Origin of the sequence: Pantanalinema sp. (assembly GCA_036704125.1) — a bacterium.
Lineage (GTDB): Bacteria > Cyanobacteriota > Sericytochromatia > S15B-MN24 > UBA4093 > JAGIBK01.
In genome coordinates this window covers 1-57671 of the sequence record DATNQI010000008.1, presented here as the reverse complement: position 1 = coordinate 57671, position 57671 = coordinate 1, and the positions used below count along the sequence as shown (strand labels likewise).

46 protein-coding genes (1 of these 46 running past the window's edge) are annotated in these 57671 nt (G+C 68.2%); 30 read left to right on the top strand and 16 right to left on the bottom strand.

The window, feature by feature from the left end; genetic code table 11:
• The 4 genes in view from V6D00_01165 to V6D00_01150 are tightly spaced (at most 16 nt apart) and all read left to right on the top strand, a layout consistent with a single transcriptional unit that may run on beyond the window.
• Nucleotides 1-1117 carry the 3' portion of an IPT/TIG domain-containing protein gene (locus V6D00_01165; protein HEY9897765.1) on the top strand. Its footprint begins 737 nt before the window's first position, so only the last 1117 of its 1854 coding nucleotides appear in the window; its start codon lies off the left edge, out of view; its stop codon occupies nt 1115-1117.
• Between the two features lie 16 nt (nt 1118-1133).
• Nucleotides 1134-3071, top strand: coding sequence for a hypothetical protein (locus tag V6D00_01160; GenBank protein HEY9897764.1), 1938 nt, complete (start codon nt 1134-1136; stop codon nt 3069-3071).
• Entirely contained in the window at nt 3068-4978 is a 1911-nt protein-coding gene (locus V6D00_01155) for an IPT/TIG domain-containing protein (protein HEY9897763.1), read from the top strand. Before V6D00_01160 ends, V6D00_01155 begins: the two co-directional genes overlap by 4 nt.
• Nucleotides 4979-4988: 10 nt before the next feature.
• Nucleotides 4989-6929: a hypothetical protein gene (locus V6D00_01150; GenBank protein HEY9897762.1), complete on the top strand. Its 1941-nt coding sequence runs from the start codon at nt 4989-4991 to the stop codon at nt 6927-6929.
• Nucleotides 6930-6945: 16 nt separating this feature from the next.
• Here the strand turns inward: V6D00_01150 and V6D00_01145 are convergent, their stop codons facing one another.
• The gene (locus V6D00_01145) at nt 6946-7533 is read right to left on the bottom strand and encodes a hypothetical protein (GenBank protein ID HEY9897761.1); all 588 of its coding nucleotides are present in this window, start codon (nt 7531-7533) and stop codon (nt 6946-6948) included.
• A 323-nt stretch (nt 7534-7856) separates the two neighbouring features.
• Between V6D00_01145 and rpsO the strand changes: the two genes are divergently transcribed.
• The 11 genes from rpsO to V6D00_01090 all read left to right on the top strand — a co-directional run bounded on the left by rpsO (nt 7857) and on the right by V6D00_01090 (nt 19927).
• Nucleotides 7857-8126, top strand: a complete 270-nt coding sequence (gene rpsO, locus V6D00_01140) for a 30S ribosomal protein S15 (protein ID HEY9897760.1) — start codon at nt 7857-7859, stop codon at nt 8124-8126.
• 125 nt (nt 8127-8251) lie between these two features.
• Entirely contained in the window at nt 8252-10396 is a 2145-nt protein-coding gene (locus V6D00_01135) for a polyribonucleotide nucleotidyltransferase (GenBank protein ID HEY9897759.1), read from the top strand.
• Between the two features lie 110 nt (nt 10397-10506).
• Entirely contained in the window at nt 10507-11757 is a 1251-nt protein-coding gene (locus V6D00_01130; protein ID HEY9897758.1) for a pitrilysin family protein, read from the top strand.
• Nucleotides 11754-12188 (top strand): dUTP diphosphatase, encoded by a 435-nt coding sequence (gene dut, locus V6D00_01125; protein ID HEY9897757.1) that lies wholly within the window; start codon nt 11754-11756, stop codon nt 12186-12188. Before V6D00_01130 ends, dut begins: the two co-directional genes overlap by 4 nt.
• 13 nt (nt 12189-12201) lie before the next feature.
• A complete protein-coding gene (gene dapB, locus V6D00_01120) occupies nt 12202-12999 on the top strand; it encodes a 4-hydroxy-tetrahydrodipicolinate reductase (GenBank protein ID HEY9897756.1) in 798 nt (265 codons plus the stop codon).
• A gap of 9 nt (nt 13000-13008) precedes the next feature.
• A complete protein-coding gene (locus V6D00_01115; GenBank protein HEY9897755.1) occupies nt 13009-14040 on the top strand; it encodes an aspartate-semialdehyde dehydrogenase in 1032 nt (343 codons plus the stop codon).
• A gap of 33 nt (nt 14041-14073) precedes the next feature.
• Nucleotides 14074-14499 carry a PAS domain S-box protein gene (locus V6D00_01110; protein HEY9897754.1) on the top strand — a complete coding sequence of 142 codons (426 nt, stop codon included), beginning with the start codon at nt 14074-14076 and terminating at the stop codon, nt 14497-14499.
• A gap of 100 nt (nt 14500-14599) precedes the next feature.
• A complete protein-coding gene (dapA, locus tag V6D00_01105) occupies nt 14600-15499 on the top strand; it encodes a 4-hydroxy-tetrahydrodipicolinate synthase (GenBank protein HEY9897753.1) in 900 nt (299 codons plus the stop codon).
• A 1-nt stretch (nt 15500) separates the two neighbouring features.
• Nucleotides 15501-17198 carry a ribonuclease J gene (locus V6D00_01100; protein ID HEY9897752.1) on the top strand — a complete coding sequence of 566 codons (1698 nt, stop codon included), beginning with the start codon at nt 15501-15503 and terminating at the stop codon, nt 17196-17198.
• Nucleotides 17199-17263: 65 nt separating this feature from the next.
• Complete coding sequence (locus V6D00_01095; protein HEY9897751.1) at nt 17264-19153, top strand: DUF5939 domain-containing protein; 1890 nt, start codon at nt 17264-17266, stop codon at nt 19151-19153.
• 102 nt (nt 19154-19255) lie between these two features.
• Nucleotides 19256-19927: a CAP domain-containing protein gene (locus V6D00_01090; GenBank protein HEY9897750.1), complete on the top strand. Its 672-nt coding sequence runs from the start codon at nt 19256-19258 to the stop codon at nt 19925-19927.
• Nucleotides 19928-19987: 60 nt separating this feature from the next.
• Here the strand turns inward: V6D00_01090 and V6D00_01085 are convergent, their stop codons facing one another.
• The 8 genes from V6D00_01085 to V6D00_01050 all read right to left on the bottom strand — a co-directional run bounded on the left by V6D00_01085 (nt 19988) and on the right by V6D00_01050 (nt 27544).
• Nucleotides 19988-20359, bottom strand: coding sequence for a response regulator (locus tag V6D00_01085; GenBank protein HEY9897749.1), 372 nt, complete (start codon nt 20357-20359; stop codon nt 19988-19990).
• 50 nt (nt 20360-20409) lie between these two features.
• Nucleotides 20410-21531: a hypothetical protein gene (locus V6D00_01080; GenBank protein HEY9897748.1), complete on the bottom strand. Its 1122-nt coding sequence runs from the start codon at nt 21529-21531 to the stop codon at nt 20410-20412.
• Between the two features lie 60 nt (nt 21532-21591).
• Entirely contained in the window at nt 21592-21876 is a 285-nt protein-coding gene (locus V6D00_01075; protein ID HEY9897747.1) for a FeoC-like transcriptional regulator, read from the bottom strand.
• Nucleotide 21877: 1 nt separating this feature from the next.
• On the bottom strand, nt 21878-23902 hold the full coding sequence (feoB, locus tag V6D00_01070; GenBank protein ID HEY9897746.1) for a ferrous iron transport protein B: 2025 nt from the start codon (nt 23900-23902) through the stop codon (nt 21878-21880).
• A gap of 9 nt (nt 23903-23911) precedes the next feature.
• Nucleotides 23912-24142, bottom strand: a complete 231-nt coding sequence (locus V6D00_01065) for a FeoA family protein (GenBank protein HEY9897745.1) — start codon at nt 24140-24142, stop codon at nt 23912-23914.
• 134 nt (nt 24143-24276) lie between these two features.
• Entirely contained in the window at nt 24277-25191 is a 915-nt protein-coding gene (gene corA, locus V6D00_01060) for a magnesium/cobalt transporter CorA (GenBank protein HEY9897744.1), read from the bottom strand.
• A gap of 5 nt (nt 25192-25196) precedes the next feature.
• Nucleotides 25197-26786, bottom strand: coding sequence for an MFS transporter (locus V6D00_01055; GenBank protein HEY9897743.1), 1590 nt, complete (start codon nt 26784-26786; stop codon nt 25197-25199).
• Nucleotides 26787-26857: 71 nt separating this feature from the next.
• Entirely contained in the window at nt 26858-27544 is a 687-nt protein-coding gene (locus tag V6D00_01050) for a hypothetical protein (protein HEY9897742.1), read from the bottom strand.
• Nucleotides 27545-27719: 175 nt separating this feature from the next.
• Here V6D00_01050 and V6D00_01045 point away from each other — a divergent pair, with 175 nt between their 5' ends.
• From V6D00_01045 to V6D00_01005, 9 genes are read left to right on the top strand one after another with little or no spacing between them, the layout of a single operon-like run.
• Nucleotides 27720-28979, top strand: a complete 1260-nt coding sequence (locus V6D00_01045; GenBank protein HEY9897741.1) for a TCR/Tet family MFS transporter — start codon at nt 27720-27722, stop codon at nt 28977-28979.
• 1 nt (nt 28980) lies between these two features.
• The gene (locus V6D00_01040; GenBank protein HEY9897740.1) at nt 28981-29889 is read left to right on the top strand and encodes a GNAT family N-acetyltransferase; all 909 of its coding nucleotides are present in this window, start codon (nt 28981-28983) and stop codon (nt 29887-29889) included.
• 43 nt (nt 29890-29932) lie between these two features.
• On the top strand, nt 29933-30475 hold the full coding sequence (locus V6D00_01035; protein ID HEY9897739.1) for a cyclic nucleotide-binding domain-containing protein: 543 nt from the start codon (nt 29933-29935) through the stop codon (nt 30473-30475).
• On the top strand, nt 30475-31743 hold the full coding sequence (locus V6D00_01030) for an NHLP bacteriocin system secretion protein (GenBank protein ID HEY9897738.1): 1269 nt from the start codon (nt 30475-30477) through the stop codon (nt 31741-31743). Before V6D00_01035 ends, V6D00_01030 begins: the two co-directional genes overlap by 1 nt.
• Complete coding sequence (locus tag V6D00_01025) at nt 31730-33937, top strand: NHLP family bacteriocin export ABC transporter peptidase/permease/ATPase subunit (GenBank protein HEY9897737.1); 2208 nt, start codon at nt 31730-31732, stop codon at nt 33935-33937. Before V6D00_01030 ends, V6D00_01025 begins: the two co-directional genes overlap by 14 nt.
• Nucleotides 33934-36204, top strand: a complete 2271-nt coding sequence (locus V6D00_01020) for an NHLP bacteriocin export ABC transporter permease/ATPase subunit (GenBank protein HEY9897736.1) — start codon at nt 33934-33936, stop codon at nt 36202-36204. The genes V6D00_01025 and V6D00_01020 overlap by 4 nt, the downstream gene beginning before the upstream one ends.
• Nucleotides 36205-36221: 17 nt before the next feature.
• On the top strand, nt 36222-36617 hold the full coding sequence (locus V6D00_01015) for a hypothetical protein (protein HEY9897735.1): 396 nt from the start codon (nt 36222-36224) through the stop codon (nt 36615-36617).
• Between the two features lie 21 nt (nt 36618-36638).
• The gene (locus tag V6D00_01010) at nt 36639-37640 is read left to right on the top strand and encodes a carboxypeptidase regulatory-like domain-containing protein (protein ID HEY9897734.1); all 1002 of its coding nucleotides are present in this window, start codon (nt 36639-36641) and stop codon (nt 37638-37640) included.
• Between the two features lie 50 nt (nt 37641-37690).
• Entirely contained in the window at nt 37691-38914 is a 1224-nt protein-coding gene (locus tag V6D00_01005) for a TolC family protein (protein ID HEY9897733.1), read from the top strand.
• Nucleotides 38915-38973: 59 nt separating this feature from the next.
• Here the strand turns inward: V6D00_01005 and V6D00_01000 are convergent, their stop codons facing one another.
• Nucleotides 38974-39378 carry a hypothetical protein gene (locus tag V6D00_01000; protein HEY9897732.1) on the bottom strand — a complete coding sequence of 135 codons (405 nt, stop codon included), beginning with the start codon at nt 39376-39378 and terminating at the stop codon, nt 38974-38976.
• A 198-nt stretch (nt 39379-39576) separates the two neighbouring features.
• Between V6D00_01000 and V6D00_00995 the strand changes: the two genes are divergently transcribed.
• The 6 genes from V6D00_00995 (at nt 39577) to V6D00_00970 (ending at nt 52627) form a co-directional block, all read left to right on the top strand.
• Entirely contained in the window at nt 39577-41487 is a 1911-nt protein-coding gene (locus tag V6D00_00995) for an NHL repeat-containing protein (protein HEY9897731.1), read from the top strand.
• The gene (locus tag V6D00_00990; GenBank protein ID HEY9897730.1) at nt 41487-43730 is read left to right on the top strand and encodes a LamG-like jellyroll fold domain-containing protein; all 2244 of its coding nucleotides are present in this window, start codon (nt 41487-41489) and stop codon (nt 43728-43730) included. The genes V6D00_00995 and V6D00_00990 overlap by 1 nt, the downstream gene beginning before the upstream one ends.
• A 5-nt stretch (nt 43731-43735) precedes the next feature.
• Nucleotides 43736-46051, top strand: coding sequence for a carbohydrate binding domain-containing protein (locus tag V6D00_00985; protein ID HEY9897729.1), 2316 nt, complete (start codon nt 43736-43738; stop codon nt 46049-46051).
• Nucleotides 46052-46255: 204 nt separating this feature from the next.
• Nucleotides 46256-48388, top strand: coding sequence for a LamG-like jellyroll fold domain-containing protein (locus V6D00_00980; GenBank protein HEY9897728.1), 2133 nt, complete (start codon nt 46256-46258; stop codon nt 48386-48388).
• 4 nt (nt 48389-48392) lie between these two features.
• Nucleotides 48393-50714 carry a LamG-like jellyroll fold domain-containing protein gene (locus V6D00_00975; GenBank protein ID HEY9897727.1) on the top strand — a complete coding sequence of 774 codons (2322 nt, stop codon included), beginning with the start codon at nt 48393-48395 and terminating at the stop codon, nt 50712-50714.
• Complete coding sequence (locus V6D00_00970) at nt 50711-52627, top strand: hypothetical protein (protein ID HEY9897726.1); 1917 nt, start codon at nt 50711-50713, stop codon at nt 52625-52627. The genes V6D00_00975 and V6D00_00970 overlap by 4 nt, the downstream gene beginning before the upstream one ends.
• Before the next feature lie 37 nt (nt 52628-52664).
• On the opposite strand, the gene V6D00_00965 is transcribed toward V6D00_00970, so the two are convergent.
• From V6D00_00965 to V6D00_00940, 6 genes are all read right to left on the bottom strand, one after another.
• Nucleotides 52665-53216, bottom strand: coding sequence for a NifU family protein (locus V6D00_00965; GenBank protein ID HEY9897725.1), 552 nt, complete (start codon nt 53214-53216; stop codon nt 52665-52667).
• Nucleotides 53217-53227: 11 nt separating this feature from the next.
• Complete coding sequence (locus tag V6D00_00960) at nt 53228-53701, bottom strand: SUF system NifU family Fe-S cluster assembly protein (protein HEY9897724.1); 474 nt, start codon at nt 53699-53701, stop codon at nt 53228-53230.
• On the bottom strand, nt 53701-54954 hold the full coding sequence (locus tag V6D00_00955) for a cysteine desulfurase (GenBank protein HEY9897723.1): 1254 nt from the start codon (nt 54952-54954) through the stop codon (nt 53701-53703). Before V6D00_00955 ends, V6D00_00960 begins: the two co-directional genes overlap by 1 nt.
• Nucleotides 54955-54958: 4 nt before the next feature.
• On the bottom strand, nt 54959-56221 hold the full coding sequence (sufD, locus tag V6D00_00950; GenBank protein HEY9897722.1) for a Fe-S cluster assembly protein SufD: 1263 nt from the start codon (nt 56219-56221) through the stop codon (nt 54959-54961).
• 4 nt (nt 56222-56225) lie between these two features.
• A complete protein-coding gene (gene sufC / locus V6D00_00945; GenBank protein HEY9897721.1) occupies nt 56226-57008 on the bottom strand; it encodes a Fe-S cluster assembly ATPase SufC in 783 nt (260 codons plus the stop codon).
• The coding region (locus V6D00_00940; protein ID HEY9897720.1) for a SufD family Fe-S cluster assembly protein at nt 57005-57671 on the bottom strand (667 nt) is incomplete at its 5' end. The genes V6D00_00940 and sufC, both read right to left, overlap by 4 nt.

Here is a 57671-nt window from a genome sequence, read left to right as displayed (position 1 = left end):
GTCGGCGGCCACCGGCAGCACGGTGGTGGTGACCGGCCAGAACCTGCCGGTTCCCCGCTCGGACACGCTCGTCTACCTGGGCGAGAGCCCCGTGCCCTGGACCCTCAACGCGTCGCGCACCCAGCTGACCGTCACCGTTCCTGCGAGCGGCGCGAGCGGCTGGATCCGCATCGCCCAGGGGACTGCCCGCTGGACGGGCCCCTTCGTGAGGGTCCCCGGGACCGTCGGCACCTACTCGGGCGATCCGCTCGATCCGTGGGCCATGGCCGAGGTGCATACCCTCGGCGCGACGGGAGACCTTTACTACATCTCGGCCCAGGGGCTCACGCGCCTGAGCCCGAGCGGCGCGAGCACCCTGCTTGTGCCGCACGGCGTCTTCATCGGGGTCAGTGGCCTCGCGGTCGATGCTGCGGGCGACGTGTACGTGTGCGAGCGCGCGGCGCACCGCATCTCGAAGGTCGCCTCGAACGGGGCGGTGAGCGTGCTGGCCGGGGCCGGGAGCACCGGCGCTCAGGATGGCCCGGGTGCGAGCGCCACCTTCAACCAGCCGAGCGACCTGGCGCTGGACGGGGCCGGCAACCTCTACGTGGCCGATCTGGCCAACAACAAGATCCGTCGCATCACCCCGCAGGGAGTGGTCTCCACCTTCGCGGGAACCGGGGCGCCCGGGGCCGGCGACGCGGCCACCTCGAGCGCGACCTTCAACGAGCCCTACGGCATCACGGTGGACGCGGCGGGCGCCAATGTGTACGTGGGCGAGTGGAGCAACGGCCGCGTGCGCAAGATCTCGGGCGGAGTGGTCAGCACCCTGGCCGGAGGAACATACGGCTACCTGGACGGGACGGGGGCGGGCGCCAGGTTCGGCGCGCTCAAGGGGGTCAGCGTCGATGGCTCGGGGAACGTCTACGTCGCCGATCTCCAGAACCACTGCATCCGCAAGGTGACGTCCGGCGGCGTGGTCACCACCGTGGCGGGCAAGGCGACTGTCGCCGGCTTCGCGGAGGGGCCGCCCCTGCAGGCCCTCCTGAATTATGCGCATCACCTCAAGGTGGCCTCCGATGGCCTGGTCTACATCGGCGACAGCAAGAACCGAAGGATCCGGGTCTATGTGCCGTAGCGACGGGAGGGGCGTGATGGTTCGGGCTGCAAGGATGGGCGTTTGCGCGCTTGCGATCGCCCTGGCGATCGGGGCGAGCGGCTGCCTGGCGCCCGTGGGCTCGCGCGCCGGGCAAACCGTCTCGACCGAGGTGCCGGCGATTCGCGGCCGGACAAGCTTCGTCGCACCCGTTCGGGCGCTTCAGTCCAGCCTCGCCGAGGCCACGGGCGGGGCCGCCGTCTCGCTGATCGACGCCGCCACGGGCCTCACCGTCGCCAGCGCTCTGACCGATGCCTCGGGCGCCTTCACCCTGGACTTCAAGGGCATCGCCCCGGTCAACGGCAGCCGCTATCTCCTGGAGGCGGTGAAGGGTCTGTCGGTGGGTGGGTTGCCCGATCGACCCGGAGCTGCCGCGGTGCGCATCCGGACCCTGCTGTTCTGGAACGACGGCTGGCAGAGCCTGACCAACGCGACCCCCAACAGCGGGATCTCGATCGGCGCTGCGACGACCGCCTTGAGCGTGGTGGTGGGTCTGAAGCAGCAAGCGGGCATTGGCCTGGACCCGAGCCTGCTGGTCAACAAGGTGAGCGGGAGCACCTTCAACCCATCCGGGACGGGGCTCAGCGATGCGGCCGACTTCCAGCCGGTCCTCCAGCTGGTGAGCAACGCCCTCGAGCTGGACCAGGACCCTCTCTCGGCCATCGCCTTCGACGGTGCCACCGGCACCTATCGCCTCGCCGTCGGCACCCCCTGGATTTCGAGCCTCTCGCCCGAAAGCCCCGCTCCCGGGCAGGTCCTCACCCTGCGGGGCAGCAACCTGGACAGGCTGAACGGGCGCAGCACCTTCTGGTTCGGCAACTACGCCGCCGCCACCTGGAGCGTGAGTCCCGATCGCGCGACGGCGACCATGAGCGTGCCCGCGCAAGCCTACTGCGGCCCCTTCTCGCTTCAGCAGCCCAGTGGCGTGGCGCAGGTGATCCGGCCCATGCTGCTCATCAAGGGAACGGTCGGGACTTTTGCCGGCATGCCCACGCAGAAGGGCTTCGCCGACGGGCCCGGGCGCGTCGCCCTGTTCGACGGGGTCAACGACCTGGTGTTCGACAACGCGGGCAACCTGTACGCGAGCGAGCTCTACAACCGGCGGATTCGCCGGATCACCCCCTCGGGGGAGGTCTCGACCCTGGCGGGCGATGGAACCCAGGCGTGCGTCGACGGGGTGGGGACCAGCGCGAGGCTCTCGGGTGCGAGTGCCATGGCCTTCGACGGCGTCAACTCCCTGTACTTCACCGAGTACGTGGACGGGGCCCGGGTCCGCCGGCTGACGCTGGGCGGCACGCTCACCACGGTCGCGGGCACCGCGACGCCAGGATACCTGGACGGCCCAGCGTTGAGCGCCCAGTTCAACCAGTCCTTCGGGCTCTGCATCCTCGGCAACGGGGACCTGCTGATCGGCGATCAATCGAACAACCGAATCCGGCGCCTCAGCGGCGGGGTGGTCAGCACCTTCGCCGGTGGCGCCGCCGGCTCCACCGACGGCGCCACCGGCAGCGCGCTCTTCAAGGGGCCCTGCAGTGTGCAGCCCGGTGTCGATGGCGCCGTGTACGTGGTGGATTACATGAACCACGCCATCCGCCGCATCTCGGCATCGGGAACGGTGACCACCTTCGCGGGCCTCGCCGCGTCGCCGGGCTTTGTGGACGGCCTGGGGAGCGCGGCGCGCTTCAGCGACCCTGTCGGCATGAAGATCGATTCGGCCGGGAACCTCTACCTCGCCGATTCGGGGAACCACGCCATCCGAAAGATCTCGCCGAGCGGGGCGGTCACCACCATCGCGGGCACCGGGGTTTCGGGCTCCCGTGACGGCGCGGTCGGGATCGCCCAGTTCTACCGGCCCTACGGGGTCGCCGTGGATTCCAGGGGGAACGTGTACGTGGCGGACAACCTCAACCACACGATCCGGGTGATCTGCCCATGAAGATACGAAGCAAGACCCTGCTCCCTGTCCTGATTCTCGCGCTCGCGGGCTGCCCCCTCTCGGGACCGGCGCCAACTTCGCCGGACGGCGCCGCCGTGGCGAGCGCGATCGTCCCGGTCGAGGGACGGATCACGACTGCGGGGCGCGTTGCCCAGGCCACGTTCGCCGACGTGGCCAGCGGGGCCACCCTCTCCTTGATCGACTCGCTCACGGGGCTGAGCGTCGCCACCGCCCTGAGCGCCGCCGACGGCCGGTTCTATCTCGCCCCGAGCGCTTCGAGTCTCGTCGCGGCGCGCGCCTACTACCTGGAAGCCTCGAAGGGCCTCGCCGTGGGCGACCAGGCCAACCGCGCGGGGAGCGCCGTCGCGCGCCTGCGCTCGGTGCTCCTTTACCAGGGCGGCGACTGGCTCAGCCTGACCAACGCGGGGGTCGACGGCCCCATCGCCCTGAGCGGCGGCACCACGGCCGTGAGCCTCGTCGCCGCCTTGCGGGGCCTGCCGTTGAGCGCCCTTGCCGGCTGCCTCGGAGCGGATGGGCTTGCCTTCACCCCCGGGGCCACGGGGATCTCGGGCCCGGAGTACGAGAAGGTGCTCGCCCTGGTGGAGGAGGCGATCGCGAGCGATCGCGACCCGATCGAGAGCGTCGCCTATGACGCGACGGGCGCGACCTACGGCCTCAAGCCCGGCGAGCTGCTGATCTACGACGCCTACTCTCCGAGTCCCGCCTCCACGGGCAGCACCGTCACCTTCTCGGGCCAGAACTTCCCCGCTCCACGCGCCGACACGCGCTTGACGATCGGCGAGGCTCCGGTCGCCTGGTCGGTCAGCCCCGATCGCCGCCGCCTCGCGGTCACGATACCGGCCGATGGCCACAGCGGCTGGCTGCGGCTGACGCAGGGGGCGAGCACCTGGACGGGCCCCTTCGTGGAGGTCAGGGGGACCACGGGCATCTGGGTCGGTCGCGGCGACGCTTCGAGGCTCGACGGCGTGGGAACCCAGGCCGGCTTCAACCTCCCATGCAGCCCCGGCCTGGACGCGGACGGCAACGTCTACCTGGCGGACGCCTGGAACGCCGTCATCCGCAAGATCACCCCGGCCGGGGTGGTGACGACGGTCGCGGGGAGCGGGGTCAAGGGCTTCGCGGACGGGCCTGCGGCCAGCGCCATGTTCGACAATCCGATCTCGGTGGCAGTGGCGCGGGACGGCAGCCTCTACGTCGGGGAGGAATTCAACAATCGCATCCGGAAGATCACCCCGGACGGCATGGTCAGCACCTTCGCGGGAGGGACCCAGGGCAACCTCGATGGGGTGGGGACCGCCGCCCAGTTCTACCGGCCCGACCAGCTGGTGTTGGATGCCGCGGGAAACCTCTTCGTGAGCGACTACGGCAACCACAACATCCGCAAGATCACCCCTGACGGCACCGTGACCACCCTCGCCGGGAGCGTGCCTGCGGCCGCCGGCACCACGGACGGCACCGGGACGGCCGCAAGGTTCAATCAACCGTTCGACATCGCGCTCGATCCTCAGGGCAACCTCTTCGTGGCGGATTATGGCAACCACCGGATCCGCAAGGTCACCCCGGCCGGGGTGGTGACGACCGTCGCCGGGAGCACCTCGGGCTTCGTCGACGGCGCCACCTCCAGCGCCAAGTTCAACCAGCCCGCGGGGCTCACCTTCGACCGCGCCGGCAACCTGCTGGTCGCCGAGCGCGCCGGGAATGTGGTGCGCCGCGTGACCCCGGACGGGGTGGTGACCACCCTCGTCGGCACGGGGGCGGCCGGGACGCGCGATGGAGCGGCCCTCAGCGCGACCCTTCACGGCCCCTTCGACCTGTGGGTGGACCAGGCGGGGCGGGTGTTCATCATCGAGGAGTGGGGGCAGCGGATCCGGATGTACGTGCCGTAGGAGTTCGAGGATGAAGCCTTCCGTCTTGCGCGCCGCGCTCATGGCCCTTTCGCTGGCACTCATCGGCTGCCAGGTTTCCATGCCAAGCGGCGCGCGTCCGCCGGTCTCCTCGGCCGCAGCTCACTTGGTCGGTCGCGCGGAGTTCCCCGCGGCCGATCGGCAGGCGCAGTCGGAGCTGAGCGAGGTGGTGAGCGGTGCGACGGTGTCGTTGATCGACGCTCGGAGCGGGAACTCCGTCTCGACCTCGCTGACGGACGCCGGCGGGGGCTTCGTGCTGAACTTCGCGGGGCTCGCCCCTCGCGCGGGAGACGCGTTTGTCCTGGAGGCCCAGAAGGGGCTCTCGGTCGGCGGGGCTTCAAACCGCCCGGGTACCAAGGCGGCCCGCATTCGGACGCTGCTCGTCTGGAACGAGGGCTGGCAGAGCTTCACCAACGCCACCCCCAACGTCGGCATCGTGGTGAGCGCGGCGACCACGGCGCTGGCGACGCTGACGAGCCTCAAGCAGCAAGCGGGGCAATCGGTGCCGCTCGAAAAGCTGGTCAACTCCATCAGCGGCAGCACCTTCAACGACGTCGGGACGGGGCTTGCCGCGAGCGATTTCTCGAAGGTCCTGGGCCTGGTGGGGAGCGCGATCGCCCTGGACCAGGACCCCCTCGCCTCGATCGGCTACGATTCGGCCGCCGACACCTATCGCCTGGCCACCGGGGTCCCCTGGATCGCGGGCTACAGCCCGGCCATCCCCTCGACCGGCTCGATCGTGACCATCCGGGGCACCAACCTTGACCGCCTGGACGGGCGCAACGTCTTCTGGTTCGGGACCGTGCCGGCCGCCACCTGGAGCGTGAGCGCCGATCGAAGCACCGCGACCATGAGCGTGCCCGCCGGCGCCTTCTGCGCCCCGTTCACCGTGCAGCAGCCCAACGGGGCGACGCAGACCATCAGCCCCTTCCTGCTCATCAAGGGCACGGTCGGGACGCTCGCGGGGGGCGGCAGGGCAGACCAGTCGACCCGAACGAACCCGACAGGAGATGGCCAGGGCGCATCGGCGGCCTTCAGGCCGGTCGGTCTCTCCGCGTTGCGGGACGGTGCCTTCATCATGACCGGGGACTTCTCGCGCGTCCGGCGCCTGACCCTCGAGGGGGCGGTATCGACCCTGGCGGGTGGCGACGTGACCGGCTTCGCCGACGCTCAGGGGCCGAGCGCACGCTTCAACGGCGGTTGCCGGGCGGTGCTCGATCCCCAGGGCAACATCTACGTCAGCGAGTGGTTCAACAACGCCATCCGCAAGATCACGCCCGGCGGCACCGTCACGACCCTGGCGGGGGCAGGCCCCGAGGGGTATTACGACGGGCCGGCCCACATGGCGCAGTTCAAGAACCCCTACGGGATGTGCGTCCTGCCGAGCGGAGATCTGCTCGTCGCCGACCGCGGGAACCACCGGATCCGCCGGGTCGGTCCGACCGGGGTGGTCACCACCTTCGCAGGAACGGGGACGGCGGGGGATGCGGACGGTTCGTTACTCACGGCCCAGTTCAGAGACCCGGTCGACATGCTCCTGGATCCGTCGGGCGATCTCTACGTGACGGAGTACGGCGGGAACCGCATCCGAAAGATCTCGCCGGCGGGGGTCGTTTCGACCTACGTGGGATCGCCGACCGCCGTTCCCGGCGCCGGGGACGGAACGGGAACGGGGGCTTCGTTTTACCAGCCCACCGGTCTGTGTCGCGACGGGAGCGGCGAGCTCTACGTGGCGGATTCCCGCAACTACGCCATCCGGCGCATCGCGCCGGGGGGCGTGGTCACGACCCTCACGGGTGGGGTTCAGAGCTTCGCAGACGGAAGCCTCGCCGCGGCGAGATTCGGGTACGTCTATGACGTCAAGCTGGGCCCCTCCGGTGAGCTCTACGTGACGGACCTCGGCAATTACCGCATCCGGGTGGTCTGCCCCTGAGCCTCCCTTCTGCTGATCACACCGCTGCTTTCTTGTCCGGCAGGGCGATCAGATGGTCGATCATCAGGCTGATCTCGGAGGTCGTCAGCTCGCTGCGGCTGAGCTTGTTGAAGCGCTGGATCAGGTAGTCGCGGCCGTCCTGGTCGCTCCACCCCGCCCGGGCCATCTCGGCGGCGACCTTGTTGATCTGCTTGGGGGTTGCAAGTCGGCCCGGAGCCGCCGCCAGCACGTGGGCCTCGGGGGTGGAAGCCGGCCGAGTCGGCGCCTGCTCGAGTTCGCCCAGCTCCTCGAGGGCCGTCATGCCGATGTTGACCGCGTCGCGCAGGGCACGAGCCTTGGCTCTGGTCTCCGCCATTCGCACCAGGTGCCTGGCGATGGCGGGGCCGACATTTGAGGTGCTCGCGTCCCCGATCCCGGTGAACACCTTGCCGCCCTCCAGCTCGACCTCGGCGGTGACCACGGCCAGATGGCCGTTGTCGGCGGCGGGCAACTGCACCAGGTGAGTGCGGATGGCCTGGAGGCCGAGCTGGTGGGCCTCGTTGAGCAAGCCCTCGTAGGTGACGAACTCCTGCCCTTGCAGGTTGATGACGTGCCGCCGCTCCATGATGAACCTCCTTTGAGCGTCTCGAGAAAGGGTCATGGGGCGGCGTGGCGGGCTGCAAGTCGGTGACCACGACTTTTCTACCCGGAACTCGAACATTTATTCGATTCTTCCCGGTGAAAGGGGGAGCAGCCAAGCCATTCTTAGCGAGCAGATTGGATATCCTTAATCTTTTTGCTATAATCAGGGGCGTCAGTCATAGGGATTGCACTGAGAGCCGGTCGAATCGACGGCTCGACTCACGGGACGGTGGCCTACCACCCCCCTCGGGTCCGACGAACGCCGCACGGCGACCCTATTCGCCGCGCATGTAGGAGGAAAAACCTTTGCCGCTTCTCAAGGAAACCAAGACCCAGATCATCGCCGAGCACAAGCGCAACGACGCTGACAACGGCTCGCCCGAGGTCCAGATCGCGCTGCTGACCGCCAAGATCGAGCAGCTCAGCGAGCACCTGACCCGCAACAAGAAGGACTTCGCGTCGCGTCGCGGCCTTCTCAAGATGGTCGGTCAGCGCCGTCGCCTTCTGGCCTACCTCATGAAGAACGACCTGGCCCGCTACCGCTCCATCATCGGCAAGCTCGGCCTTCGTAAGTAAACGAGCGACGCCAAAGCCGGTCCCCCTCTCGGGTGGCCGGCTTCGCATCTTAAAGAACGGCCCGACCCATCGCCTCGCGGACGGAAGGGCTCCCATCGGAAAGTGAAGAGAAGAGAGTAAGAACCATGAGCAACGAAGTGAAGACCTATCGCTACCAGCTCGGCGACCACGACATCTCGATGACCTTCGGCAAGTACGCCAAGCAGGCGAGCGGTGCCGTGCTCGTCCAGTCGGGCGGCACCTCCGTGCTGGTCTCGGCCACCATGTCGAAGTCCCCCCGCGAGGGCATCGACTTCTTCCCCCTGCTGGTCGACTACGAAGAGAAGATGTACGCGGTCGGCCGCGTCCCCGGCAGCTTCATGCGCCGCGAGGGCCGCGCCTCCGAGAACGCCATCCTGGCTGGGCGTCTGATCGACCGCTCGATCCGCCCCCTGTTCCCGAACGGCTTCCGCAACGACGTTCAGGTCGTCTCCTACGTGCTCTCGAGCGACCAGAACATCCAGCCCGACGTGCTCGCGATGCTTGGCGCCTCGGCCGCTCTGATGGTCTCCGAAATCCCCTTCGCCGGCCCCATCGGTGGCGTCCGCGTCGGCCGCATCAACGATGAGTGGGTGATCAACCCCACCTTCACCGAGACCGACGAGAGCGACATGGACCTGGTGGTCGCGGGTACCGCGGACGCCGTCATGATGGTCGAGGCCGGCATCAAGCTCGTGCCCGAGGCCGAAGTGCTCGAGGCCATCGAGGTGGGCTGGGACGCCGTGCGCGAGCTCTGCGCCTGGCAGGAAGAGATCGTCAAGGAAATCGGCAAGCAGAAGCTCGACGTGAAGCCGGCCGAGCTCGACAGCCGCCTGGTGGCCTTCGCCAACGACTACATGGCCCGCATGACCGAGGCCCTGCAGAACGCCGACAAGGAAGCCCGCCAGAAGAACGTCGACGCGCTCTCGACCGAGATCCGCGAGGCCCTCGCCGGCCAGAGCGAGGACAGCGAGCTGGGCCAGCTGATCGCTGCCAAGCCCAAGCTCGTCGGCGACGTGCTCTACTACCTCGAGAAGAAGATCCTCCGCAAGCTCGTCACCGAGCAGGGCCTGCGCATCGATGGCCGCAAGCTCGACGAGATCCGCCCCATCACCTGCGAAGTGGGCGTCCTGCCCCGCACGCACGGCTCGGGCCTCTTCGTCCGCGGTCAAACCCAGGTCCTCAACGTTTGCACGCTGGGCTCCTCGGGTGACGCCCAGAAGATCGACGGGCTCGACCCCATCACCAGCAAGCGCTACATGCACCACTACAACTTCCCCGGCTTCTCGACCGGTGAGGTCCGTCCCAGCCGCGGCCCCGGCCGCCGCGAGATCGGCCACGGCGCTCTGGCCGAGCGCGCCCTCCTGCCGGTCCTGCCGGACCCCAAGGAGTTCCCCTACGCGCTTCGCCTGGTCTCCGAGGCCCTCGAGTCCAACGGCTCGACCTCGATGGCCTCGACCTGCGGCTCGACCCTGTCCCTGATGGACGCGGGCGTGCCCATCAAGGCTCCGGTCGCCGGCGTGGCCATGGGCCTCATCAAGGAAGGCGATCGCTTCGCCGTCCTCACCGACATCCAGGGCATCGAGGATCACCTCGGCGACATGGACTTCAAGGTGACGGGCACCCGTGACGGCATCACCGCCCTGCAGATGGACATCAAGATCCACGGCATCTCGCTGGAGGTCATGGAAATGGCCATGGAGCAGGCGCGCAAGGGCCGCCTCTTCATCCTCGACAAGATGCTGGCGGCGATCCCCCGTCCGCGCACCGAGCTCAGCGAGTTCGCCCCGCGCATCATCACCCTCAAGATCAACCCGGAGAAGATCGGCACCCTGATCGGCCCCGGCGGCAAGATGATCAAGCGCATCGTCGAGGAGACGGGCGTCAAGATCGACATCGAGGACGACGGCTCGGTCTTCATCACGACCTCCGACGCCGACTCGGCCAACGCCGCGGTCGCGTGGGTCAACCGCCTCTGCAAGGACGTCGAGGTCGGCACGGTCTACAAGGGCAAGGTCACCCGCATCCTCAACTTCGGCGCCTTCGTCGAGATCCTTCCCGGCAAGGAAGGCCTGATCCACATCTCGCAGCTCGCCCCCGAGCGCGTCGCGAAGGTGGAAGACGTGGTCAACCTCGGTGACATCGTCGTGGTCAAGGTCGTCGAGGTCGACAGCCAGGGTCGCATCAACCTGACCAAGAAGGGCGTCGCGCCCGAAGAGGTCGAGAAGATGATGGCCGGCGCCGCCAAGTAAGGCGCTACTTCGAACGAGGCAGGAGGGCGATGCGCCCTCCTGCTTCTTTTTTTGCGATTTGCGCTAAGATGGGTGGGAATAACCACGCCGCGCGACCTTGAGGAACGGGAATGGAACAGAAGCACGTGTTGCCCAACGGGGTGAGGGTCTTGCTCGAGGAAATCCCCCACGTGCGCTCGGCCTCGGTCGGGTTCTGGATGGACACGGGCTCCAAGAACGAGACGGCCGAGAACAACGGCATCTCCCACTTCATCGAGCACATGCTCTTCAAGGGCACCCGCACGCGCTCGCCCCTCGACATCGCCCAGTCCCTCGAGGACAAGGGCGGGAGCCTCAACGCCTTCACCGACAAGGAGAACACCTGCTTCTACGCGCGGGTGCTCGACGACCAGGTGCCGCTCGCGATCGATGTCCTGTCGGACATGCTGCTCGACTCGGTGTTCGACCCCAGCGAGCTCAAGCGCGAGCGCCGGGTGGTCCTCGAAGAGATCAAGATGTACGAGGACACCCCCGACGAGCTGGTCCAGGACATGTTCAGCCTGGCGTTCTGGGGCGATCACCCCCTCGCGCGCCCCATCGCGGGCACCCGCGGCTCCATGCGCGGGGCGGACCGCGACCAGGTCCTCACCTACATGGATCGCTTCTACACCCCCGATCGCCTCGTGGTCTCGGTCGCGGGCAACATCCACCCCGAGGCCGTTCTGGATCAGCTCGCAAGCACCGTGGGCAGGCTCGAGCGCCCGCCCACCCGCCTCGACGTGGCCCCGCCCATCGCCAACTCCGCGGTCAAGGTCAAGTACAAGGACATCGAGCAGGTCCACGTCTGCCTCGGCACCGAGGGGGTCTCGATCGCGAACCCCGATCGCTACGCCGTGACCCTGCTCGACGCCATCCTGGGAGGGGGCATGAGCTCGCGCCTCTTCCAGGAGATCCGCGAGAAGCGCGGGATGGCCTACTCCATCTCCAGCTACGAGGTCATGTACGAGGATGCCGGGGTGTTCGGGATCTACGCCGGCTGCTCGCCCAAGCAGCTTGACGAGGTCCTGCGCCTCTCCCTGGCCGAGCTCGACAAGGCCAAGGGCGGGGACATCGCCGAGTCCGAGCTGATGCGCGCCAAGGAGCAGCTCAAGGGCGGCATGCTGCTCAGCATGGAGTCCCCGCGCAACCGAATGAGCCGCATGGCCCGCAATGAGCTGTGCTTCGGGCGGCTGGTGCCTCCCGAGGAGGTCCTCGCCGAGATCGAAAAGGTCACCCTCAAGGACCTGGAGCGGGTCGCGCGCCAGCTCTTCGACCCCCGGACCCTGACGGCGACGGTCGTGGGGCCCGTGCGTAGGATCAAGCTGCCGGAGTTCGCCGCATGACCCCTGATGGCGTGAGCGTTCGCTTCCAGCGCCTCTCCGAGGCCGCGATCGCCCCTCGGGTGAGCCAGGCGGGGGATGTGGCCGCGGACCTCTTCGCTGCGGCCTCGGTGCGGGTGCCGGCCCGCGGGCGGGCCATGGTGCCGACCGACATCGCCCTGGAGCTGCCGCCGGGCTTTCGGGCGCGCGTCCACTCGCGCTCGGGCCTCTCGCTCAAGCACGGCATCGAGGCCGGGGCGGGCCTCATCGACAACTCTTACCGCCACGCGGTGGGGGTGCTGCTCTACAACTTCTCGGACGACGACTACCACGTGACCCCGGGCGATCGCATCGCCCAGCTGTGCGTCGAGCGCTACACCGAGCCTCGCTTCGAGGAGGTGGAGTCGGTCGCGGCGACGCGGCGGACGACGGGCTGGGGATCCTCGGGCATCTAGGAGCTTTTCACACATGCAGCAGCGAATCAGGGTGGCGATCGCGGGCGCCGCTGGCAAGATGGGCCTGGAGACGGTGCGCACCGTCGCCCTCCAGGACGACATGGAGCTGGTCGGGGCGGTGGACCCCAACCGCGAGGGTGAGGACATCGGGACGATCGCGGCGGGAACGCCCATGCACGTCGCCTGCGTGGCCTCGATCGAGGACCTGTCCGAGGCCCGGCCCGACGTGCTGGTGGACTTCACCACCCCCTCGGTGGTCAAGGCCAACGCCATGCGGGCCCTCTCGATGGGCATGCGCCCGGTCGTCGGTACCACCGGCATGAGCACCAGCGATCTGCAGGACCTGGACGACGCGGCCCAGGCCCGCGGCCTGGGCCTCCTGGTCGCGCCCAACTTCGCCATCGGGGCCATCCTCCTGATGAAGTTCGCCCAGCAGGCCGCGCGCTACTTCGGCAACGCCGAGATCATCGAGCTGCACCACAACCGCAAGGCCGACGCCCCCTCGGGCACGGCCATCAAGACGGCCCAGATGATGCGCGACGAGCGCGACGCCTTCGGCCTGGACGACGCGCCCGAGACCGAGAAGCTCGTGGGCGCGCGCGGCGCGGATTTCGGGGGCATCCACATCCACAGCGTGCGCCTGCCGGGCCTGGTGGCGCATCAGGAAGTCATCTTCGGCGGGGTGGGTCAGACCCTGACCATCCGGCACGACTCGCTGACGCGCGAGAGCTTCATGCCGGGGGTGATGCTCGCGATCCGCAAGGCGCCGGAGCTCAAGGGACTGGTCTACGGCCTCGAGAACCTGCTTTAGGGGGAAGACATGAACGGATATTCGGTGGCGATTCTTGGCGCCACGGGCATGGTCGGCCAGGAGATGCTCAGGACCCTTCTCGAGCGCGACTTCCCGGCCGCCTCGATCAAGCTGCTGGCTTCGAGCCGCACCGCGGGATCCACCGTGAGCTGCCTGGGCCGGGAGTTCCCGGTCGAGCTCGCGACCCCCGAGGCCTTCGAGGGCGTCGACCTGGTCCTGGCCTCGGCGGGAGGCTCGGTCAGCCGAACGCTCGCCCCCGAAGCGGTCAAGCGAGGCGCGGTGGTGGTCGACAACACCTCCGAGTTCCGGCTGCACGACGACGTGCCCCTGGTCATCCCCGAGATCAACGCCCACGCCCTGTGGCGTCACAGCGGCATCATCGCCAACCCCAACTGCTCGACGGCCATCCTCCTGATGGCGCTCGCGCCGCTGCGTTCGGTGGCCAGGATCGAGCGGGTGGTCGTCACCACCTTCCAGTCCGTCTCGGGCGCCGGCAAGGAGGCCGTGGACGAGCTGTACTCCCAGACCGGGGCCCGCCTCGAAGGCGACACCCTAGCGCCCAAGGCCCTCAACAAGCCCATCGCCTTCAACCTCATCCCGCACATCGACGTCTTCCAGGACAACGGCTACACCAAGGAAGAGATGAAGTTCACCCACGAGACCCGCAAGATCTTCGAGGCCCCGGACTTCCGCATCTCGGGGACCTGCGTCCGGGTGCCGGTCGCGGTGGGCCACAGCGAGTCGGTGAACGTGGAGTTCGACCGGGCGGTCTCGCCCGAGGAGGTGCGCGCGGCGATCGCGTTGGCTCCAGGCGTGCGGATCTCGGATGACCCTTCGACCAGCACCTACCCGCAGCCCACGGACGCGGCGGGGGTCGACGACGTGCTGGTGGGGCGGATCCGCGCCGACGTCTCGCACCCCAACGCCGTCAACCTGTGGGTGGTCGGAGACAATCTTCGCCGGGGGGCCGCCCTGAACGCCGTCCTCATCGCCGAGAGCCTGCACGCTCAGAACCTGCTTGGAAAAAAGGTCTCCAGCTAATACCCAGCCAGTGAACCGAAGGAAGGACATGCCATGGAAGTGACCGAGACCTGCACGCCCTCCGCCCATGCCGACCTGGACTACGCCCAGGCCGAGATCCGTCGCCTGAACGACCTGATCATCGCCATCCTGAAGGCCCACGACGACCTGGGCTACGGGGTGGTCATCACCGACGGCTCGCAGATCCGCTACGTCAACGAGGCCTTCGCCAAGCTGAGCGGCTACTCCTTCGAGGAGCTGCTCGCGCTGCCCTCTTTCTTCGGGATGGTCCCCGAGGTCGAGCGCACCAAGCTCATGCAGCGCATGCAGGAGCGCCTGCGCGGCGAGACGGTCCAGGACCACTACAGCACCTTGCTCACCCACAAGAGCGGGGTCTGGGTGGACCTGGAGGTGGTGGTCAAGGTCGCCCACCTGGACGGCATTCCCCACGTGATCGCCATCGTCAAGGAAATCGTCTGAAGCCCGACGCGCGGGGCGCTTGGCCAATAGACGCTTGGCCCGAAACGTGAGAAAATGGCGCCAGGCCCACGATACGGCTGCACAGAAGGAGTCCTCCACGATGAAACAGCTCGGCCGCGTCCTCACCGCGATGGTCACCCCCTTCGACGACGAGGGCAAGGTCGACATGCCGATGGCCAAGCGCCTGGCGCGCCACCTGGTCGAGAACGGATCGGACGGCCTGGTCGTCGTCGGCACCACCGGCGAGTCGCCCACCCTCACCCACGACGAGAAGCTCGAGATGTACCGGTGTGCCGTCGAGGCGGTCGGCAGCTCGGGCAGCGTGGTGGCGGGCACCGGCTCCAACGACACGGCTTCGACCATCGCCCTGACCCGCGAGGCCGAGGCGATCGGGGTGGACGGCATCCTGCTCATCGCGCCCTACTACAACAAGCCCAACCAGGAGGGCCTCTACCGTCACTTCAAGGCGGTCGCCGAGAGCACCTGCCTGCCCATCATCCTCTACAACCATCCGCCGCGCACCGGCGTCTCCATCGCCCCCGAGACCCTGGCGCGTCTCTGCCAGATCCCCAACATCGTGGGGCTCAAGGATTCGTCGGCGTCGCTGGACGTTGCGAGCGACTTCCGCAAGGTCACCCCCGAGAGCTTCCTGCTCTACTCGGGCAACGACAGCCTCACCCTGCCCTACATGAGCATCGGCGGCTACGGCGTGATCTCGGTGGCGACCCACGTCGCAGGCAGCGAGGTCCACGCGCTGGTGGACGCCTGCGTCGAGGGCCGGTGGCAGGCGGCGCGGGACCTGCACTTCAAACTCTGGGAACTGTTCAACGGATTGTTCATCGCCCCCTCGCCGGCGCCGGTCAAGGACGCCCTCAAGATGGTCGGCCTCGAGACGGGCGGCGTTCGCTTGCCCTTGGTCGAGGTCACCGATGCCGAGCATGCGCGGGTCGAGGCGATCCTCAAGGAGCTCCGACTGATCAAGGAGCCCGTGGAGGCTTAAATTGACTCACCCTAACGTCCGCGTTCTGCCGCTCGGCGGGCTTGGCGAGATCGGCAAGAACATGTGGGCCGTCGAGACCGACGACGACCTCATCGTCTTGGACTGCGGTTTCGCCTTCCCCAGCGAGGAGATGTACGGCATCGACTACGTCCTGCCCGACTACTCCTACGTGGTCAAGCACCAGGACAAGCTGCGCGGGATCTACATCTCCCACGGCCACGAGGACCACATCGGCGGCCTGCCCTATCTGCTGAAGCTGCTCGATCCGATGCCCACGGTCTACGCCACGCCCTTGACCTCGAGCATCATCGAGGCCAAGCTCAAGGAGCACCCCACCCTGCGCGGCAAGGTCCCCATGCAGGTGGTCCACCCGCGCGATCGCCTCGCGGCCGGCGGCTGCACCGTCGAGTTCGTGCGGGTCACCCACTCCATCCCCGACGCCTGCGCGATCGCCGTCCACACGGCGGCCGGCACCCTCATCTACACCGGCGACTTCAAGATGGACCAGACGCCCGTCGACGGGCAGTTCTTCGACTTCCACCGCTTCGCCCAGATGGGCGAGGAGGGGGTCCTGGTCCTCATGTCGGACTCGACCAACGCCACCCGCGAGGGCTTCACCCCCAGCGAGCGCCTGGTCGAGCTGGGCCTCGACGCCTCCTTCGCCACCGCCAAGAACCGGGTGATCGTGGCGACCTTCGCCTCGAGCGTCCACCGGGTGCAGTCCATCTGCTCGCTGGCCATGAAGTACAACCGCAAGGTCGCGCTCATCGGCCGCTCGCTCCAGAAGATGGCCGAGCACGCCAAGAAGCACGGCTTCCTCAACGTGCCCGACGACCTGATCCTGCCCATCGACAAGATCAACGCCCTGCCTCACGAGGAGGTCTGCCTCATCAGCACGGGCTCGCAGGGCGAGCCCACCAGCGGCCTGACCCGCATCGCCCAGCACGCCCACAAGCACATCAGCGTGATCGCGGGCGACACCATCATCCTCTCGGCCATCCCCATCCCGGGCAACGAGCGCGCCGTCAGCCGCGTCATCAACACCCTCTTCCAGCGCGGCGCGCGGGTCGTCTACGACACCAACCGCTCCAACGCGCCCGGCGCCCTCAAGCACGTCTCGGGCCACGCCAGCCGCGAGGAGCTGGGCCTGATGCTGGTGCTGACCAAGCCCAGGTACTTCATCCCCATCCACGGCGAGACCCGCCAGCTCACCAAGCACGGCGAGCTGGCCATCGCGACCGGGGTGCCGGCCGATCACGTCTTCATCCTCGAGAACGGCGACATCATCGCCTTCGATCAAGAGCGCGGCAAGGTGGTCGGCCAGTTCAACGCCGAGCCGGTGCTCGTCGACGGCGGCCGCATCACGGGCCTGGGCGCCACGGTCATGCGCGATCGCCAGAAGCTCGGCCAGGAGGGCGTCGTCTCGACCGTCGTCACGGTGGACGAGGACGGCTACCTGGTGGACGGGCCCGAACTGCTGAGCCAGGGCTTCCTCTTCGCCGCCGAGCTTGACGCCATGGCCGACGAGGCCAAGGAGGCCGTGGTCGGCGCGCTGGAGCGCTGCCGCAGCGAGGGGCGGACCGCCTCGAGCGCCCTGCGGACGGCCATCAGCGAGGACCTCGGGAAGTTCCTGTACGAGCGGGTCCGTCGCCGGCCGGTGATCCTGTCCATGGTGCAGGTCGCCAGGAACGGTCGCTAGATTAGACCCGGGCCGGGCGAGGTAAGTTGGTTCAAGCAGCAGGATCCAGCAAAGGGGGCTTCGCCTTGAACCGACCGCAACTCGATGCCTTGTTCCAGCGGCTTTCATGCCGCTTCGACGCCCCGATCGAGCGCGTCTGGCCGCTGCTCTCCAACACCGACCTGATCAACCAGATCATGGGCCTGCCTGCGGTGCGCTACGCCTTCACGCCCAACCCCCGTGGCGGCCTCAGGCGTCATGCCTGCGGCATGGTGGGCCCCCTCTCCTTCACGTGGGACGATTCGCCCTATCAGTGGATCGAGGGCAAGGGCTTCAGCGTGCGGCGAGCGTTCCGCGGCGGGCCCTTCCGGGAGTTCGGCCTCGAGGTGACGCTCGAGCCCGACGGCGCCGGCACCCGGGTGGTCATCGCCGTCGCCTGTTCCCCGCGTCATGCCTTGATCAAGCCCCTTGCACGCGTCTACACCAGCGAGGCCTTGCGCCAGTTCGAAAGGGCCATGGGCATCCTCGCCGAGGTCCTGCGCGGGGATCGCCCGCTGGAGCGCCTCTTGCCCGCTGCAACGCCCACCGACCTCCAGACGGATCGGGGACAGGCGATCGCCGCCGAGCTTGCGGGCCTCGGCTTTGAACGCCCACTGGTCGAGCGCCTGGTGGCCTACGTCCTGACCGGCCCGGAGTCCGCGCTCGACAAGCTGCGCCCCTTCGCCCTCGCCAAGGAGTGGGGCGTCGAGCGGCGCGAGGTGCTCAAGCTCTTCCTGCACGCCACCCGATTGGGCCTGCTCGAACTCACGTGGGACCTCCTGTGCCCCGCCTGTCGCGGCCCGCGCGAGCGCGTCTCCACCCTCTCGCAGCTCAACGCCCAGTCCCACTGCGACGCCTGCAACGTCCGCATCGACGCGGACTTCGGTCAGTCGGTCGAGCTGAGCTTCCGTCCCAGCCCGGGCCTGCGCAAGGTCGAGCGCAAGTTCTTCTGTATGGGGGGGCCGGCCTGGATGCCTCACGTGGTCTTCCAGGCCCTGCTGGAGCCCGGCGTTCCCCGGGAGGTGACGCTCGCGCTGCCTCCCGGCGCGTACCGCCTGCGCAGCCCCCAGGTGCCCAACCAGCTGAGCGTCGTCCTGTGCGACGAGGCCAGCGATCCCGGCGCCACGCAGCTCGTCAGGATCACCCCGGAGGGCTTCGCCCCCTTGACGTTGGACCAGGACCACGCCGTCCTGCGCTTGCGCCTCGAGACCGACGAGCCGGTGCAGGTCTGCCTCGAGCGCACCGCCTGGGCGGACGACGTGGTCACCGGCGCCTACGTGAGCACCCTCCAGGAGTTCCGAAGCCTGTTCTCGGCCGAGGTCCTCGCCCCGGGGCTCGAGCTCGGCGTGGCCCGGGTCGCCATCATGTTCACCGACCTCAAGAGCTCCACGGCCATGTACGAGCAGCTGGGGGATGCCACCGCCTTCTCGCTGGTGCAGGCCCACTTCCGGATCCTGGAGGAGGCGATCGCCGCCAACAACGGCTCGGTGGTCAAGACCGTTGGCGACGCTGTCATGGCTTCGTTCTACGACGTGGCGGACTGCGTGCGCGCCGCCTTCGAGATCCAGGCGTCGGTCGCGCGCTACAACGCGACCCACCCCGAGAAGGCGGCCCCCATCGTCGTGAAGCTGGGGGCCCACGTGGGGCCGTGCATCGCGGTCAACCTCAACGACCGGCTGGATTACTTCGGGACCACCGTCAACATGGCCGCCCGGGTCCAGAACGAGGCGGCAGGAGACGACGTGGTTCTCTCGCCCTCGGTCCTCTCGGACCCCGGCGCGCAGGGCCTGCTCGCCGAGCTGTCCCAGGGCAGGGTCGAGCGCTTCGAGGTGGCCCTCAAGGGCCTGAGCGCGAGCTACGAGCTGACCCGCATCGTGCCGGACGCCCAGGGCATCGCTGAAGGCAAGCTGCGCCTCTTCACCGGCGCGCGGACCTAGTCGATCGCTCATTCCTTCTTCATCCCGGCGTCATCGGGCGCTCATCCCCCGTTCGCATCCGAGAATTATCCTGACTGACGTACAGACAGGAGGTTTCCTTTGGTGCGTCTATTCAACCAGGTTGCGGTGGGGGGACTCTTGCTGGTGACGGGCTGCGCGAGCGTTCCGCTCGGCATGATCCCCGAGGCCATGACCCCGAGCATCACGACGAACCCCGCCAACCTCGGCGGCGGCTCGGGCGGCGTCGAGGCCGGCAGGCCCACTCCCGGCCGGACGCCGGCACCCGTGGTGACGCCCATCCCGCAGCCCGGCAATACCCCTGCTCCTATCGCCACTCCGGCGCCCGTCGCGACGCCGGTGGCGCCGGCGAGCGATCTTGCAGGAGCCGAGGGGATCGTCTTCCAGCAGACCAACGCCGAGCGCGCCAAGGTGGGGGCCAGGGCCCTGGTCTCGGATCCCACCCTCAACGCGCTGGCGCGCAGCCGCAGCGAGGACATGGTCAAGCGCAACTACTTCGACCACGTCACGCCCGACGGCAAGAAGGTCTTCGACATGCTCAAGGAGATGGGCTTCTCGTACACGACCGCCGGCGAGAACATCGCCTACAACAGCTACCCGATCTCCCAGTCGCCCCAGCAGGTGATGACGGCCTGGATGAACAGCTCGGGCCACAAGGCGAACATCCTCAACACGCGCTACGGGCGCATCGGGGTGGGTACCTACAAGCGTTCGTCGGACGGGGCGATCTTCTACACTCAGGTGTTCACGAACTGAGGCCATACCTCAGGAGCGGGCCTACAAGACCCAGGTCTTCACGAACTGAGCGAGCTTGGTTCAGGCGCGGGCGTGCTTGAGCTGCTGGTGCTCGACCCAGCTGATGAGCTTCGCGATCTCGACGGGCTTGGTGATGGCATGACTCGCGCCGGCCTTGATGAACGCCGAAAGCTGGGACGAATCGTGGACCATGGCGACCAGGGGGATGTGGTGGGTGGCCGGGGTGCACTTGAGGCACCGGATCGCGTCGATGGTCGAGAGGTATTCCAGGTCCGAGTCCACCAGCGCCAGATCCACCTTGCGGGTCAGGCAGGCCGAGACCAGCGAGATGCTGCTGTCGGTGTTCAGCACGCGGTGGCCATGGCGATCGAGGCTGGCGGTGAGGTTCCGCCGCAGGATGGCCGATGGGGAGCAGACCACGATCGTGAGCATTCGCGTGCCTCAGTGGGAAAAACGGTAGGCAAGCGATCATATACCCGGCCTCAGGGCACGATGAACGCCTCGAGGCAACTGATGGTCGGATACAGGGTGTGCGCGACGTAGAGGGCCTGACCATCCGGCGAGAAGGCGAGGCCGGCGACGTCCCTGGTATCGGCCGTCGCGATCGCCCCGTCCTTCGCGTCGACGAGCTTGGTCTCGCCGTAGGGGTAGGGCCCGGTGCGGCCGATCGCCACTTGTTGCTTGGCCGGGCGCATGGCCAGGCTCAGTTCGAGCGCTTCGTTGTCGCCGGTGAGGGCGAAGGTGGGGCCGGCCTTGAACGCGAGCGAGTCGCCCGCGGTGGCCTGCACCTCGACCAGCTGGAAGGTGTCGTCGGAGAGCTTGGCGATCCCCACGGCCCAGTCCTGCCGCGCGGCGATCGCGTGGATCGGATGGGGGTAGTCCACGATCTCGCCGGTGTCGCCCGAGGCGCGGAACATGGCGAGCGAGCCCCGGACGTCGCCTTCCTGGGTCAGGTTGACCAGGAAGCGCTCGTCATCGAGGCGCGCGATCTGCCTGGCCTGCCCCCCCATGTCGTGACGCTCCGCGCGCTTGCCGGTCTTGAGATCGTAGACGTAGAGATCTCCGCTCGGCAGGTAGACGCGCGAGCCGTCCTTCGAGAGGGCCGCCTGGGCGGTGATGCCGATGTGGGCATCGACCGCGATGGGGCTGTCCTGGTCGAAGGGCACCTTGGTGAGGTCGCGCGAGCCGGTGTCGAGCGAGAAGAGGCCCAGGTAGACGAGTTGCTGCCAGTCGCTGAAGAAGATCGAACCACCGTCCGGGCTGGCGAGCGGCGCGCCGATCGCGAAGCGGTGGCCGTCGAGGCGCCGCGCCTCGACGTAGCCCCGCGAGGCGCCGTTCGGCTTCAGGACGGTGACGCCGTAGCGCGTGGTGAAGTAGATCTCCGCGCTGCCGGAGGCCGTGCAGACGCCGCGGGGCTCGTCCTGGGGGGTGGGCTTGAAGCGCCAGGCGCTGACCATGGAGGTCGGCGCGGGCCCCTGGGAGGATGATCCCGAACCCGGCGCGGAGGCGACGGGCTGCGACGTGCCACCGGGGATGGACAGGCAGCCGCTGAGCGCTTGCAGCATGAGCAAGACGGGCAGGAGGAGACGACGAGGCTTCGCCATGGGTTACCTCCTATTTTTCTGATGTTGTTTTGATATAAATATTATCTTTTGAGTATTGTGTCAAGGAGATGGTTTTGCGAGGTAGCGATCGCCCTTGGCGGTGACCACCAGGTTCCGCGGGCCCATGGCCGGGCTGCTCTGGCATGCGATGGGGCAAGAGGCGCAGCTCCCCGAGGCGCACGAGGCGTCGGCAACCTCGAGGGCCTGCGCCTCGACGTAGCCCATGCGGATCAGGTGAGCGAGGAGCTGCTCGTAGGTTTCGCGGCTCAGCCCCAGCATGATCCTCAGCTCGAGGTTCGAGGAGGTCGGGGCGTTGCGAATGGCTCCGAGCAGCTCCTTTAGCATGCTAGCCGAGCCCCAGCAGGCGCCCCACCTGGTAGATGAGCGTGCCGAGCACGAAGGCGAGCACGAGGCCGTAGGTGGCCGAGAAGGCGGTCCACTTCACGCTGAGGGTCTCGCGCCAGATGGCGACCAGGGTCGAGTAGCAGGGGATGTAGACCAGGCTCACGACCATGAACGCGTAGGCCGCGAGCGGCGACAGGTTCTGCCGCAGCACGCCGCCCAGGCCGTCCTCCCCCACCCCGTAGATGACGGCGAGCGAGGCGAGCGCGCCTTCCTTGGCGAGGAAGCCGCCGACCAGGCTGACCAGGAGGCGCCAGTCGAAGCCCATGGGCACCCCGATAGGGGCCAGGGCGTGGCCCACGATGCCCGCGATCGACTGCTCGATGGTGCCCGCGGGAACGTGGGTGAAGATCCAGATGGCGCCGGTCATCAGGGTGATCTGGCCGGCGGCGCGGCGCAGGAATCCTCCGGCCGAGCGCCAGGCGTGGGCGAGCACGTTGCGCGCGATGGGGCGGTGGTAGGGGGGCAGCTCCATGATGAAGGGCGAGGGCTCGCCGGGGAACAGGGTCTTCTTGAAGGCCAGGCTGATGAGGAGCACCAGCCCCACGCTGATGACGTAGAGCGAGAGCATGGCGAGCGTCGCCTTGAGGCCGGTGAAGAAGGTCCCCACGAAGAAGACGAACAGCACCAGGCGCGCCTGGCAGAGCATGAGGGGGTTGACCAGGATGGTCAGAAGCCGGTCGGCGCGGTTGTCCACGATGCGGGCGGCCATGACCGCGGGCACGTTGCAGCCGAAGCCCATCAGCAGGGGAAGGAAGCTGCGGCCGTGCAGGCCGAAGGAGCCCATGAGGCGATCGACCACGAAGGCGGCGCGGGCGAGGTAGCCCGAGTCCTCCAGGATGGCGAAGAGGGTGAAGAAGATGGCGATGACCGGAAAGAAGCCCGCCACGGTCGCGAAGCCCGCCCACAGGCCGTCCACGGCGAAGTCGCCGGCGACGCTCGGGGCGCCCATCGCCGTGAGGAAGCCACGGATGAGGCCGCCGCCCTGGTCGAGGATCCCGCCGAACCAGTCGTTGATGGGCGTCGCCAGCGAGAAGGTGATGAAGAACATGAGCCCGAAGACCAGCACCGTGATGGGCAGGCCCCACAGGCGGTGGGTCACCACCCGGTCGATGCGGTCGGTCCAGTCCTCGGCGCCGGTGCTGCGGGTGACGACCTCGGCCATGACCTCGGCCAGGAGGCCATACTGGGCGCCGATCACCTCGGCCTCCAGGTCCTCGAGCTCGGGGGTGCGCCGCAGGCGCTCGGCGAGCGAGGCGGCGTCGGCGAGCGAGGGGCGGCTGGCCGCCAGCTCGCCGATTGCCGCGTCGCCCTCGAGCAGCTTGCGCGCGAACCACTGGGGGTCGAAGCCGCCGAGGGCGGAGGGATCGAGCCTGGCGGCGACCTGGGCGATCGCCTCGGCGACGGGGCGCGGAAGGGTGGCGCGCAAGGGGCGCGTGGGGTATTCGCCATCGAGCAGGCGCTGGACGATCGAGATGGTCTCGTCCTTGCCCGTCCGGCGCTCGGCCACCATGGGCACGACCGGCACGCCAAGGCGGGCCTCCAGGGCCGCGATGTCGATGGCGATCCCCTTGGCCTCGGCGATGTCCATCAGGTTGAGGACCACCACCACCTTGTCGGTCAGCTCCAGGAGCTGGAGCGTCAGGTACAGGTTGCGCTCGAGGTTGGCGGCATCCACCAGGTTGACGACCACGTCGGGGCGCTCCTGGGCGATGAACTCGCGGGCGATGAGCTCCTCGGGGGAGAGGGCGCTGAGGCTGTAGGTGCCGGGCAGGTCGATGATGCGAAGGGTGCGATCCGCGATCCGGTGGGTGCCCTCCATGCGCGCGACGGTCTTGCCCGACCAGTTGCCCACGTGCTGGTGCATGCCGGTCAGGGCGTTGAAGAGGGTGCTCTTGCCGACGTTGGGGTTGCCCGCCAGCGCGACGGTGGCGAGGGGCTTGGCGGCCTGGGGTATTTCGGAGGTCACGGCCACGTTCTACAAGAGCTCCACGGCGATGGCCTCGGCGTCGCGCCGCCGCATGGCCAGGTGGTACCCGCGGACCGCGTACTCGACCGGATCGTTGAGCGGCGCGGTGCGCACCGCCGAGATATCGGTGCCCGCCACCAGGCCCAGATCGAGCATCCGGCGGCGGGTGGGGCCGCAGCCTCCGACCGAGACGATCCGCGCGCTTTGACCCGGGGCGAGCTGGCTGAGCTTGGCGACCATGGCGACCTTCCCATCGAGAATCCGGCACCTGCAATTGAGAATAGTTCTCAACTCTTAGTAGCTTAGCGGAGGCCGGGGCCTTTGTCAAATCCCCTGGCCCTCTCGTGGGAAGGGTTTCGGGCGGGGATCCCCGCTTAGATCCACTTCTTGTGGCGGAAGAAGCCGACCATCAGGGTGGCCAGGAGGACCATCATGCCGATGACCGCCTCGAAGGCGAAGGGCCAGTCGCCGATGGGCAGGTGGACGTTCATGCCGTAGATGCCCGACAGCAGGGTCAGGGGCAGCATGATGACCGAGATGACGGTCAGGGCGCGGATCACCTCGTTGGTGCGGTGGGTGGTCAGCGAGTCGTAGGTGTCGTTGAGCGACTCGATGATGCCCTTCTGGTCCTCGAGCATGTCCCAGAGGCGCGCGAGCGCGTCGCCGATGTCCGAGAAGTACAGCTCGAGCTCCTCGCCGATGAGGCGGCTCTTGACGTACTCGAGGCGCGAGATCACGGGGATGAGCGGCTTGACGATGCGGCGGTAGGCGATGATGTCGCGGCGCAAGAGCGAGATCTTCTCGACGGTCTCGCGGCCCGACTGCTCGAAGATCTCATCCTCGATGGCCTGCACGTTGCGCTCGATCTTGTAGGCGATGGGGAAGAAGTTGTCGACCAGCTTGTCCATCACGCGGTAGAGCAGATGGCCCGATCCCAGCCCCATGTCGTCCTCGCGGACCTTCTCGGAGCCCTCGCAGGCCTCGAAGAAGCGCTCGAGCGGCCAGATCTTGCTGACGTGGATGGTGATGAGGAAGCCCTCGCCGACGAAGATGTCGATCTCGGCCGGCTGGGTCACCTGCTGCTGCTTGTCGAAGACCGGGAAGTGAAGGACGACGAACAGGTAATCGTCGTACTCGTCGAGCTTGGGCCGCTGCAGGCGCGAGACCACGTCCTCGAAGTCGAGTGGGTGGAAGGAGAAGTTCTCCTCCAGCCAGTCGATGTCGTGGCGGGTCGGGTGCGAGATGTCGTACCAGGTGAGGTCCTTGTGGGAGACGATCTTGATGGGCATTGGGCTCAGGCTCTGGTCGGAGGGGGTTCGGCGATGAAGTGAGAGACGGCGGGCGGCAAGGGGCCCCGGTGGAAGGTTCTTGCCCGTTCCTCGACGGCACGATCGCTCACGGTGACTCGCTCGTGCTGACGCAGGTGCTCGACCCAGGACTCCAGGACGAAGGACTCGACCATCCTACCCGGATCCGCCGTGTCTTTGAAGAGGTTCCAGCGAATTGCCCCGTCCCGAAGCCGGATCCGGCGCAGGGCGGCCATGGCCTCGGCGAAGGCCTCGGTCTCGGTCGGGTCGATCCGGTACTCGACGAAGACGAAGACCGGGCCGTGCTCGAGGGCCACGTCGTGGGCAACGACCGGGTGCTGCCAGTGGCGCGCGGGTTCGAGGTCGAGCCCCTCGCCGGTGGGGATCTCGAAGCGGTGGGTCAAAGCGACCATGGCGACGATCCAGAGGCACGCGCCCCACAGGGTCGCCGCCAGGCCCCAGCGCTCGGCGAGGGCCCCCCACACCGCGCTGCCCAGGGCCAGGCTGCCGAAGACGGCGAGCAGGTTGACCGCGAGTGCCCGGCCCCGGACCCAGGCGGGCACCGAGACCTGGATCGCCGTGTTGCAGAGCGACAGGAAGACCAGCCAGCCGACCCCTGATCCCAGCATGCCCCCGCACACCGCCCAGAAGTTGCCCGTCCATGCCGGTACGCTCATGCCCAGCGCGTAGAGCGCGGGGGCGAGGATCAGCGTGAGGGAGCTCGGGAGGGCGCGCTTGAGTCGCGGCATCACGGTCGCCCCGAGCACCGCGCCGCCCCCGATGCAGCCGAGCAGGATCCCGTAGCCGCTCGGCCCGAGCCGGAGCTCGAAGCGGGCGATGAGCGGCAGCAGGGCCCAGAGCGCGCTCGCCCCGAGCACGAACGTGCCGTTGCGCAGCAGCACCGCCTGGATGGCCGGTGAGTGACGCACGTAGCGCACCCCCGCCGCCATGGCCCCCCAGACCCTCTCGGCAGGAAGCACGCTCGGCTCGGGCCGCCGCTGCCAGGCGAAGAGGACGTACAGCACCCCCAGGAAGGAGGCGGCGTTCAGCAGGAAGGTGAAGCCGGGCCCCGCGACGGCGACGACCACCCCCCCGAGGGCGGGCCCCACCGACCGCGCGAGGTTGAAGCCCGCGCTGTTGAGCGCGACCGCCGCGCCGAGCTCGTTGCGCGGGACCAGCTCAGGGATGATCGCCTGCCATGCGGGCCCGTTGAGGGCGGCCCCGAGCCCCAGCGCGAAGGTGAAGGCCAGGAGCAGCCCGCTCGTCATGCTCCCGGCCACGGTCATGATCCCGAGCAGGGTCGCGACGACGAGCATCCAGAACTGGGTGGCCAGGAGCAGCTTGCGGCGGTCGAGCACGTCGGCGAGGGCACCGGCGGGCAGCGCGAGCAGGAAGGTCGGCAAGTTGACCGCCGTCTGGACCAGGGCGGTCTTGGAGGGCGAGAGGCTCGTCATGAGCCACGAGGCCCCGACGCTCTGCATCAGGGCGCCCACGTTCGAGGCGAACGAGGCGATCCACAGCAGGCGGAAGATGGAGTGGCGCAGCGGGCTCCAGAAGGGGGCGCTTGAGTCGGACATGGGGACCTCCCGGTCGGGCGATCCCCATTAAAGCTCCGAAACGCTCGGCGACGCTACGCCGAAAACGCCTTTTACTTCCTTCGCGCCGTGCCGGGCTTGAAGGAGGTGAGCTCGGCGGTCACCTGGTTGAGCTTGGGGCCCTGCCCGAGATCGATGGTCAGGCCCTCCACGGCCTTGACCATCCCGACGCCCGGGGCGTACCAGTAGTCCAGCCGGTCCACGTTGCCGGCGGGGTACTGCAGGTAGTGGGTGAGGCGCTGGGCGACGAAGGTCCCCGCGGGCACGGTCACCGACGCGGTGCCCTCGTAGGCGACCGTCTCGGTGACGTTGGGCTTGATCCGGCCTCCCCACCTGGCGCCCGCGGCGAGGGGGAACTTCATGACGCTCAGCGAGCCGAGCTCCGGCTGGCCGTAGCGCGAGAGCACCACCCCCGTGGCCGAGCGCACCGCCAGGGTCGTCGGCGACTGGCGATCGCCGTAGAAGCGCTCCACGACCGCGGTGGTCACACCCGCCTCGGTGTTGCTCTCGACGACGGTCATGCGCTGCTCCTGGCCGGGGCGTTCGGGGCCGTCGCCGTTGCGCTGGAGGGTGCTGTAGCGCCATTCGCTGCCGGCCGAGAGGGGGTAGAGCGCCTCGAAGTCGACGACCTGCTTGGCCTTGAGCGCACCGGTGCCCGTCTGGGAGAGGGGGCCACCGGCACCCGCCAGGCCGCAGCCGGCGAGCAACAGGGGGAGAAGGGCGAGCAGCTTTTTCGTCATGGCATCGCTTTCGAGCTGAGAGGGGGGTGGGCTTTATTTATTGTAGGTTAAATCCATTTTAACTTGCTCTTGGTGCGTTGGGAACTCCACTTGCCTGAATGCCCGAAGAACGGTTATGTAGAAGATCCGGCCCTTGTCGGTTAGTTGGGCGCGTCGAGGTAAGTAAAGGACGGTCATGGACGCACAGGCACCTGCTCCCGCGAAGCGCGCGGGCCTCATCTTCATCTTCATCACCGTGCTGCTCGATATCATGGGGATCGGGCTGATCATCCCCATCATGCCGCAGCTGGTGGCGAGCTTCCTGGGCGGGGACCTCTCCACGGCGTCGCGCTACTTCGGGGGGTTGGCGGCCTGCTATACCGCGATGCAGTTCCTGTTCTCGCCCATGCTCGGCGCGCTCTCGGACCGCTACGGCCGCAAGCCGATCCTGCTCGGCTCGCTGCTCCTGACCGCTCTGAGCTACCTGACGCTCGGCCTGGCGCCGACGCTCGCCTGGGTCTTCGTCGCCCGCACCATGTCGGGCCTGGGCGGCGCGAGCCTCACGGTCGCCTCGACCTACATCGCCGACGTGAGCTCCCCCGAGACCCGGGCCCAGAACTACGGCCTGCTGGGGGCCGCCTTCGGCCTCGGCTTCATCATCGGGCCGGCGCTGGGGGGCTTCCTCGGTGCCTTCGATCCGCGCATGCCCTTCTTCGTGGCCGCCGGCCTCTCTTTGCTGAACTTCCTCTACGGCCTCTTCGTGGTCCCCGAGTCCCACGCCGTCGAGAACCGCCGCGCCTTCACCTGGGCCCAGGCCAACCCGGTCGCGTGGATCGCCCTCTTGCGACGCCACCCGATCGTCATGGGCCTCGCGGTCTCCATGATCCTGCAGGGCCTCGCCCAGAACGGGCTGCAGAGCAACTGGGTCCTGTTCACGACCTACCGCTTCCACTGGTCGCCCACCGAGAACGGCATCTCGCTCGCGGTGGTGGGCCTCTCGGCGGCCCTGGTCCAGGGGGGCCTCATCCGGGTCCTGCTGCCCCGGCTCGGCGAGCGCCGCGCCATCCTCTTCGGGCTGGCCCTCGCCGCTGTCGCCTTCCTCGCCTATGGCCTGGCGACTCAGGGCTGGATGATGTACGCCATCGTCGCGGTGGCGAGCATCGCCGGCATCGCGGGGCCCGCGGTGCAGGGCATGGTCTCCAAGCAGGTCGGCCCCGACGAGCAGGGTGCCGTCCAGGGGGCTCTCACCAGCCTCATGAGCCTCACGGGCATCGTGGGCCCCATCGTGGCCAACCAGCTCTTCGCCGAGTTCACCGCGCCGTCGGCACCGGTGAAGTTGCCGGGCATCGCCTTCTTCCTGGGGGCGGCCCTGACCGCGATCGCGCTCTTCAACATGGTGCGCCTGTTCAACCGCATTCCGGCCCAGGCCATCGAGCAGGCGCCGGTTTCGGTCTAGGATGAGCGGGGTCGAGTACGCTCGCCTGGGTCCTGCGCCGGCGCCGGCCTATTCCGGGCTCACCTTCCCTGCCTTTCGCCCGCTGCTTGCGCCGCTTGCGCCGGAGGCCGTCGCGATCGCGGCTCAAGTCGAGGGCATCCCGGCGGGCCTGGCGCTTGCGGTGCGCGATGAGCGCGGCGAGCATGCCGAGCTTTGCTCCCTGTACGTGCCCCGCGCCCATCGCGGGCGCGGCATCGCCTCCTCGCTGCTCGAGCGTCTCGAGGAGGCCTTGAGCGGTGCCGGGGTGCGCGAGGTGACGGGCGTCTACCTGACGGGAAAGCCCTCGATCCCCGCGCTCGAGCACCTGCTCGTGCGGGGTGGCTGGGAGGCGCCCGAGAGCCGGATGCTGGTGGTGAGGGCCCATTACGACGCCATGGCTCGCGCGCCATGGGTCCAGCGGGCTTCGCTCGCGGACGGCTTCGCCGTGGGGGCGTGGGGCGAGGTGAGCGCGAGCGAGCGCGAGGGGATCCTGCGCAGCCAGGCCGAGACGGCCTGGATCGCCCCGGATCTCGTCCCTTTCGATTTCGAGGAGGGCTGCCACGGCCCCACCAGCGTGGCCCTGAGGCACCGGGGCGAGGTGGTCGGCTGGCTCATCACCCACCTGTTGGACGACGTGCTGCGCTACACCTGCAGCTACGTCCACCCTGCCCTGCAGCGCCGCGCGCGCATCCTGCCCCTCTATGTCGAGGTGATGCGGCGCGCCTACGGCCTGGGGATCGCGCAGGGCATGTGGACCGTTCCCGCCCACCATCCGGCCATGGCGGCCTTCGCCACGCGCTGGATGGCGCCCTACGCGGACTTCTTCGGCGAGACGCGCGGGGTTCGTAAGCGCCTTACTTTATCTTGTGAAAACAGGAACCGTCTGTCATAGTCGTCAAGGCTTGCTTATCCGGTCATACTCGGAAGGAAACATCGTGAAGAAGGTCCTCTTCATCCTCGGCGAACTCAGCGATTCGGACGTGGACTGGCTGGTGGAGGTCGGCGATCGCGAGGCCGTCGCGCCGGGGCGGGTGCTGATCAAGGAGGCCAGCGCCATCGACCATGTGTACGTGATCCTCGAGGGCCGCTTCGGGGTCTCGGTCGCGGCCCTCTCGGGCAAGGAGGTCGCCCAGCTCGGGTGCGGCGAGATCGTCGGCGAGATGTCGCTGGTGGATCAGCGCCCGCCGAGCGCCACGGTGACGGCGCTGGAGCCCGGCCTGGTGCTCTCGGTGCCCCGCCGCGAGATCGAGCGCAAGCTCGCCCAGGACATGGCCTTCTCGGCGCGCTTCCACCGGGCGCTGACGGTCTTCCTTTCGGATCGCCTGCGCAGCACCGTCAGCCGCCTCGGCTACGGTCAGAGCGGCCCCATGGATCAAGAGACCGAGTACGAGGACGAGCTGGACATGGGCGTGCTGGACAAGGCGGCGCTCGCCGGCGCCCGGTTCGACTGGCTCCTCAAGCGGATGAAGGGGGCCTGATGTCCTCGGCCCAGCAGCGCCTGTTCCGCAAGGAGGCGCTCGAGCGGCTGTCGTCGCCCGAGCGCCTGGATCTCCTGATGCAGGTCGTCGGCCCCAAGGGCTGGGTCGCGCTCGCGTGCCTGGGGGGCGGGATCATCCTGCTGGTCCTGTGGAGCGTCTTCGGGCGCTTGCCGGTGACGGTCAACGCCAAAGGCGTGATCGTTCGGCCGCACGAGGTCGCGTCCCTGCAGGCCACCGGCGGCGGGCGGATCCGCGAGCTGCGGGTGCGCCCGGGGGATGCGGTGAAGGCGGGCGACGTGCTCGCCGTCGTCGAGCAGCCAGAGCTTGCCGAGCAGCTCAGGCAGCACCGCGCCCGGGTCGCCGAGCTGGAGCGTCAGCAGGCCTCCATCGCGACCCTTCAGGCGACCTTCGCCGAGCAGACCCTGCGCGCCATCGCCCAGCAGCACGACAACGTCCTGCAGCTGATCCGCGAGGCCAGGGCGCTGGATCCGGTCCTCGAACGGCGCCTTTCCGAGAACCGCCGCCTCAACCAGCTGCGCGCGGTGAGCGTGGACGCGGCGCTCGCAGCCGAACAGAGCTACCTCCAGAACCGCAACCGCATCGCCGAGCTCGAGGCCCAGCTCAAGGAGCTGGAAGGCAAGAAGACATCGGTCGCCCAGCAGCGCCTCGAAGCCGAGGCCCAGCGCGATCACCAGCTGCGCGAGATGCGCGCCACGGGCGCGGTTCTCGAGGTCCAGCTCAAGCAGCAGGGCCGGGTCATCAGCCAGCGTGCGGGGCGGATCCTCGAAGTGGCGGTCGCCGTGGGCGACGTGATCGGCCCGGGCACCCGGATTGCGAGCCTCGCGCGCGGCGATGGCGACGGCCCCCTCATGGGGGTGACCTACTTCCCCGTCAGCGATGGCAAGAAGGTACGTACCGGGATGCGCCTCCAGCTGACGCCCGACACGGTCAAGCGCGAGCGCTTCGGCGGGATCGTCGGCCGGGTGGTCTCGGTCTCGTCGTTCCCGGTCACCGAGCAGGGCCTGGTCAACACCCTCGGTAACGCCGAGCTCGCCCGCGCCTTCGCGGGGGCCGGCCCCTTGATCGAGGTGCAAGCCGAGCTGGAGCGGGAACCGGCCAACCAGAGCGGCTTCAAGTGGTCCTCGTCGCACGGTCCGGCGCTCGCCGTCACCACCGGCACGACGGGAGCGGCCCGCGTGACGGTCGAGGAGGTGCCGCCCATCGTCCTGGCCTTCGCGATCCTGAGGTCGAGCAGTGGCCTCTATTAAGTCCTGGCTCCACTCCAAGCGGCGCGTGCGCCGGGTCAAGACCCCCACCGTGATCCAGCTGGAGGCGGTGGAGTGCGGGGCCGCTGCCCTCGCCATGATCCTCGCCCACCACGGCCGGATCGTGCCGCTCAGTGAGCTGCGAAGCGCGTGCGGCGTCTCGCGCGACGGCAGCAAGGCGAGCAACATCCTCAAGGCGGCCCGGGACTACGGCCTCAAGGCCAAGGGCTTCAAGAAGACCATGGAGACGGTGAAGCAGCTGCCGTTTCCGTACATCGTCTTCTGGAACTTCAACCACTACCTGGTCGTGGAGGGGATGGACGACAAGCGCGCCTACCTGAACGACCCCGCGGCCGGTCGCCGCGCGGTGACGCTCGCCGAGTTCGACGAGGCCTTCACCGGGGTGGTGCTCGTCCTCGAGCCCGGCGACGACTTCGCGAAGGGCGGCCGGAAGCCGAGCGCCGTCCAGGCCCTGCGCGTGCGGCTCGCGGGCTCGTACCGGGATCTCGCGTACTGCGTGCTCGCGGGCCTCTTGCTGGTGGTGCCGGGCATCGCCTTGCCGGTCGCCTCGCAGCTCTTCGTGGACCAGATCCTGGTCCAGGGGATGCATGACTGGCTGCGCCCCCTGCTCATCGGCATCCTGGTGATCGCCGTGCTCAAGGCGGGCCTCACCCAGCTGCGGATCTTCTACCTGCGCCGCCTCAAGCTGAAGCTTTCGGTCGTTCACTCCAGCCGCTTCCTCCAGCACCTGCTGCATCTGCCCATGGACTTCTACTCCCAGCGCTACGCGGGCGAGGTCGCGGGCCGTATCGGCATGAACGACGAGGTGGCCGGCGTCCTCTCGGGCCGGCTTGCGAGCTCGGTGATCGACACGGTCATGATCGTGTTCTACGGGGCGCTCATGTTCCACTACGACCCTGTGCTGACGGGGCTGGTGGTGGCCTCCGGCGGGGCCAACCTCGCCCTGTTGCAGTGGATGGGGGCCCGTCGCGTCGAGGCCAACCAGCGGGTGGCCCAGGAGTACGGCAAGAAGATGGGGGTCGCCATGGCGGGCCTCCAGTCCATCGAGACCCTCAAGGCCTCGGCGGCCGAGGCGGACTTCTTCACCCGCTGGGCGGGCTACGACGCCAAGGTGATGGAGGCGACCCAGCAGACCGCCGCCCAGAACCTGGTGCTCAGCCTGGTGCCGACCCTGCTCTCCACCCTCACCACCGCCGCCCTGCTCATCGTCGGGGGGCTGCGGGTCATGGAGGGCCACCTCAGCATCGGCATGCTGGTGGCGTTCCAGGGGATGGTCGGTAGCTTCCTCGGGCCCATCAACAGCCTGGTCGGTCTGGGCAGCGCCATCCAGGACCTGGTCAGCGACCTGAACCGTCTGGACGACGTGCTGGACCATCCGGCCGTCGTGCCCGCGGGGGAGAAGCCCCTGCCCGGCGCGGATGCCTTCCGCCTGACGGGGGCTCTGGACATCGCGGGCCTGACGTTCGGTTACAGCCGGGTGGCAGAGCCCCTGATCGCGGATTTCGCGCTCTCGCTCAAGCCGGGAGAGCGGGTCGCCCTGGTCGGCGGCTCGGGCTCGGGCAAGTCCACCGTCGCCAAGCTGGTGAGCGGCCTGTATTCCCCCTGGGAGGGCGACATCCGCTTCGATGGGGTGCGTCGCGAGGATTGCCCGCCGTCGGTCCTCACCCAGTCGCTCGCCACGGTGGACCAGGAGATCTCCTTGTTCGCGGGCTCGGTGCGCGACAACCTCACCCTGTGGGACCCCACGGTGCCCGACGAGCGTTTGCGTCAGGCCTGCGAGGACGCGGTCATCCACGACGTGATCCTGGCGCTGCCCGGGGGGTACGACTCCCCTCTGCTGGAGGGCGGGGTCAATCTGTCGGGCGGCCAGCGCCAGCGCCTCGAGATCGCCCGCGCCCTGGTCAACGATCCGGCCATCCTGGTGATGGACGAGGCGACCAGCGCGCTGGATGCCGAGACCGAGCGCCTCATCGACGCCAACCTGCGCCGCCGCGGCTGCACCTGCCTCATCGTCGCCCACCGCCTGAGCACGGTGCGCGACTGCGACGAGATCGTGGTCATGGAGTACGGCCGGATCGTCGAGCGCGGCACCCACGAGGCCCTCATCGCCAAGCAGGGCGCCTATGCGCGGCTGGTGAGAAGCGAGCAGAGCAGCCGCGAGGAGGCCCTGTCATGAGCGACGAGCGCCGCGTGGAGACCGAACAGCGGGTGGTGCCCGCCGCGCAGGCCGAGCAGGATCAGCAGCAGGCGTATGCGCGCTTCGTGCGCCGCCACCGTCACGACCGGGAGGTCATGGAGAAGGCGATCGCTCAGCTCGCCTCGGTGCTCGACACGCGCCCCGGTGAGGCCCCGGTGGACGGCAGCCCCCTCTACCGCGCGGCCCACGCGGTCGGCGTCGCCCTCGGGATCGCCGTCAAGCCGCCCGCGCGCTGGGAGGACCTGGGCCGCCTCAAGGACCCGATCGAGGCGATCGCGCGGGCCTCGCGCTTCCGCACCCGCCGCGTCCTCTTGCGCGGGGACTGGTTCAGGCGCGACAACGGCCCGTTGCTCGCCTGGAGCGCCGACGGAGCCCGCCCTCTGGCGCTCTTGCCGCGCTCGGCGGGGGGCTACGACTGCTTCGACCCGGTCGCCGACGAGCGGGTTGTCGTCACGGCCGAGGTGGCGAGCGGCCTCGGGGCGCAGGCCACCATGTTCTACCGGCCGCTGCCCGACACCGCCGTCAAGGCCTTCGATCTCCTGCGCCTCGGGATGCTCGCCTCGCGGCGCGACATGCCGGTGGTCATGCTCATGGCGGGGGTCGTGGCGCTCTTGGGGCTCGTCACGCCCCAGGCGACGGCCTTCTTGATCGATCACGCCATCCCCGACGCCCAGCGTAGCCTCGTCGCGCAGGTGGCCCTCGCCCTCGGGGCGCTGGCCCTGACTCAGGCCCTCTTCCAGCTGGTGCAGAACGTCGCCCTCTTGCGGGCCGAGACCCTCGCCGAGTCGGCCACCGAGGCCGCTGTCTGGGATCGGCTGCTCAAGCTCAAGCTCACCTTCTTCCGGAAGTACGCGGCCGGCGAGCTCGCCTCGCGCATGTCGGCCATCGACCAGATCCGCCAGCTGCTCACCGGATCCACCGTCCAGGCCCTGCTCGCGGGCGTCTTCTCGCTGGTCAGCCTGGTCCAGCTCTTCGGCTTCAACCAGAAGATGGCCCTGGTGGCCCTCGGGGTGGCGGTGGTCTCGGTCGCCGTCACCACCCTCTCGGGGGTCCTGGTGCTGCGGGCGACCCGGGCGATCATGCAGGAGGGCGGCAAGATTCTCGGCCTGGTGGTGGGCCTGATCGGCGGGGTCGCCAAGATCCGTACCGCCGGGGCCGAGGCCCGGGCCTTCTCCCAGTGGGCCAAGACCTACAGCGACTTGACCCGGTTGGAATTCGGGGCCCAGCGCCTCCAGGATCGCCTCAGCCTCTTCGACGAGCTGCTGCCGATCGCAAGTACCCTCATCATGTTCAACGGCTTCGGCCTCATGGCCAAGGCCGCTGCCGCGGACCCCGGCCAGGGGGCCATCACGGTGGGCACCTTCCTCGCCTTTAACGCGGCCTTCGGCTCCTTCGTGGCGGGCCTGACGGGCGTCGGTGCCTCGGTCACCTCTCTGATGCAGGTCGTCACCCTCTGGGAGCGCGCCAAGCCGATCCTGGAGGCCCTGCCCGAGGTGGGACCCGACAAGGTGGACCCGGGCCGGCTCACGGGCCGGATCGCCTTCGAGCACGTCAGCTTCCGCTACACCCCCGACGCGCCGCACGTGCTGCGCGACGTGAGCCTTTCGGTCAACCCCGGCGAGTTCGTCGCCCTGGTGGGCCCCTCGGGCAGCGGCAAGTCGTCTCTGTTCCGGCTCTTGCTCGGCTTCGAGGAGTACGAGGCGGGCCAGATCGTCCTGGATGGCCAGGACCTCAGGGGGCTCGACCTGCCCGCGGTGCGCCGGCAGATGGGGGTGGTGCTCCAGCACGGCCGCCTGATGGCCGCCTCGATCTTCGAGAACATCTCCAACGGCTCGCTCATCACCCAGGAGGAGGCGTGGGAGGCCGCGCGGCACGCGGGCTTCGCCGACGACGTGACGGCCATGCCCATGGGCATGCACACGGTGGTCAGCGAGGGGGGCGGCAACCTTTCGGGGGGCCAGCGCCAGCGCCTGCTCATCGCCCGCGCCCTCGCCCTCAAGCCGCGCATCCTGCTCTTCGACGAGGCCACCAGCGCCCTGGACAGCCGGACCCAGGCCATCGTCAGCGAGAGCCTGGAGCGCCTGAACGTGACGCGGCTCGTCATCGCCCATCGCCTCAGCACCATCCGCCAGGCCGATCGCATCTACGTGCTGGAGGGCGGCCAGGTGGTGCAGGAAGGCACCTTCGAGGCGCTCATGGCCGAGGACGGGATGTTCTCGCGCCTCATGACGAGGCAAACCACCTGATGGAAAGGAAGCGCGCGATGCAGACGAAACGGCCATGGGCCCTCGGATGGAAGGGGGCTGCGAGCCTCGCGCTCGCCATGGGGCTCGTCGGCTGCCAGTCGACGGGCGCCTTGCAGGCGACCCCGGCCGAGGCGGGCGTGCTGAGCCTGACGGCGACCATGAGCCAGCCGATCGGCGGGGCGCCCATGATCTCGCTGTCGCTCGCCGATTTGCCAGCACCCGTTCGCGAGGCCAAGGCCGTCACCCTGCTTGCGGGGGGCGTCGAGACGAGCGGGATCCGCACCGGCTCGGCCATGGACTTCGCCTTCACGGGGGCCTTCCCCGCGACCGACGCGAGCGCCAAGCTTCGCGGGGTCCTGGCGGCGGACGGCAAGGCCGTGCGACTCGCCGAGATCGCCCTGGTTCGCCCCTAGAGTGCCAAGAGAGCAGTTGCCATGAGTTCACGCCCCTTCCTCGCCGCCCTCTTGCTCGTTCCCGCTCTCTCCCGGCCCGCTTTCGCCGAGCAGGCCGTGAGCGGCCAGGTCCTCGACCCGCAGGGCCGCCCGCTGCCGAATGTCTTCGTTCGCCAGGAGGGAGCCATCGTCGCCGGCTTTACCGACGCGAACGGCCGCTATAGCTTGACGCTCGCCCCGGATGGGCTGCAATTTCTCGTGTTCTCGGCCGAGGGCTATCAGCTCGACCGAAAGCCGGTGGCCGGCGCCCGCAAGTTCTTTCTGAAGCCGGTCGAGGCCTACCTCCCGCAGTACCGCCCCCTGCTCGCCACGCTGCCGGCCAAGCCGTCCTCGCGCCCACTCGACACCCAGATCCAGCTCGCGTACCAGACGGGCGCCTTTTCGAGCGCCTTTGCGGGCAACCGACTCTCGGGCACCCTGGACAACCAGCTTTCGCTCACGGGGCATGTCCGGCTCGATGCCTGGCTGCTTGGCGGTGCGTTCGAGCGCTTCAAGGCGGGGGTGGCCATGCCGGCGCTGCCTGCCGTGGATGCGGCAGGCCCGGCGCCCGAGGAGAGCACCTACCGCCTTCGCCTGGGCCAGGCGCTGGGCGGCGGGGGCTGGGAGGTCGCGCCGAGCCTGTCGTTCGTGAACAGCAGCGTGGCGGCGGCGAACTTGGCCCTTTCCGGCACGCCCTACGACTACGCCCACGATCGCCGGGGGCTCGGTCTCGAGCTGCCCTTCGCCTGGGAGCCGAGCGATCGCCTTGAGTTGCTGGGCTCTCTCGCCTACTACCCCGCCCTCTCCTTCAACGCCGCACGCGCCCCCTACGCGGTGGCGCTCACGCGCCTGTGGGAAGGGGCGATCGGGCTGGGCTACGCCGTCACGCCTGCGCTGCGCCTCGAAGGCCGCTACCGCCACCAGGCCTGGGGCGGGGATCTCACGATCGATCGCGACGACGTTTCGATCGGCGTGACCTACCGGCCCGAGCGGACCCAGCCATGAAGGGGCGGCATGGCGCGCGAGCACTCTGCTTCGCCCTTTCTTGGGCCTTGATGGCGCCGAGTGTCCAGGCGCAGGTCCTGACCCTCAAGGAGGCCGTGGCGATCGCCACCCGCACCCATCCCTCGATCGAGGCGGCGCGCCTCGGGGTCGACCAGGCGCAGGCGGCGGTACGCGAGGCCCGGACGGGCCTGCAGCCCACCCTGTCCCTGTCGGGGGGGCTCAACCGGACAGACGTGACCGGGGTGCCCCTGCGCACCGTCTCGCCCCAGAGCCCCTACGGCTTCCAGCTCCAGCTCAGCGCGGTGCAGCCGCTCTACGACGGAGCGCGTACCGCGTCGGCGGTGCGACTCGCGGACCTCGGCGCGCAGCTCGCCGAGGTCGAGCGGCGCGGGGCCCAGCGCAAGGTAGCCTACGACACGGCGCTCGCCTATATCGCGGTCCTTCAGGCCGAGAGTTTGCGGGACGCGGCGCGGATCAACGTCGAACAGGCCAAGGACCAGCTGTGCCTCGCGGATCTTCGCTCGCAGGGCCAGGTGGGCACGCGCTTCGAGGTGCTGCAGGCCCAGTCCTCGGTGGCGATCGCGCAGGAGGGCTTCCTCCGTGCGGTCAATCAATTGCGCCAGGCGCGCCAGACCCTCGAGAGCCAGCTCGGCCGGCCCGTGGCGGATCTGAGGGTCGAGCCCATGACCCAGCTCAAGCACCTGGCCTACGATCCCGAGCAGATCGCCCAGGCCCTCGACGGGCGCCCCGAGGTGGCGCAGGCGATCCTCGCGCGCGAGGGGCAAGTGGAGACGGCGCGCCAGCGCGCGCGCACCACGTGGCCCACCGTCAGTGCGGTGGGCGACGTGACGACCGCGCCCGGCGGCGGGACGCAGCAGACCATCGCAGCCTCGCTCGCCTGGAACTTCTTCGACAGCGGGCGCACGGCGACGCAGGTTCGCCAAGCCCAGTTCGGGGCCGAGCGGGCAGAGGCCTCGCTCGCCGCCACCCGCCGCACGGCGGCCCTCGAAATCCAGACCACCGCCCAGGCCCTGCAGTCGGCCCAGGAGCGCGTGGCCGTGACCCAGCAGGGCCTCCAGGCGGCGATCGAGGGTCTCAAGCTCGCCAAGGTGCGCTTCAACGCGGGGGTGGGCACGGGCCTCGAGGTGACGAGCGCCCTGTCGTCCTTGAGCCAAGCGCAGAGTTCGTACATCCAGGGATCCTACGAGGTCAAGACCACCCAGCTCAGGCTCGCCCAGGCCCTTGGCCTGGAGGTCGAGGAGCTGATCCCTTGAAGCGTCGAGGCGCCGAGCAATTTGCCGGCGCCTCGACGCTTTGCTTGTGGCCTCGCGCCCTATGGCCGGGGGGACCCGAGTTCCTCGTGCGCCTGGCTGAACTTGTTCCTGACGCTGTTGGTCTGGCTGCTGTTCGCCCCGGTGAAGATATAGGAGAAGCCGACTCCCATCGCAAGCCCCATCATCTTGATGGCCTTGCCGGCCTGGGTCTTGCCGCCGGCGACCAGCTCGAGGTCGAGGTCCGACAGCTCGTCCTCGCTCGTCTGGGCGGGGAGGGGGACGAGGATGGCGTTGGCCGGCACCTCGACGGGCATCAGCTTGACGAACGACGGGATCGAGATCCCGAGCACCCGCGAGGCGACGGCGTTGGGGTTGGCGATGAACTCGGCCTTGAGCGCCTCGTCCTGCATCAGGACCTTCACCAGCTCTTCTTGCATCTGTTCGAGCGTCTTTTCCTGCGACAAATCGATTCTCCTTGTGTGATGGCGCGTCAATGGAGCCATTGTCGGCTCGATTGCCACTTACTGCAAGTGAGTGCGGTGGCGCAGGGGGTGTGAGGTTCCTCACGGTGTCTTAGGTTTCAGCGATGCGAGGCCGTGGAATGACTCAGGAGCTTGCCTGCTCTTTTCGCCCTCGGGCGCCGCGCTCGCGGGGGAGGTGGGATGCGCCGCGCCATCGCCGGGTTCCTAATGCTGATGTTCGTCGGAGGCTGCCAGCCGGGTGTATTCCCGGCGGGCGATGCGCCGCGATCGTCCACCGAGAGCCGGTCCACGGCGAGCGTCGCGATCCGGGTCGCTTTCCCCGAGCGCGCACCCCAGGCCCTTGTCTCCAACACACAGTCGGTCAAGATCGTCCTGCGCGATGCGCTAAGCAACGACGTGACGCGCACGGTGAACACCGGCACCGCCACCACGGTCACCTTCGAGGGCCTCCCCTCGGGTGGGGGATACGCGCTGTACGCCGCGGCCTATTCGGACCTGAACGCGACCGGGACCATGCTCAGCTGGGGCAAGCTGCCCGTCACCCTCGCCTCGGGCCGCAACCAGCTCAACCTGAGCCTTTCGGTGGTCGTGAGCGCGGGCGCCGCTGCCGCGGACATCATCACGGGGCCTGCGGGCAACGGCGCGGTGCAACTGGGGGCCCAGAGGGTCTTCACGACCATGGCGGACTTCCAGGCGCCGACGGCGACGTCGAGCAACATCGAGGTCTACGACCCCAGTCAGAACACCTACGTGTCCAAGTTCGGGACCCTGGGCAACCTGAATGGCCAGTTTGGATCCCACATCCAGATGATTGCGATCGACTCGCGGGACCGTATCTGGGTCTCCGACGACAACAATCAACGGATCGTGCAGTTCGACAAGGACGGCAATTTCCTGCGCGGAATCGGCAGCGACCAGGTGTGGGTGGCACCGGCGGCTGCTCCTGTTCCAGCGACGGGATCCACCAATTACGGCCTTAACGGGCCGTCGGGACTGACGGTGGATGCCCAGGACAACGTCTACGTGTCGGATACGAATAACCGCCGCATCTTGAAGTACGACTCCAGCGGCAACTTCCTGATGGGCATCGGCTACAACACGCCGTGGTTCGCACCCAGCGCCGCCCCTGCGGTCGCGGCACTGGCGAATGCCATCGGGCACATGCAGCCGTACGGGCTCGACCTGGATCGCTCGGGCAACATCTACGTGGGCGGGATGGGCCAGCACCGCCTCCACATCTTCAGCCCCAGCGGGGTGTTCTTGCGCGGCATCGGGCAGGGGACCACCTGGACGAGCGCTGCCGGCTTGCCTGCCACCACCGCGAGCGGTAATGGTGCGAGTCAGTTCACGAACGCCTGGCATGTCCGGGTGGATGAGAACGGCACGATGTACGCGACTGACTTCAATGAGCGGGTCCAGGTCTTCAACCCGAGCGGCGCTTATGTGCGCACCTTCTCCACCGCCAGCCCCGACAAGCCCGACCAGCGAACCGCTGGCTATCTCGAGCTCGGTCCCGACGGCAACATCTACGTGGCCGCTTACGGTTCGACGCCTGGCCCGAATTTCTACCAGGTTTTCAATCGCGATGGCATCCTGCTTTCGCGCTTCGGCGTGTTCGGCACGGGGGACGGTCAGTTGCAGAATCCCGAGGGCATCGCCTGGGCCTCGGACGGCAACTTCTTCACGATCGATCGGGACGGCAGCCGCGTGCAGCGCTGGCGCGGCGCCAACCCCAAGGACCCCGCCGGCGCGCTCAGGCTGAGGGGGCATCGGCAGCCGGATAATCCGTCGTATGCCGCCTCGGGCGCGTACCTGACTCCCGCCGTGGATGCGGGTTCGACGATCGACTGGGGATCCGTCTACTGGGACATCACGACCCTGCCCGTGGGCACCTCTGCGACGATCGAAGCGGGATGCTCCAGTGACGGCATCACCTGGACCTGGAGCCTGGTGACGGGTTCGCCCGGCGCCGGCCGTACGCTGGCGAACCTGGTCGGGGTCTCCGGTCGATTTTTCAAGCTGCGTGTGACCCTGGGCACGAGCAATGCAGCGCTGTCACCGGTGATTCAGGAACTGGGAGTGATGTACTGATGCGCCACGCATGGTTGCTGCTTCCACTCGCACTGGCGGCTTGCGCCCCCGCGGTCCGGCCCCTCGCCGGGCCACCCGCTCAGGCCGAAGCCGCGCAGGCCTCGTCCGCGCTCTGGGGGCGGATCACTTCGGGCTATTCGGCTCAGGCGACGGCCGCCGAGTTGACGGCTTACGCCACGGTGACCCTGCTCGACGCGAGCAACACGGTGGTGGCTACGGGCCTCACGGACGCCTCGGGGGCCTTCGGCCTCAATCCCTTCGTGAGCTGGACGCCCACCACCAACGCGGTCTACGCCCTGGACGCGCTCAAGAGCTTCGACAAGACCAACGACCGTGCGGCCTTGCGCTTCAGGACCCTGGTCAGCTGGGATGGCAGCAAGTGGCGATCGCTCTCTGGCAGCACCATCGCGCAGGGCGGCGGATCGGGGGTGCTCCTGAACGCCCAGACCACGGCCCTTGCCGCGATCAAGGACCTGCGAGCGGTGGCGGGGACCACCTTGCTGGACGCCCTGAACCCTTCGACCGGTGTTTTCACGCCTGCCGGCGGGGTTACGGATGCCGAGCTGGTAACGGTGACGGGGCTGGTGAACCAGGCGATCGCTTCCAACCTCGATCCCGTCAAGTGGTTGACCTATACCGGCGGGACGTATCGCCTCGCGATGGCGCCCCAGACCGGTCGCATCATCTTCGACCTGGAGGATGCGCTCGTGCAGGGGCCGGCGGGAGCCACGGCGGTCCGGGGCGTGGATGGCGGCCGCGCCTATGCGATCGCCGACGAGATTGCGCTCTACGACGGCCAGATCGGCGCACGTGGGGTCGCCAACGGCCTCTTCGGCGTGACGACGGGGATCGCCGTCTCCCCCGAAGGCATCATCTACGCGGGCGATCGCGGCAACAACCGCATCCAGCTGCTCTCGCTCGACGGGACCTTCCTGCGGACCCTCACGACCGTGGGATCCGGGGTGGGGGCCTTCTCGAACCCTCACAGCGTGGACCTGGACCGCAACGGCGACCTGCTGGTGAGCGACTACGTCAACTACCGGGTCTTGAAGATCGACTCGGCTGGCAACCTGCGCTTCGGCATCGGCAACGGGAGCAGCGGCTGGACCGCCAGCCAGAGCGTCACGACGGGCAGCGGCCACAATCTTCTGAACTCGGCGCACTACGCCAAGTTCGATCCCGCCGGAAACATCTGGATCGCGGACACGCTCAACAACCGTGTCCTCAAGTACGATTCAAACGGCGGCTTCCAGATGGGCATCGGCAACGGCACGGTCTGGACCACCTCGGCCGGCAACCAGAGCGCCTCGTCCTCGGTGGATCGTGGTTTCGACAGCCCCATCAGCGTGGGGATCGCCCCCAACCAGGACGTCTACGTCGCGGACCGCAAGAACAACCGCGTCCAGCGCCTGTCGAGCGGCGGCGCCTTCCTCGGCAAGTGGGGCACCACGGGCTCGGGGCCGGGCCAGTTCAACAATCCCGAGGACATCCTCGTCGATCAGGCCGGAAACGTCTGGGTCAGCGAGTACGCCGGCCACCGGATCCAGAAGTTCACGCGCACGGGGACCTACCTGGGCCAGTTCGGCACCAACGGGAGCGCAGACGGCCAGTTCAAGACCGCCCGCGGCATGGCCTGGGGCCCGGACGGCGCCCTCTACGTGGCGGACGAGAACAACTACCGCTTCCAGCGCCTGATCCCCGCCAATGCGCCGATGCAGTTCGTGCCGGGTGGCAACTTCAACGCCGCGAAGGGGAGCATCTCCTTCTGGTTCAAGCCGAACTGGGGAATCGATTCGGCCACGACCCGCTACTTCTTCGAGATCAGTCAGCCCAACTGCCGCTTGGTGGTGACCTACGGCAACCCCACGACGGGCATCGCCGATCAGCTGTACTTCTACGTCTCGGACAACACCGCGAGCGAGGCCCAGACCAGGCGGGTGGGCATCAACAAGGCGGAGCTCTCGCAGGTCCTGCGCAAGGGAAAGTGGCATCACGTGGCCGCCACGTGGGACGCTGCCAACGGGCAGGTTCGCTTCTTCCTGCAGGGCAGGGAGTACGGCAGCTTCCAGACGGGTAACCCCGCGAGCTTCGCGTTCGGGGCGCCGGGGACCATGATGGTCGGGGCGGCGATCAGCGGCACGACCCTTCAGTGCAACTCGGTCATCGACCAGTTCCGGATCCGGGACGTGGTGCTGAGCCCCGAGGAGATCGCCCGAGAGGCGAGCGGCTTGGTCCAGGAGTGAGCGCCATGAACAGTGTTCGCCTGATTCTGAGCCTCGTCCTCTCGGCCCTGCTGGTGCTCGCGTGCCGGCCGGCTCCGACGACGCCCGCGATCGCGCCGGCGGTTTCCGAGGCCCCGCTCTTGCACGGCGAGATCCTGCTGCCGGAGGGATACGCCACCCAGGCGACGTCGGGCCAGGTGCGGGCCAACGCCACCGTGACCCTCATCGACCCCGCGACCTTCCAGGCCAAGGGCACGGGCATCACCGCCCCGGACGGCACCTTCACCGTCCAGGCCCTCGGGACCTTCACCCCGACCCTCGGGTCGCCGTACCTGCTCGAATCCACCAAGACGCTGGGCGGGACGTCGAATTCCACCTTCCGGCTGCGGACCCTGGTGCAGTTCGACGCGAGCGGCTGGACCTCGATCTCGGGGGCCAGCGTCCAGCTTTCGGCCACGACCACGGCCGTCTCGATCCTTTGGGACCACCTCGGCCTGGCGACGTCGGCGGTCATCGGCAAGGTGAGCCGGGATGCGACCACCGGTGGCCACGTCGCGAGCGATCTTTCCGCCAGCATCGGCGCCGCCAGGGTCCGCGAGGTCGAGGCCCTCGTCGGTCAGGCCCTGCTCTTGAACCTGGACCCGGTGCAGACCGTCAGGCCAGGGCCTGCCGATTCCTTCATCCTCGCGATGGGGGACGCCGGCCGCAACCTGCTCAGGAACGCGGGGTTCGAGGAGGGGAGCGCGCTTCCCACCCACTGGCGGACGAACAACACCGTGAATGCCAGCTACTCGGTGGAGACGGCGTCCCCCTACGAGGGGCGTCAGAGCTTGCGCATCAACCGGACCGGCGCGGGTGATTCGTGGCTGGGCCAGGGCTACGACAGCTCGAACGGCCGCGCTCCGATCACGCTCGTCGCGGGACGGACCTACACCTACTCGGTCTATGCCCGGGGGGCCGTCGGCGGGGAGGCGCTGGCCCTCGCCTTCAACTACCAGTCCCCGTTCTCCGAGCAGAGCAGCTCGAACTTCTCGCTGACCACGGCCTGGCAGCGCTATTCCTGGACCTTCACCGCCGGCTATTCGACCTCGCAGGCGATTTTCCTGATCCGCCACAGCACCGTCGGCTCGACCTTCTACTTGGACGCGATCCAGCTGGAGGAGGGGAGCAATGTCACCGGCTACCAGCCTCAGGGGCGCCTGCTCGTCGACGGCATCGCCAACGTCTACGAGGGCGCGGGGGTCACGGCGGCCCCGGGGCGCACCGGCAACGGCATCGTGCTGGAGAGCGGGGTCAACATCGCTTCCAACTCGCTCTCGCCGCTCCAGAACACCAGCTTCGAGGTGGACAGCAACGCGGACGGCGTTCCGGACGGCCTGACTCAGACCGGGGCCGGGGCGGTCTGCGCCCTGGATTCGGCGAACGCGCTGTTCGGCCAGTACAGCCTCAAGATGGACCGCTCTGGCGGATCCACCGCGCACATCGTCAACTATCCTTCCTATTACCCCTTCAAGGCCGGCAAGTATTACACCGCGTCCATCTGGGTCAAGGGCCAGAACATCTCCGGCGCCCCCGACAACGCCAACTTCGGCCTCTACCTCGACCAGCGGACCCCGAGTGCGGGCTACGGGGGGACCTCGCGGATGGCGGCTCCCACCGGAACCTTCGAATGGACGCGGCTGAGCGTCTCTTTCATGTGGACGGCGAACTGCGACCACCTGGATGTCTATCCCATTTTCCGGAACAAGACGGGTATTGCCTGGTGGGACGGTCTCCAGGTCGAGGAGGGGACGGTCCTGACCCCCTACGGCGGGGACGGCACGGGCCTGGACCGGCTGAGCGTCGATGCCCGCTCGTTCAATCCCTCGCAGGGTGCGGTGACGTTCTGGTATCGGCCCGCCTATGAGTGGAGCGATGATCGGGGCAACGGCTATCTTGCCGGCATGACGAACTCGGCCGATGACGCGATTTTGCTCCTGCGAAAGAACCGTGCCTCATCCGGCCGGCCGGCCCTGGGCCTCGCGGTCCATGACGGGACGAACTGGCGCTGGATCGACTGGGTACCGGCGACGGATGCCTGGGCAGCGGATACCTGGCATCACATCGCAATGACCTGGGGCCCTCGCAATTCTGAGCTGTTCGTCGACGGCGAACGCGTCGGAGTGAGCGATTACGGCGGGCCGCTCTACTTCGCGCGACAGATCCGGTTGCTGTACTTCTCCGGGCTGTGCAACAACGTGGGCTACTGCTCGAGCGGTACCCTGGACGGTCTCAAGGTATGGGACCTCCAGCGGGATCAGGCCGCCATTCGCCGCGATGCCCTCGGCGTAGCAGCTCTGTAGTGCCACTGCCCCGATGCTGTTGGGCCTGCATCGGCCTGTGATGCAGGTGGTTATTCGCTTACCTGCTTGTGGAATATAACAATCAGCCAGGCTTTTTGCCCCCCGCTCCAAGGAGGAACGGGCAAGCGAGGGTTAGGTGTGAAGAAAATCTCCCTCGTACTCGTTGCGTGCCTATGTGCCTGCCAGCCGGGCATTCGTCCTACGGTGGACCCGTCTCGCCCCGCACAGGCCATCCAGGAAGGCTCGTCCCTGTGGGGACGGGTCACGTCGGGTTACGAAGCCCAGGCGACGGCTGCCGAGCTCGTGGCCTACGCGACGGTGACCCTGCTCGATGCGAGCAACACGGTGGTGGCCACCGGCCTGACGGACGCCTCGGGGGCCTTCGGCCTCAACCCCTTCGTGAGCTGGACGCCCACGACCAATGCCGTCTACGTGCTCGATGCGCTCAAGACTTTCGACAAGACCAACGATCGTGCGGCACTTCGCTTCCGCACCCTGGTCTGCTGGGACGGCAGCAAGTGGCGATCGCTCTCGGGCAGCACGACTTCGCAGGGCGGCGGGGCAGGGGTGATCCTGAACGCCCAGACCACGGCGCTTGCCGCCATCAAGGACCTGCGAGCGGTGGCGGGGACGAGCCTGCTGGATGCCCTGAACCCTTCGACCGGTGTTTTCACCCCCGCGGGCGGGGTGACGGCCACCGAGCTGGCGACGGTGACGGGCCTGGTGAGCCAGGCGCTCGCCTCCAACCTGGACCCGGTCAAGTGGCTGACCTACACCGCCTCGGATACGACTTATCGCTTGCAATTGCAAAGCGGGCAGGGGCGGCAGCTCTTCGATCTCGAGGATGCCCTCTCGGCGTCCGGCACCGGCAGCACGCTCGTCGCCGGCCGCGACGGGGGGACGGCGATCGCCTTTTCGAACGCGCTCGCCCTCTTCGACGGCCAAATCGGCGGAAAGGGAACGGCCCCGGGGCTGATGGACTCTCCGATCGTCGTCACCGTCGATCGAGGGGGGACCGTCTGGGTGGCGGAGTGGAAGAACCATCGCATCCAGAAGTTCGCCGCTGACGGCCGCTTCATCTCGACCTTCGGGAGCTTCGGCACGGGGGCGGGCCAGTTCGATTCGCCGCACGGCATCAGCCTCGATCCGGACGGGAATTTCCTGACCACCGAGCTCACCAATCATCGCCTGCAGAAGTTCGACGCCAATGGCAACTTCCTCTTCGGGATCGGCCAGGGCAGCCGCTGGACCGTCGCGCCGGGGAGCGTGGCCTCGGGCAGCCTCAATTCGGAATTCTGGAATCCCAGCAACGGCACGATCGCCCCCGACGGGACCCTCTGGGTCTCCGATTACCTGAACTACCGTGTCCTTCGCTTCAGCGCCGACGGGACGGCCTTGATGCAGACGCTCGGCTCGGGTCTCGGCACGGGCCCGGGCCAGTTCAAGGGCCCCACGGGGCTCGCCTTCGCCCCGAACGGCGACGTCTACGTCTGCGATCGCGCGAACAACCGGATCCAGCGCTTTTCCTCGGCTGGATCCTACCTCGCGACGATCGGGGCCGGCGTTCTGACCGCACCCGACGACCTGAAGTTCGACAACGCCGGCAACATGTGGGTCTCCGAGTTCTCGACCGTGGCCACGGCGTCGCGGATCGTGAAGTTCGACTCCAGCGGGGCTCTGCTCGGCGCCTACGGGGGCTTGGGCTACGGCAACGGTCAGTTCCGGCAGCCGCGCGGCCTCTCCTTCGGACCGGACGGCAAGATGTGGGTGGTGGATTACCAGAATCACCGCGTCCAGCGCCTGATCCCCGCCAACGCGCCGGCGGTGTTCCCCGCCAAGGGGCGCTTCAACGCGACGCGAGGCACGATCTCCTTCTGGTTCAAGCCGAACTGGAACGGCGACGACGGAATCGACCATTGCCTGGTGCGCGTCCAGGGCGGCACCGAGTGCAACTTCGGCCTGCACAAGTTCGGCAATCGCTTGTACTTCTACGTCACCGCGGGGGTGGGCGACGAGACCAAGACCCGGCGCATCGGGTTCGAGCTCCCCGATACCGCCGCCCTGATCAAGGCGGGCCGCTGGCACCACCTCGCCGCGACCTGGGACGGCCCCACCAGCGACGTACGCCTGTTCCTCGACGGCCGGGCCGCCGGAGGCCTCTCGAACGACAACCCGGGGGCGACGCTCAACTTCGGACCGGGAGCCACCCTCACCGTCGGGGCGGACACGAATCTGAACACCCCGGCCGATTCGGTCTTCGATCGGTTCCAGATCCGCGATGCGGCGCTGAGCCCCGAGGCGATCGCCCGCGCGGCGCGCGGCCTCGTGCAGGAGTAGGGCGATGCGGAAGCTACGGCTTGCTTTGAGCCTCGTGATTGTCGCCTTGCTTGCGATCGGGTGCCGCCCCACGCCGCTGGCCGTCTCGACGGCCGTTGCCCCGGCGTCTCAACCGGTCCTGACCGGGCAGGTCCTGTTGCCCGAGGGGTACGGCATCCAGGCGACAGCGGGCCAGGTGCGGGCCAACGCCACGGTGACCCTGATCGATCCCTCGACCTTCCAGGCCAAGGGCACGGGCATCACCGCCCCGGACGGCACCTTCACCGTCCAGGCGCTGGGGACCTTTACCCCGACCATCGGGTCGCTCTACCTGCTGGAGTCGAGCAAGACGCTGGGCGGGACGTCGAACTCCGCCTTCCGGCTGCGGACCCTGGTTCAGTTCAATGCGGGCGGCTGGACCTCGGTCTCGGGGACCGCCATCCAGCTCTCGGCCACGACCACGGCCGTCGCCATCCTGTGGGACCACCTGAGCCTCGGGGCCGCGGACGTGATCGGCAAGGTGAGCAAGGATGCGGTCACCGGGGTTCACCAGCAGGCGGGCCTCACGGCGAGCGTGCCCGAGCTCCTGGTCCGGTCGGTCGAGTCCCTCGTCTCCCAGGCGCTCCTGTTGAACCTCGATCCGGTGCAGATCGTCCGTCCCGGCCCGGACGGGGCGTATCGCCTCTCTTTCGCGGATCAGAGCCGCAACATGCTCGCGAACGCCGGGTTCGAGGAGGGGGGCGCAAACCCCGCCCCCTGGCGTCTGAATGCCGCCGCGGGAGTGGCGACGTACTCCTTCGAGACGCTGAGTCCTCACGAGGGGCGCCAGGCCATGCGCTTTTCCGCCACGGCCGCGGGTGACTCGTGGTTCGGCCAGGGCTACAACGGTGCCGACCATCGCTGGCCGCTCAAGCTCGAGGCGGGACGTGCATACACCTACTCGGTGTATGCACGGGGCGCCGCGGGGGGCGAGAAGCTCGCCCTCGCCTTCAACTACCAGGATCCGTTCCTGGAGGTGCGCAGCGACGCCTTCACCCTCACCACCGCCTGGCAGCGCTATTCCTGGACCTTCACCCCGGCGTACTCGACCCCCAAGGCGATCGCCCTCATCCGATTCGGGACGGGAATCGGTCAGACCGTCGGCGCCACGTGCTACGCGGATGCGGCCCAGCTCGAAGAAGGCGCTCCCACCGATTTTCGCCCCCAGGGGAGCCTGGTCCTCGAGGGCTTCGCCAACGCCCGTGAGAGCGTCGGCGTGACCCCCGTGGAGGGGCGCAGCGGCACGGCCGTCTTCATCGACCGCACCGTCAACCAGCTCGCCAACTCCAGCTTCGAGCGGGATTCGGACGCCGACGGCATCCCGGACGGGATGAGCCGGACCGCGGCGAGCATCGCCACCTACTCGCTCGACGTGGATGCCCTGTTCCACGGGCGATCGCTGAAGATCGACAAGACCACGAGCGGAACCGCGGAGTACGTCAAGTTCAATCACGCCTACACCTACGAGGCGGGAAAGACCTACACCTTCTCGGTCTGGGTCAAGGGCAAGAACGTCAGCGGCTCGCAGAGCTCCACCGACTTCGGCCTCTACGTGGATCCCTACCTCCCCGATGCCTCGCTCTCCGGCGTGGACGTGCGGCACGTGGCCGCCCCCGTCGGGACCTTCGACTGGACGCAGATCTCGCTGACCCACACCTTCCTCAACACCTGTACCGCCGCCGCGCTGAGCCCCATCTTCCGGAACAAGACGGGCACGGTCTGGTTCGACGGCTTCCAGGTGGAGCAGGGCCCCAAGGCCACGCCCTACGGAGGCGAGCCCGGTCACGATCGCCTGACCTTCGACGCCTATCGCTACGTCAACAAGCGCCAGGGAGCGATCGCGTTCTGGTATCAGCCGACCTACGCCTGGAACGAGGGCGATTTCAAGCTGCTCTCGATCGACGGGACGAACAGCCCGAAGTGGCCGGTGCTGTACCTGGCCAAGCTCGGCGAGACCCTCACCCTGCGGACCCATGGCGGCCCGGGCTTCGATTGGGACGCCCCCACGACCTGGACGCCCGCTTCGCAGCCCTGGAAGCCTGGCGAGTGGCACCACCTCGCGATCACGTGGGGGCCGCAGGGCAAGGATCTGTACTTCGACGGCGAGAAGGTGGCGACGGGAGCCTTTTCGGGGAGCATCAACGGGGCGTCGCCCCTCAACCTGCTGAGCTTCGCCTGCAACGAGTTCCTGAGCGTCAACGTCTTTTCGGTGGTGAACCCACAGGGGGCGCTGGATGGCCTGAAGGTCTGGGACGCGCAGCGATCGTCCGTCGACATCCGCCGCACCTACCTGGGGATCGCGCCATGAAACGTAAGGCCGTGAACGTCATCACCCTCGGGCTCTGGTCGCTGTTGCCCCTGGTGCTCGCGATCGGGGGCTGCATCGTCGATCGCCCCTTGGCCGCCACGGGGGATGCCGCTCAGGCCGTGAGGGCGGCTCAAGGGAGCGCGCAGGTGATCATCCGGGTCGCGCTGCCGCAGCGCACCCAGGCGATCCTGAGCAACACCCAGTCGGTGAAGGTCCTGCTGCGCAACGCCGGGGTGCCGGACCAGACGGCGACGGTAAACACCGGCGGGGCCACGACGGTCACGTTCACAGGCTTGCCCTCGGGGGGCGGCTACGCCCTTTATGCGGCGGGATACGCAGGCCTCAACGGCACCGGGACCATGCTGAGCTGGGGCAAGCTGCCCGTCACCCTCGCCTCCGGCGCCAACCAGCTCAACCTCAGCCTCTCGGTGGTGGTGGCGGCAGGGAGCGGCGCGGCTGATCTGGTGAGCGGTCCAGCCGGCAACGACGCCCAGTTGCTCGGCGCGCGCTCCGCCTTCACCTCCATGGCGGATTTCGAGAAGTACGGAGCCACCACGAGCAACATCGAGGTGTTCCAGTCGAACCAGTTTGCCTACCTCTCGTCGTTCGGGGCGACGGGCAGCCTGAACGGTGAGTTCAATAACCCCGACAAGGCGGCGGTCGACGCCATGGGCAACATCTACGTGGCGGACCGCGGCAACCATCGCATCCAGAAGTTCGATTCCAACTTCAATTTCGTGCGCGCGTGGGGGCAGGGAGAGGCGTGGGGACCCGCGAGCACCCCGCCGCCGGTGGCGACGGGCAGCCTCAATGGCTGGTTCAGCGATCCGCTCGGCACCATGGTGGACCGCGACGGCTACGTCTGGGTCGCGGACGTCGCCAATCACCGCGTGCTGCGCTTCGATTCCAACGGGAACTTCGTCATGGGCCTCGGTAACGGCACGGCGTGGTTCACGGGGACCGCAGCCCCCGCTCCGGCCACGGGATCCGTCAACGGCGCCTTCTCTTCGCCGCATGGGCTCGCGCAGGATCCCCAGGGCAACATCTGGGTGGGGGATGCCATCAACTATCGGCTCCAGAAGTTCAATCCGAGCGGCCAGTTTCTTCAGGGGGTCGGCAACGGCACGACGTGGTTCGTGGGGACCGCTGCCCCGAATCCGGTCGCGAGCACCGGGCCACGTTACTTCAAGCGCTCCTACACCCTCTCGATCGATGCGGAGGGGTTCCTGTACGCCGTCGATCATCAGAACAACCGGATCCAGAAGCTGAAGCCCGACGGAACGTACGTGACCGAGTGGTCCACCGGCGCCAACGCCTATACCATCCAGGTCGCTCCCTGGGGGCGCGTGCTCGCGGGGGCCCCCTACTCGGGGGCGAGCAACACCATCGGCGTGTTTTCCCCTAGCGGCGAGCGTCTCAGCCAGTTCGGAAGCTACGGGTCCGGGCCGGGCCAGTTCCGAGACATGCGCCAGATAGGCTTCATGCCGGACGGGGCCCTGCTCATCGCCGACTACTTCAACGGGCGCATTCAGCGCTTCCAGGGCGTCAACCCCCGCGATGCCAGCGGCGCGCTGCGCCTGACGGGGCATCGCCAGCCGGACACCCCGGTCTACTCGGTCTCGGGCAGCTACGTGACGCCCGCACTAGACGCGGGAGGCGCCGTCACGTGGGGTTCGGCGTACTGGGACGTCGCGAGCCTGCCGGCATCGACCCAAGTAGCGGTCGAGACGGCGACCTCGAGCGACGCGCTGACCTGGGGCGGCTGGAACCTGGTGACGGGGACCTCGGCCCAGGGCAAGAACGTGGCCAACCTCCCAGGAGTCTCGGGGCGTTACCTCAGGCTTCGCCTGACGCTGACCACGGCCGATCCCGCGGTCACCCCCGAAGTCCAGGAAGTCGGGGTGCTCTACTGAAAAGGGGGCGGTCAAACGACCGCCCCCCGCTTCTGTTTTAGACCGCCTCGAGCATCAGGCCCGGCTCGATGCTCTGCATGAGGTTCTCGATCCCCATCAGGGTGCCCGAGATGGAGCTGGGACAGCTGCCGCAGGCGCCCTGGTAGTGGACCCTGAGGATGTTGCCCGCGAGCTCCACCACCTCCAGGCCACCGCCGTCCATGGCGAGCGCCGGGCGCACCTTGGTGTCCAGCAGCTCGTTGATGCGCGAAAGGCGCGCCTCGTCCCCGTCGGCGACGATGGCCTGGCGCGAGGCGCTCGCCGTGCCGCCGGGCGATCGCTCCGAGCCCGCCGCCCGGATGGGCACCGCCAGCTCGCGCATCAGCTCCGACCAGGAGGCCTTGCCGTCCTGCGTCACCGTCAGCCACTTGTCCTGGTAGAAGACGTTGGTGACGTGAGGAATGGCGAAGAGCTGCGAGGCCAAGGGATCGTTCGAGGCGGCGTCCGCGCTGTCGAAGGATCGGCCGAAGCCGGTGGTCAGCGCCTCCTTGAGCACGAACTTGATGGCGTTCGGGTTGGGGGTGGGCTCGATTTCGGCGATCTTGGGCATGGGGCTATCCTTTACGGGTGAGCGGGGTCAGCGTTGCCTTCGGTCGAGACGAGCTCGGCGTTCTCGAAGGCCGCATGAAGGGTGTGCCAGGGCAGGACGGCGCACTTGACCCGCGAGGGCAAGGTGGCGATCCCCGAGAAGACGGTCAGCCGCCCCAGGTGGTGGCCCGGGGTCTCGGAGGTGATCTTGCCGGTGGCCAGGTCGCGGAACTCCTGGATCAGGCCCTCGGCCTCCGTCACGGTCTTGCCCTTGACGTTGGTCGTCATCATCGAGGCCGAGGCCTTGCAGATGGCGCACGCGTCGCCGGTGAAGGCGATCTTCTCGATGCGCTCGCCCTCGACGTCGAGGGTGAGCGTGATGTGGTCCCCGCACACCGGGTTGTGTCCCTCGGCCTTGCGGTTGGGGTTCTCCACCGCGCCGAAGTTGCGGGGCTTCTTGTTGTGCTCCAGGATCACTTCCTGGTAGAGCTGCTTCTGGTCGGCCATTACCCGAAAATCCTCTGTACGGTCTTGATGCCCTCGATCAGGGCGTCGACTTCCGCTTTGGTGTTGTAGAAGGCGAAGGAGGCGCGGGTCGTCGCGGGCACCCCCATCCGGATCATCACCGGCTGGGCACAGTGGTGGCCGGCGCGAACGGCGATCCCCTCGGAGTCGAGGATGGTCCCCACGTCGTGGGGGTGGACCCCCTCGATCACAAAGGAGATGACCGCCGCCTTGTCCTTGGCCGTGCCGACGATCCGCACGCCGGGAAGCTCCGCGAGGCGCGCGGCGGCATAGGTCAAGAGCGCGTGCTCGTGCGAGGCGATCCGGTCCATGCCGAGCCCCTCGAGGTAGTCGATGGCGGCGCCCAGGCCGATCATGGGGGCGATGGAAGGGGTCCCCGCCTCGAACTTGAAGGGGATCTCGTTGTAGGTGGTCTTCTCGAAGGTGACGCTGAGGATCATGTCCCCGCCGCCCATGAAGGGCTGCATCTTCTCGAGCAGTGCGGCCTTGCCGTAGAGGATGCCGCTGCCGGTGGGGCCGCACATCTTGTGGCCCGAGAAGACGTAGAAGTCCGCGTCCAGGTCCTGGACGTCCACCTTCATGTGGGGGACCGCCTGGGCGCCGTCGACCAGCACCACGGCGCCCGCCGCGTGGGCCATGGCGACCATCTCCTTGACCGGGTTGATGGTGCCCAGCGCGTTCGAGACGTGGGTCAGCGCGACCAGCCTGGTCTTGGGGGTCAGCAGCTCCCGGTAGTCGTCGATGAGCAGTTCGCCGGCGTCGTTCATGGGGATGACCTTGAGGACGCACCCCTTCTCCTGGCAGAGCATCTGCCAGGGCACGATGTTGGCGTGGTGCTCCATGGCCGAGACCAGGATCTCGTCGCCCTCCTTGATGAAGAGGCGGCCGAACCCGTGCATGACCAGGTTGACGCCCTCGGTCGCGCCGCGCACGAAGACGATCTCGCGCTCCTCCTTGGCGTTGATGAAGCGCTGGACCTTGAGGCGAACCGCCTCGTACTCGGCGGAGGCTTGCTCGCTGAGGGTGTGGACGCCCCGGTGGACGTTGGCGTGCTCGTTCGAGTGGTAGCGGTTCAGCCGGTCGATCACGCTTCGGGGCATCTGGCTGGAGGCCCCGTTGTCGAGATAGACGAGGGGCTTGCCGTTGACCTCACGCGCCAGGATCGGGAAGTCGGCGCGCACCTTGGCGACGTCGAAGGTCGAATCCTGAAGCTCGCGGGCGGTCGTGGTCGTCATGGGCTCACCTATCGCTCTGAGTGGCCAGGAGCTGCTCCTGCACGAGGGTGCGCAGCAGCTCCTTGATCGAGGGGACGGGGATGTGATCGAAGACCTCGGCGGCGAACGCGTACACCAGGAGGCTCCGGGCGTCCGCCTCGCCGAGGCCGCGGCTCTGGAGGTAGAAGACCTCCTCGGGGTCGAGCTGGCCGACGGTGGCGCCGTGGGCGCACTTCACGTCATCGGCGAAGATCTCGAGCTGGGGCTTGGCGTCGACGCGGGCCCTGGGCGAGAGCAGCAAGTTCCGGCTCGACTGCGCCGAGTTGGTCTGCTGGGCGTCCTTGCGGACCAGGATCTTGCCGTTGAAGACCGCGCGGGCCGAGCCCGCCACGATGCACTTGTGGACCTGGTTGCTCGTGCCGTGAGGCCTGGCGTGGTCCAGGGTGCTGTGGGTGTCGCCGAGCTGCTCGCCCGAGAGCAGCATGAGGCCGTGCATGCGCACGTCGGTGCCCTCGTCGGTCTGGACGGCCTTCGGCTCGTAACGCGAGAAGGCGCCTCCCAGGCTGAAGGCGTGCGCGTCGTAGACCGCGTCGCGCGAAAGGGTCGCCACGCTGCGGCCCAGGTGATGGGTCTGCCTGTTCTCCCGCTGGAGCCGGACGTGTTTGAGGCGCGCGCCGGCGGCCACCGAGAACGCGATCGCCGCGTTGGTGAAGGCGGGGCCGTCGCCCAGGGCGACGTAGTCCTCGATGAGGGTCGCCTCGCTCATGGTCTCGAGGGTCACCCGCACGCGGGGCGAGGCCATCACGGGCTCGGCCTGCGGCACGGTCACGAACAGGAGGTGGATGGGCGAGGGCGCAAGCTGCGCGCGGGGAATCGTGATCGCGGTCGAGGCGGTGGCGAACATGGCGTTCAGGGCGTCGAAGGCGTCGTCTTCGGTCGCTTCCCAGCTTTCGGAGGCGAACGCGATGGTGTGGCCGAGCGCGCTCACGTCCGAGAGGTGCGGCGCGTGCAGGCCGTTGACGAAGACCATGCGGCTCGCCTGGGCCTCGCTCAGGATGAAGGGCGCGATGTCCTCGAGCGTGACGTCGGGGGCCTGGGCGGCCGGGGCGAAGGTCGTGGCCTTGAGGGCTGCGAGGCTGGTGAAGCGCCACTCCTCGTCCTTGGGGGAAGGCAGGGTGAGGGCCGAGAGGCGCTCGGAAAGCTCGGGCTTCTGGGCGATGAGGCCCGTCAGGAAGGCGTCCTGGACGCGCCCTGGCTTTTCTGCGCTCTGGGCAGCGGTGGTCGGCATGGGGCTACACCGTCGCCTTCTGCTCGTCGCGCACCCAGTCGTAGCCGCGGCTCTCGAGCTCGAGGGCGAGCTCCTTGCCGCCGGTCTTGATGACCTTGCCGTCGGCGAAGACGTGGACGAAGTCGGGCTCCACGTAGTTGAGCAGGCGCTGGTAGTGGGTGACCATCAGGACGGCGTTGTTCGCGTTGGAGAGCTGGTTGATGCCGCCCGAGACGATGCGCAGCGCGTCGATGTCGAGGCCCGAGTCCGTCTCGTCGAGGATGGCGAGGGTGGGCTCGAGCACCGCCATCTGGAGGATCTCGTTGCGCTTCTTCTCGCCGCCCGAGAAGCCCTCGTTGACGGAGCGATCGAGGAATCCGGGGTCCATCTCGACGACCTTGATCTTCTCGCGGATGAAGTCGTCGAACTCGAGCGGGTCCAGCTCGTCGTGGCCCCGGGCCTCGGCCACCGTGTTGTAGGCCAGGCGCAGGAACGAGGCGTTGGAAACCCCCGGGATCTCGACCGGGTACTGGAACGACAGGAACAGGCCCGCCTTGGCACGCTCGTCGGCAGGCAGCTCGAGCAAGTTCTTGCCCTGGAAGAGGACCGTCCCGCCGGTGATCTCGTAGTCGGGGTGGCCCGCGAGGACCTTGGAGAGGGTGCTCTTGCCCGAGCCGTTGGGGCCCATGATCGCATGGACCTCGCCCGCGCGGATCGTCAGGTTGACGCCCTTGAGGATCTCGACCCCGGCCACGTTGGCCGTCAGGTCACGGACTTCGAGAATGACGTTGCTGTTGGGGACGATCATCCGACGCTACCTTCCAATTTGAGGCCCAGCAGCTTGGTCGCCTCGACGGCGAACTCCATGGGCAGCTGGGTGAACACATCCTTGCAGAAGCCATTGATGATCATCGAGATGGCCTCCTCCGAGCCGATGCCGCGCTGGGCGAAGTAGAAGAGCTGCTCCTCGCCGATCTTGGAGGTCGAGGCCTCGTGCTCCACCCTGCCCGTCTGGTTCTGGACGTCGATGTAGGGGAAGGTGTTGGCCTGGCTCTCGGACCCGATCAGCATCGAGTCGCACTGCGAGTAGTTGCGGGCCCCCGTGGCGCCGGGGGCGATCTTGACCAGCCCGCGGTAGCTGTTGCTGGACTTGCCGGCCGAGATGCCCTTGGAGATGATCGTGCTGCGGGTGTTCTTGCCGAGGTGGATCATCTTGGTGCCGGTGTCGGCCTGCTGCATGTGGTTGGTGAGCGCCACCGAGTAGAACTCGCCCACCGAGTTGTCCCCAGCGAGGATGCAGCTCGGGTACTTCCACGTGATCGCCGATCCGGTCTCGACCTGCGTCCAGGTGATCTTCGCGTTCGTCATCGCCTTGCCGCGCTTGGTGACGAAGTTGTAGATACCGCCCTTGCCGTTCTTGTCGCCGGGGTACCAGTTCTGAATCGTCGAGTACTTGATCGTCGCGTCGTCG

Excerpts from the sequence above, each read along its gene's own strand:
- V6D00_01160 (HEY9897764.1), top strand. The coding sequence starts at position 1,134 with ATGGTTCGGGCTGCAAGGATGGGCGTTTGCGCGCTTGCGATCGCCCTG.
- V6D00_01155 (HEY9897763.1), top strand. The coding sequence starts at position 3,068 with ATGAAGATACGAAGCAAGACCCTGCTCCCTGTCCTGATTCTCGCGCTC.
- V6D00_01150 (HEY9897762.1), top strand. The coding sequence starts at position 4,989 with ATGAAGCCTTCCGTCTTGCGCGCCGCGCTCATGGCCCTTTCGCTGGCA.
- V6D00_01145 (HEY9897761.1), bottom strand. The coding sequence starts at position 7,533 with ATGGAGCGGCGGCACGTCATCAACCTGCAAGGGCAGGAGTTCGTCACC.
- V6D00_01135 (HEY9897759.1), top strand. The coding sequence starts at position 8,252 with ATGAGCAACGAAGTGAAGACCTATCGCTACCAGCTCGGCGACCACGAC.
- V6D00_01130 (HEY9897758.1), top strand. The coding sequence starts at position 10,507 with ATGGAACAGAAGCACGTGTTGCCCAACGGGGTGAGGGTCTTGCTCGAG.
- dut (HEY9897757.1), top strand. The coding sequence starts at position 11,754 with ATGACCCCTGATGGCGTGAGCGTTCGCTTCCAGCGCCTCTCCGAGGCC.
- dapB (HEY9897756.1), top strand. The coding sequence starts at position 12,202 with ATGCAGCAGCGAATCAGGGTGGCGATCGCGGGCGCCGCTGGCAAGATG.
- V6D00_01115 (HEY9897755.1), top strand. The coding sequence starts at position 13,009 with ATGAACGGATATTCGGTGGCGATTCTTGGCGCCACGGGCATGGTCGGC.
- V6D00_01110 (HEY9897754.1), top strand. The coding sequence starts at position 14,074 with ATGGAAGTGACCGAGACCTGCACGCCCTCCGCCCATGCCGACCTGGAC.
- dapA (HEY9897753.1), top strand. The coding sequence starts at position 14,600 with ATGAAACAGCTCGGCCGCGTCCTCACCGCGATGGTCACCCCCTTCGAC.
- V6D00_01085 (HEY9897749.1), bottom strand. The coding sequence starts at position 20,359 with ATGCTCACGATCGTGGTCTGCTCCCCATCGGCCATCCTGCGGCGGAAC.
- V6D00_01080 (HEY9897748.1), bottom strand. The coding sequence starts at position 21,531 with ATGGCGAAGCCTCGTCGTCTCCTCCTGCCCGTCTTGCTCATGCTGCAA.
- V6D00_01075 (HEY9897747.1), bottom strand. The coding sequence starts at position 21,876 with ATGCTAAAGGAGCTGCTCGGAGCCATTCGCAACGCCCCGACCTCCTCG.
- V6D00_01065 (HEY9897745.1), bottom strand. The coding sequence starts at position 24,142 with ATGGTCGCCAAGCTCAGCCAGCTCGCCCCGGGTCAAAGCGCGCGGATC.
- corA (HEY9897744.1), bottom strand. The coding sequence starts at position 25,191 with ATGCCCATCAAGATCGTCTCCCACAAGGACCTCACCTGGTACGACATC.
- V6D00_01055 (HEY9897743.1), bottom strand. The coding sequence starts at position 26,786 with ATGTCCGACTCAAGCGCCCCCTTCTGGAGCCCGCTGCGCCACTCCATC.
- V6D00_01050 (HEY9897742.1), bottom strand. The coding sequence starts at position 27,544 with ATGACGAAAAAGCTGCTCGCCCTTCTCCCCCTGTTGCTCGCCGGCTGC.
- V6D00_01045 (HEY9897741.1), top strand. The coding sequence starts at position 27,720 with ATGGACGCACAGGCACCTGCTCCCGCGAAGCGCGCGGGCCTCATCTTC.
- V6D00_01040 (HEY9897740.1), top strand. The coding sequence starts at position 28,981 with ATGAGCGGGGTCGAGTACGCTCGCCTGGGTCCTGCGCCGGCGCCGGCC.
- V6D00_01030 (HEY9897738.1), top strand. The coding sequence starts at position 30,475 with ATGTCCTCGGCCCAGCAGCGCCTGTTCCGCAAGGAGGCGCTCGAGCGG.
- V6D00_01020 (HEY9897736.1), top strand. The coding sequence starts at position 33,934 with ATGAGCGACGAGCGCCGCGTGGAGACCGAACAGCGGGTGGTGCCCGCC.
- V6D00_01015 (HEY9897735.1), top strand. The coding sequence starts at position 36,222 with ATGCAGACGAAACGGCCATGGGCCCTCGGATGGAAGGGGGCTGCGAGC.
- V6D00_01010 (HEY9897734.1), top strand. The coding sequence starts at position 36,639 with ATGAGTTCACGCCCCTTCCTCGCCGCCCTCTTGCTCGTTCCCGCTCTC.
- V6D00_01005 (HEY9897733.1), top strand. The coding sequence starts at position 37,691 with ATGGCGCCGAGTGTCCAGGCGCAGGTCCTGACCCTCAAGGAGGCCGTG.
- V6D00_00995 (HEY9897731.1), top strand. The coding sequence starts at position 39,577 with ATGCGCCGCGCCATCGCCGGGTTCCTAATGCTGATGTTCGTCGGAGGC.
- V6D00_00990 (HEY9897730.1), top strand. The coding sequence starts at position 41,487 with ATGCGCCACGCATGGTTGCTGCTTCCACTCGCACTGGCGGCTTGCGCC.
- V6D00_00985 (HEY9897729.1), top strand. The coding sequence starts at position 43,736 with ATGAACAGTGTTCGCCTGATTCTGAGCCTCGTCCTCTCGGCCCTGCTG.
- V6D00_00975 (HEY9897727.1), top strand. The coding sequence starts at position 48,393 with ATGCGGAAGCTACGGCTTGCTTTGAGCCTCGTGATTGTCGCCTTGCTT.
- V6D00_00970 (HEY9897726.1), top strand. The coding sequence starts at position 50,711 with ATGAAACGTAAGGCCGTGAACGTCATCACCCTCGGGCTCTGGTCGCTG.
- V6D00_00965 (HEY9897725.1), bottom strand. The coding sequence starts at position 53,216 with ATGCCCAAGATCGCCGAAATCGAGCCCACCCCCAACCCGAACGCCATC.
- V6D00_00960 (HEY9897724.1), bottom strand. The coding sequence starts at position 53,701 with ATGGCCGACCAGAAGCAGCTCTACCAGGAAGTGATCCTGGAGCACAAC.
- V6D00_00955 (HEY9897723.1), bottom strand. The coding sequence starts at position 54,954 with ATGACGACCACGACCGCCCGCGAGCTTCAGGATTCGACCTTCGACGTC.
- sufD (HEY9897722.1), bottom strand. The coding sequence starts at position 56,221 with ATGCCGACCACCGCTGCCCAGAGCGCAGAAAAGCCAGGGCGCGTCCAG.
- sufC (HEY9897721.1), bottom strand. The coding sequence starts at position 57,008 with ATGATCGTCCCCAACAGCAACGTCATTCTCGAAGTCCGTGACCTGACG.